Raw genomic sequence first — 54,796 nt, 5'->3', positions numbered from 1 at the left:
AAGACCAGTGCGGAAAAGAAGTCCGAGCCGATCACCCTCACCGACGCCAACGGCAAGACGGTGAAGCTCGACGGCCCGGCCAAGAAGGTCGTGGGAACCGAGTGGAACGTCGTCGAGTCCCTGGTGACCCTCGGCGTCGACCCCGTCGGTGTCGCGGACGTCAAGGGCTACAAGGCGTGGGACTCGGCCGTTCCGCTGAAGAACGACCCCAAGGACATCGGCACCCGCGGTGAGCCGAGCATGGACACCCTCGCCGGTCTCACCCCCGACCTCATCGTCACCACGACCGACATGTCGGCCTCCGCCGTCAAGCAGATGAAGAGGGTCGGCCCCGTCCTCCAGGTCAAGGCCGCCGACGCCTCCGACCAGGTGGGCCAGATGTTCGACACCCTGGACGTCATAGCCAAGGCCACCGGCACGACGGACGAGGCCAAGAAGGCCAAGGAGTCGTACGACGCGAAGGTCGCCGAAGGCAGGAAGGCGCTGAAGGAGGCCAAGCTCGACGGCTCGAAGATCGCCTTCGCCGACGGCTACGCCGCCTCCAACCAGGTCTCCCTGCGCGGCTACACCAGCACCTCCCTGCTCGGCGCCGTCAACGAGGACCTCGGCCTGAAGAACGCCTGGAAGATCAAGGGCGACAAGGACTACGGCCTCGCCACCACCGACGTCGAGGGCCTCACCGCGCTCGGCGACGACGTGCGGTTCGTCTACATCGGCAACAAGGGCGACGACAGCTCCGACGTGTTCACCGACGAACTCGCCGACAACTCCGTCTGGAAGTCGCTGCCGTTCGTCAAGGACGACGAGGTCCACCGACTGGACGACGGCATCTGGATGTTCGGCGGACCCGGGGCGATGGAGGCGTACATCGACGCCCTCGTCGACACCCTGACGAAGTAGGAGACCGTGGTCGTCACCGCAACGCCCTCAGCCACGCCCGAGCGCGCGGTCGCGTCCCCATCGGGCGCGGTCGCGGTGACGGCCGGTCTCGTTCTTCTGGTCGCCGTCCTCGCCGTCGTCGACATCACGCAAGGCACCGCGTCCGTCGGCCCGGGCGAGGTGTGGCGGGCCCTCACCGGCCAGGCCGAGCAGGGCGACTCCTCCGTCGTCATCGCCTCACGCATGCCGCGCATGGTCGCCGGGATCCTCGTCGGCGTCGCGCTCGGCGCGGCGGGCGCCGCGCTCCAGGCCGTCAGCCGCAACGTGCTCGCGGCACCGGACACCCTTGCCGTCAACGCCGGTTCGTATCTCGCGCTGACCCTCCTGGTCGCCAGTGGCGCCACGGCGCCGCTGTTCGCCTCGTCGGGCGTGGCGTTCATCGGCGGCCTCGCGGCTGCCGGCGTCGTCCTCGCGCTCGCCGGACGCGGTGGCGGCACCGTCCGCCTCGTCCTCGCCGGCAGCGCGCTCGCCCTCGGGCTCAACGCCATCACCGAGGCGCTGCTCCTGCTGTTCCCCGAACAGACACAGGGGATGTACCAGTGGGGCCAGGGAAGCATCAGCCAGAACGGCTTCGACGGAGTGGCCGAGATGGCACCGGTCGTCCTGGTCGCGCTGGCGGGCCTGCTGCTCATCGCCCGCCGCATCGACGCCCTGGCCCTGGGCGACGACGCCGCGCGCGGCCTGGGCATCCCGGTTCGCGGCACCCGCGTCGCGGCCGTCGTCCTCGCCTCGCTGCTCTCGGCGGGGTCGGTGACGCTGGCCGGGCCGATCGCCTTCGTCGGACTGTGCGCTCCGGCCCTGGTACGGCCGGTCGCCGGCCGCGTCCGCGGCCTCCTGCGCCACCGGATCCGCATCCCGGTGGCGGGACTCGTGGGCGCCGCCCTCGTGCTGGGCTCCGACGTGCTGCTGCGCGCCGTGACGTCCTCCCAGGTCGCGGTCACCGTGCCCACGGGCGTCATCACCAGCGTCGTCGGCGCCGTGTTCCTCGTCGTCATGGCGATGCGCACCCGCGACGGCGCCGGGGCCGCTGCGCCGGACAAGCTGCGCATCCCGAGCCGGGCCGCCTACCTCATCACGGTGGTACTCCTCGTGGGCGCACTGGTCGGCGTCACGATCGCCGCGGTGCTCGTCGGCGACAGCACGTTCCTGCTCGGCGACGTGGTCAACTGGGCCCGCGGCCAGTCGGGCCAGGCCATCACCTTCGTCCTCGACACCCGCGTGCCACGGGTGCTTGCCGCGCTCCTCGCGGGTGCCGCACTCGCACTGTCCGGCACGCTCGTGCAGTCGGTGACCCGCAATCCGCTCGCGGAACCCGGCGTCCTCGGCGTCTCCGGCGGAGCGGCGCTCGGCGCCATCATCCTCGTCACCTCGGCACCGGGCGCCGGATCATGGAGCATCGCGGGTGCCGCGTTCGCCGGCGCAGCGGTCAGCTCCGTGGTCGTCTTCGGGCTCGCGGCGAAGGGGGGCTTCCAGAACACCCGGCTCGTCCTCGTCGGCATCGGTGTGTCCTCGGGAACGATGGCGCTCATCAGCCTGCTGATCGTGCTCACCGACCGGTTCAGCGCGACCAAGGCGCTGATCTGGCTCTCGGGTTCCACCTACGGGCGGAGCGGCACCGACGTCCTGCCGGTCGCGGCCGTGCTCGTGGCCGGCGCGGTCGTGGCCCTCGCCCGCCGCAAGGAACTCGACCTCGTGTCGCTCGACGAGGACACCCCGCGCCTCCTGGGCCTCGACCTGGCCCGCGGACGCCTCGGGTTCCTCGTCGTGAGCGTGCTGCTCAGCGCCACCGCGGTGGCCGCGGCCGGCACGATCGGCTTCGTGGGACTCGTGGCGCCGCACGCGGCACGCGCGCTGGTGGGCCGACGCCACGTACGGGTCGTCCCGGTGGCGATGCTGCTCGGTGCGTCCCTCGTCTGCCTGGCCGACCTGCTGGGCCGCACGGTGATAGCCCCGGCCCAACTGGGTGCGGGACTCATGACGGCGGTCGTCGGTACGCCGTACTTCGTGTACCTGCTCGTACGCAGCCGCCGATAGCCGACGGCCCCGCCGCGACGGGGGGACGCGGCGGGACCAAGTAGTCGGGTGCCCCGGAAAACGCGGACCACGCATACGAGTTTCACCGGAGATCCCGGGCCGGGGTCGCTGATCGGCGGTATAGATGCATACAGCCCGTCTCCATACAGTCCGTCCGCCGGCACCGCGCACGAAGGGACTTCGGTCTTGACCATCGTCGTCACCACTCCGACCGGCCACGTCGGCATGCGTGTCGTCCGGCTCCTGCTGCAGGCAGGGGCCCGCCCGCGTGTCATCGTCCGCGACCCCGCCCGACTGGATGCCGCCACCCGGGCCCTGGTCGACGTACGCCAGGGCGATCTGACGGACGCCGACTTCGTCCGCGAGGCGACACAAGGCGCGCGCACCGTCTTCTGGGTCGACCCCACTCCGCACACGGACCCCGAACCGGTGGAGGCCTCACGCGCGGTCGGTGCCGGATACGCGCGGGCGATGCGGGACAACGGCATTGCCCGGGCCGTCCTGCTGAGCAGCATCGGCGCCGAGCGGCGCCACGGAGTGGGGCACATCGACGGCCTGGCAAGGATCGAGGAACAACTGGACGCCACGGGCGCCGATGTCCTCCACCTGCGCTGCGGCTACTTCTTCACGAACCTCCTGTTCGACCTGGATGACCTGGCCCGAGGGGCGCTGACCAGCACCGCCGACCCGCGCGCCGTCATGCCGTGGGTCGACCCCCGCGACATCGGGGACGTGGTCGCCGCCCGGCTCCTGAGCGACAGCTGGCGTGGCCGCGTGGTCCAGGCCGTCCATGGCCCGGAGGACCTCACGTATCCGCGCGTCACCGAGATTCTCTCGGGGGTCCTGCAATATCCGGTCAGGCTGGAGAGCATCACCGACGACGGTGTACGTGACGCACTCCGCGCGGCGGGGCTGCCGCCCGGCGCGGTGGAGGGGATCGTCGGCATGACCGCCGGATCGCGCGATCTCGTCCCCGAGCAAGCGCGCGACCTGACGACAACGACCCCCACCACTCTGGGGAGTTGGGCCTACCAGCACCTGCGCCCGAAGCTGCTCGCCACAGCGGACGAGCCGACTGTCTGACGGCGGCGAAGGTGGCGACGAGCGGCGTCACTCGCCTGCGCCCACCTCGTTGAAGCGCACGATCTCCTCGATCGTCTCGGTGGCATGCATGCACAACTGCCGTCAATCCGGAGGCGCTTGACTCCCTGTCAGGCTGTAGCCCCACGGAGAGCGACCGCCGGGATCACCGCGACGGCCAGCGTGCCCGCGGCCATCGCCAGAAGCGGATAGCCGCCGCCCGCCACCACCAGGCCCGAGGCCATGCCACCCGTCGCGCCCGCCAAGGACATGCCCACGTCGGCCAGGCCCTGCACCGAGGCACGGCTGTCGGCGGGGGCCGCATCCGTGATCAGAGCCGTGCCGCTGACCAGTGCCAGGTTCCAGCCCACGCCCAGCAGGACGAGCGCACAGGCCAGCAGCGGCACGCTGTCCGGCGGGGCGAGCCCGGCGAGCACGCCCGCGCTCAGCAGGACGGCCCCGGAAGCAGCCGCCACGGGCAGCCGGCCGATCCGGTCGGCGAGCAGTCCACTCAGCGGCGAGGGCAGGAACATCGCGCCCACGTGCAGCGCGATGACGAACCCCGCGGCCTGAGTGCTGTGGCCGTGCCCGGTCATGTGCAGGGGAGTCATCGTCATCACGGCGATCATCACCAGCTGGGCGGTGATCATCACTGTGGCACCCGTGACCACGCCGGGGGAGAAGCGCTCCGGCGGCCGGGGCGCACTTGAGGTGGCCGGTGCGTCAGCTTGCGGTACGGGTGCGGCCGTGGCGTCATGCGGCGGCTGGAGGCGGGCCAGGAACAGCGGGTCGGGGCGCAGCCAGATGAGCAGCACAAGACCCGCGGCCGTGTAGGCGAGTGCCGCAAGCAGGAAGGGCCCGGCCAGCCGCGGGATGCCGTAGGCGTGTGCGAGCGCGCCGGTCGGGCCGACCAGGTTGGGTCCCGCGACCGCGCCCAGCGTCGTGGCCAGCAGTACCGTGCCGGTGGCGCGGCCCCGCCGCTCGGGCGGCGCGAGATCGGCGCCCGCGTACCGGGCGAGCAGCCCGGTGGCCGTACCCGCCCCGTACACGAAGAGCGACACCAGCAGCAGCCCCGCCCACTGCCCTGCGGCCGCCGCCACGACCCCGGCGCTGCCGAGCGCGGCGATGCCATGGCCGAGCGCAAGGCCGGGGCGTCGCCCCAGGCGTTGGGAGACCCGCCCGATGAGCGCGGCGCCCAGGGCCGCGCCCGCGGTGAACAGCGCGGTCGGCAGTCCGGCCAGGCCCGTGGAACCGAGCAGATCCTCGGCGAGCAGCGCGCCGACCGTGATGCCGGCCGCCATGCCCGCGCCGCCGAGTGCCTGCGAGAGGACGAGTACGGTCAACACGCGCCGCAGTACGCGGGGCGACGCCCCTTCTCCGGGCCGCGTGACGGTTGCGGTCATGCCGCTCCCGGCACGGGCGTCTGCTCGCCGACGTCGAGGGCCGCGATCTGCGCCAGGGACAGGTCGAGTTCCTCGTGCAGGAACCGTACGACCGTCCAGTGCGGCAGGGCGTCCTCGTCGAACGGCCCGAATGCGGCGGTGTAGAGGGGAATCCACCGCAGGGCCTCCTCGGCGGCCGTCTCGCGCCCCGGGTCCGCCTGATACGCGTCGTACGAGATGCTGCGGTGGTGGATGAAGTGGCCGCCGGGCAGCCGCTGTTCGCACAGGTCGCGGTACTCGTGGGTCTGCAGGATGAGGTAGTGCCAGATCTCGTCGATGTCCTGCTCGACGGGGAGGAAGAGGCCGCCGAGCCGGTCGGGATGGCGCGAGACCAGGTAGAGATAGCGCAGACACTCACGGACCTGGTGGGTGACGACGGAGGCGGCCGGAGCGCCGGGCTTCGCCGCGAAATGCGCCACCACCTCATCGTGCAGAGCACTGCCGAGCAGCTCGTGGGCGGTGGGTGCGGGTGCGGGTGCGGCAGGTGTGTGCATGGCGTTGTCCTGTCGGCGCTGCGGGCGGGAATCAGGCAGGGGTCTGGCAAGAACCAGGCAGGATTCAGGCAGGAGTCGGACCGGCCCGGTGTCAGGCGGGGCCCGGCATGGAGAGCCAGGCGTACTTGCCCGACTGCCCGATCGGCACGTGGCTGCGGTGCTCGACGTGGCACGAGCGGCCCGTCAGGACGCCGACCGATGCCGCCAACCCGCTCTGCTCGTCGGGCGTCAGCGGCACGCCGTCGAATGTCGTGCACCACAGGCGGCACTCGTTCCCGCCGGTCAGCCGCAGTTGGTGCAGGAAGACGCGGGGGCAGGCGGCGGCGATGCGGGCGTCGAGATCGGCCTGGGCGACGGGCCCGCCGGGCGTGGGCAGCAGTTCCTTCTCGCGGCCGCAGAAGGAGACGATCTCCTTCGGGTCGGTGGAGCCGTCGCGGGTGCGGACGCAGTCGCCGGACCGATAGCGCACGAGCGGCATATAGGGATTGCGGATACTGGTGACGATGAGGCTGTGGATGCCGCTGCCCGCCTCCACCGGGATCAACTCCACGCTCATGCCGTGCAGATAGGGCTGGTAGCGGCCCTCGGCATCGCTGTAGAAGAGGTAGCCCAGCTCCGTGCTGCCGAAGAGGTCGACCACCGGGCAGTCGAAGTGGGCGCGCAGGTAGGCGCGGACGTTCAACGGCGTGTACTCATACGCATGGACGATGCCGGCCGGTTGCGGAAAGCCGCCCCACAGGCCCCACTCGGTGACTTTGCGGACCAGATGCGCCAGGTGGTAGCCGGAGCAGTCCAGGAGATACGAGCCGTCGGGGTGTGCGGCGCTGACCTCCCGGATCTCGGCGAGCATCCGCTCGACCTCGGGTCGCTCCCAGTCGGCGGGGTCCATCTGCTGGTTGAGGTACAAGGTGCGGTCGTCGAGCCAGCGTTCGCCCGGAGTCCCGCCCGGCTTGCGCGCGTTGACCCGCGCGACGTGCTCGGTGGCGAGGACGGTGGTCAGTGAGATCCGCCTAGCGCCCGCGTGCCAGGTGGCGCCGAGGTCGGGGTGCTCGCTCCACAGGCGGTAGTAGGAGCGGAGCAGGAAGTACGGCGGCCGGATGATCTGCATGCGAGCGTGGTTGGTCCCGGTGGAGAGCACGAACTCGGCCTCGCCCGTCTCCAGGGCGCGCGCCAGCTCGGGGGTCATCCAGTTGTCGGGGAAGCCCCGGGCGATGTCCGGCTTCTCCAGGACGGGGAAGTCACCGCGCTCGGCGGAGGCGCGGTAGAGGGGGATGTCGCGTACGCGGTCCAGGACGTCGGCGCTGGGCAGGCGGTTCACGGCGGCTCCGGTGCAGGCAGGGGGTGGGGGAGCGGGGGCGGGGCCGCCGCGAAGGGTGCGGCGGCGGCCCCGTGGCATCAGCTGGTCAGGAGATACAGCCGCTCTTGCCGGTGGCGCTGATGCAGCCGCTCTTGGGCGCCGAGCTGATGCAGCCGTCCTTCGAGCCCTGCCCGGCGCCTGTCTGGGCCGAGTTGGTGGCGACCCACTTCTGCCACACGGACTCTTCGGTCATGCGCTTGATGAGCTGCTCCATGTTGGAACCTCCATATTGGTTCGCTATTCGGCAATAGCCGAGTAATCGATGAAATCGACGGGTTCGAGAGATTTCTGGGCCTTCGTCCCCATCCCCTTGAACGTAAAGAGATAGTCAAGAGAGTGTCAAGGGGGACGGACTGGATGGCGTAAACCGCATGCGGATGCCCGGCTGTTGCCCGGATGCGGGCATGCCGACGGACCCCGCACCGTCTGCCGCCGGGGCGGGCGGCAGACGGCGATCAGGGGTGGACGCCGTGCGGCTGTGCGGCCAGGGCCGGAGGATCCCCGGCTTCTGTGCGGTCAGCGCCGGCGGATGCCCGGCGTCAGTGCGGTGCCTGTGCCTTCGCGGCGGGACTCCCGGCCCCGGATGCGGCTACCGGAGACGTCTTCATCCGCACCGCCTCCGTACCGCTGTCGTTGTGCCGCAGCGCCCAGTTCTCCAGCGTCGTACGGCAGGCGTGGTCCAAGTGGCGCACGACGGTCAGGTCCAGCTCTATGGGCCGGTCCTTGGGCAGGGCCTCCAGCGTCTCCAGGATGCGGGGCAGGCGCAGGAACGTCGCGTTGCCCGTGAGGGTCACGACCAGCCGGCCGTCGGTCAGTTCCCGGACGTCCACGTTGATGTGGGAGGTCTCCCAGGCGGACTTGACCACCGCGAGGATCAGGCCGAGTACGACACCCTCGAACATGTTGGTCACCACGATGGCGATCGCGGTGACGGTCAGGACGACGGCCTCGCCCCGGTGGGCGCGGGCGAGCGGGACGATCTCCTTGGTGGGGATCAGTTTGCAGCCCGCGTGCACCAGGACACCGGCGAGTGCCGCCAGCGGGATGATGCCGAGCGCGGTCGGCAGCAGCACGGCGAACAGCAGCAGCCACGCGCCGTGCAGGATGCGTGAGAGCGGGGTGCGGGCACCGGCCTCGACGTTGGCCGAGCTGCGGACGATGACCGCCGTCATCGGCAGCGCGCCGAGCACGCCGCACACCGTGTTGCCGACGCCCTGGGCGACGAGCTCCTTGTCGTACTGCGTGCGGGGCCCGTCATGCATGCGGTCGACGGCCGCGGCGCTGAACAGCGATTCGGCGGAGGCGATCAGGGTGAACGCCAGGACCGTGCCGAGCACGGCCACACTGCCGAGCGCGGCCAGGTCGCCGAAGCCCGGCGGCTGGATGGCGTCGACCAGGCCGCGCACCGTCACGTTCGCGACGTCCAGGCCAAGACCGGCGGTCACGGCGGTGGCCAGCGCGACGGCCGCCAGCGGGGCGGGCACCACGCGGGCGGCGGCGGGCAGCTTCGGCCAGAGGATGAGCACGGCGATGGTGCCGAGGCCCACGGCCGTGGCGGTCAGTGCGGTGGTGTCGCCCAGCATGTCGACCAGCAGCCCGGGGAGCCCGGCTATCTTGTCGACGCCGGAGCGCGGCTGCTCGGCCCCGGCCATGGTGTAGAGCTGACCGAGGATCAGCACGAGGCCGATGCCCGCGAGCATGCCCTGGACCACGGACACGGAGATGGCGCGGAACCACCGGCCGCAGCGCAGCAGGCCGAGGACGATCTGCAGGGCGCCGGTGAGCAGCACGATGGCGCCGAGCATGCCGAGCCCGAACTCCTGGACCGCCTCGAAGACGAGCACGGTCAGTCCGGCGGCGGGTCCGCTCACCTGCAGGGCGCTGCCCGGCAGGAGGCCGACGACCAGGCCGCCGACGATGCCGGTGACCAGGCCCAGTTCGGCCGGTACGCCGGAGGCGACGGCCACGCCGACGCACAGCGGCAGGGCGACGAGGAATACGACGAGCGAGGCGAGGAAGTCCTGGCGCGCGACGCCCGGTTCACGCAGCGAGCGGAAGGGGGCGGGAAGGGAGGAGAGGAAGGAGGACATGAGGGTGGGGGGTCCTGTCGTGGGAGCGGGCCGGGCGGTGGGGCGTGGCGGCTCTCACAGCGGACCGAAAGCCCGCTGGTCGTCGGACGAGGGGCGATGGGCGATGACCGTGCCCGTGTGCACCTCGTAGTACCAGGCGTGCAGGGTCAGTGAGCCGTCGTCGACGCGCTCTCTCACGCAGGGGTACGCGCGCAGCCTCTCCACTTGCGCGAGCACGTGTGTCTGTACGGCTTCGGCCACGTCCGCCGCGTCCTCGGAGGACGCGGTCAGGGACCGCAGGGCGGCGTCCGGGGCGACGGAGTGGTCCAGCCAGTCGCGCACGGCCGGCACGGACGAGAGGTCTTCGCCTCTCACCAGGGCGCCCACCGCTCCGCAGTGCGAGTGTCCGCAGACGACGATGTCGCGGACCCCGAGCACGCACACCGCGTACTCGATGGTGGCCGCCTCGCTCATGGGGCGGTTGTCCGGGCTGGCGTCTTCTCCGGAGGGGTAGGGCGGTACGACGTTGCCCGCCGTACGGAGTTCGAAGAGTTCGCCAGGGCGTGCGCCGGTGATCAGGGCCGGTACGACGCGTGAGTCGGAGCACGTGACGAACAGGGCTTCGGGCGATTGCCCGGCCCCCAGGGCCTGGAAGGCCGCGGTGTTGTGCGGGGCCGCGACGTGCGTCGCGGCGAAGGAACGGGCGTTGTCGATCAGGGACTTCATGCTGGCCTGCCTCCTGCGTCTCTGCGGCGGAGCCGGGACGCGGTGTGGTCGGGTCGATGGTGACAGTGAGGCGGCGTGGACCGCTGAGTGACAGCGGGCACCACGTCGACCCCGCGAACAGCCTGTACGGCGGCTGTGACTCTCACTTTGCCATTGCATTAACCTCTGATGACAGAGCAAAAATCTGCCAAAGATTGAGTAATAAACGCCCCTGAGCTGCGAGTTGGTCGAAGCCTCAACCGTTGGGCAAGGGTTCACGTGGAGATCATGTGAACCACATGCGGGTTTTGCGTTCACAGAGCCTTGCAGTCGCGATGCCTCGGGACGTGGGACGTACGAGGGGGAGCCCCGACGCCGCTGCCGTTCGCGCCTGCTCGGCCCCGAGCGGCAGCGGCGCGCAGGTCGCTACGGGTGGACTGCCGGGCGGAGTACCTGTTCGCACCACTGGCGGAAGTCCGTCGGTGCGGACCCGGGGGTGCTCGGGGCGGAGGCGCCGTAGAAGCCCTGTGTGTTCAAGGCGTCCGTCATGTCGGCGAGGCCCTGTGCCCAGGCCTCGCTCGCGCCGTAACGCAGCATCGTCGCCTTGTAGTCCGCGCTGCTGGTCCGTTGTACGCGTACCGCCCGGCCGAGGACCTCGGAGATGACCTGGGCCATGCCCGTGGGTGACAGGTCGTCCGGTCCGACCAGGGGGACGTCAGCCTGTCCCGTCCAGGAATCGTCCAGAAGCAGCCGGGCCGCCGCGGCGGCGATGTCGCCGGTCGCGCAAAGGCGTACTACGGCGTCCTCCTCCAGTGCCAGGAAGAACGCACCCGCATCGCGGATCGCATCGGCCTGGCCCAGCAGGTTCTCCATCAGGAACGGCGGGCACAGCGCCCGGTAGTGCACACCCGTGGCCTCGATCGCCTCGTCCATGGCCAGCGACGCCGAGATCGGCCCGGCGTTCTTCGCCACCGAGCGGCCCAAGGTGGAGACAGCGACGACCTGTTGGATGCCCGTGTCCGCGATCACCTCGCACAGCGGCGTGGTGAAGGCGCGGAAGTGGACCTCGACGCTGTCGGCCCGAGGTGTCGGGGGCACCAGCCAGAACACGCGGTCGGCGCCCGCGCAGGCCTCCTTCAGGATCATGGGATCGGCATGCGAGCCCTGTATGACCTCTGCCTGCGCGCGCACCCGCGCCGGCAGACGGGCCGGGTCGCGGGCGATCACCCGGATTCCCGCGGTCGCCTGCGGGGATTCGAGCAGGAGGTCGAGGACATCGCGGCCGATCTGGCCGGTGGGGGTGGTGACGACGATCATGGATAACTCCCCAGGGATTGCTTCGTCAGATGCCCTTGAGCCTGCTGCGTCGCGCGCCCGAACTGAAGGATCGATCCGCTCCGGGTTGTTACCCTCAGGGCAATACCCGGGAGTGGAGGAGGCGAGCGTGGAGTCTCGTCCGCTGCGCTATTTCCTCGCCGTCGCCGAGGAGCTCAACTTCGCCCGCGCCGCCGAACGGCTCGGCATCTCCCCGCCACCGCTGTCCCGCGCGATCCGCCAGCTGGAGGCGGAGCTCGGCGTCACCCTCTTCGAGCGCACCACCCACAGCGTGGCGCTCACCCCGGCCGGATCGATGCTCCTGGCGGAGGCCAGGATCGCCCTGGACGCTCTGCAGGCCGCCGGGCGGCGGGCACAGCGCGCGGCAGCCTCCGACCCGAAGCTGGTCCTGGCGGTGAAAGCCGACGGGGACGCGGGACTTCTGGAGCCGATCCTGGCGCGCTTCGCGGCGGAACCGGCCGCCCTGCCCGTGGCCGTCCGGCTGTGCGGCTGGCACGAGCAGCCACGGCTGCTGCGCCTGGGCGAGGCCGACGCGGCCCTGGTCCACGAGCCGTTCGACCGCACCGGCCTGGACGTCGAGACACTGGTCGCCGAACCACGCGTCGCCGCCCTCGCCGCCACCCACCCGCTCGCCGCCCGTGACCGGCTCTCCCTCGCCGACCTCGACCTGCGCCCCGGCGACGTGCACCAGTACGTCGAGGACATCCGCACCGAGAGCCGCGACCTGGCCCAACTGCTCACGCTCGTCGGCCTCGGCGGTCCGATCCCGCTGCTGCCCGCCTCGGTCGCCGCCCGCTATCCCCGCCCGGGTGTCGTCTACCGGCCCGTCCAGGACGCGCCGCCCGTGATCCTGGCCATCGCCTGGCCGCAGCAGTCCTGTTCGACGGCCACGGCGGCCCTGGTCCGCGCCGCCGCGTCCGTGGCCGAGGAAGTGCGGGAGGGCGGGGCGGACGCGTAGGGCCGGCGCTTCCGCCGAGTACACCGTGCCCATGCCGCCGCACGTGCCACTCTGATTCCATGGACATGGAAGTGCGCCCGGCCACGGTCTTCGAGGACGTCCGGGCCGTGCTCGGCCCGAAGTCGCCCACCGCCAACGTCTGCTGGTGCCTGAGTCACCGCATCCCGTCCAAGCTCAACAACGAACTTCGAGGGCCGGACCGCGGCGAATACGTCGCCGAGCTGTGCCGTGCGGAACCCGCTCCGGGGGTGCTCGCCTACGACGGTGACGAACCGGTGGGCTGGGCCGCCGTGGCGCCGCGCGCGGAAACCTCCTTCGCGCGCAATCGCAAGATCCCCCACGTCGACGATCTGCCGGTCTGGTCCCTGTGGTGCGTCCGGGTGCGCCCCGGCCATCGGAAGCAGGGGATCTCGCGCGCCCTCATCGCCGCCGCGGTCGAGTTCGCCCGCGCCCAGGGCGCACCGGCGGTCGAGGCGTACCCGCTCGACAACGGCGACGCCAAGGTCGACCTGACGATGGCGTACGCCGGGCTCCGGAAGAACTTCGAGCGCGCCGGGTTCAGTCACGCCGCCGACACGACGTCCGTGCTCGCCGGTCACCCCCGGATCCTGATGCGGCTCGACCTGCGCTGACGGAGGACAACCCCCGGTCAGCCCGCGGAGTCCCTCGCGTCGGCGTCCCCGTCGATGACATGCACCGCGGCCTCCTCGGCGGAGGCCGCTCCGCCGTCGATGCCCATGTCCTCGCCGATCATGTCCTGTGCGGCGTCGTGCTCCGGGTCCCCGCTCGCCCCTTCGTCCGGGGCGACCAGGCGTCCGGCGCGGGCGTCTCCCACCTCCGCCTCGTCGATCGGCTCGCCGTCGGTGTCGGTCGTGTCCCCGATGCCGTCGTCGTCCGCGGCCGGATCGGGAACCTCGAGCGTGGGGTCGGGCCGCTCCTCGGAGAGGCGTTCGGCCAGGCTCTCGCCCTCCTGCTGCTCCTGAGCGGTGGTACCGGTGTGGGCCACTCCGAGGGGCCTCTCGGGAGGCGACCAGCCCTCGTCGTACGGATCCGCCCCGCGGTCGCTGAGCGTGTCCTCCGCATCGAGGATGCCCTCGTCCTCACGGACCTCCTCGGCATCGGGCTGGTAGACCTCGTCGCCCATGACCTCGTCGTCTCCCACGGTGCTCGTCCTCCTTCGTGCTTCATGCTTCATGCGCGACTGATGCTGTGTTCTGCCGTGTATCCACCCTGATCCAGAACACACGTTCCGGCATGCGGGGGAGCGGGACGGACACGAAGGACCGCAGGTCACCGCGTTCCCGGCGGGCGCCACTCCAGGAGCAGGAGAGTGGCGTCGTCGCGCAGTTGGTTGTCCTGCCGGTCGAGGATGGAGTGGATGAGCTGGCGCAGGGCCTCGGGCGCCGGTTCGCCCGCGGCGGTCGCCCGGATGATGCTGTCCGTGAACCGTTCGAGGCCGAACTCGGCACCGCCCCCGGTGCGCAGCTCGGTGACGCCGTCGGTGTACATCAGCACCCGGTCACCCGGTTCGAGCGCCTCCTCGTGGACCTCCCACGTCACGTCGGCCAGCAGCGCGGGCGTCCCCATGGGCGGCTGGGACGGCCGCTCCAGCGCCCTGTCGAGCACACGGTGGTCCCGGATCAGCAGGGGCGGCGGATGGCCGCAGTTGCACCAGCGCAGCACCCCGTCGGCCAGGTCGAGCTGGGCGAGGATTCCCGTGCAGAACTGCTCGGGCAGCCACCCGGCCAGCGCGTGCTGGACGGTTTCGACCAACTCGGGCAGCGGTGCCTCGGCGCGGCGGGCATTGCGGCAGCCCGCCATGGCCACGGCGGTCGTCAGCCCCGACGCGAGGTTGTGGCCCATGGCGTCCAGGATCGCCACATGCAGGGTCGACGGGGTCAGCGAATGGTCGAAGGCGTCACCGCCGATCTCGTACGCGGGTTCGAGGACGGCGGTCGAGATCACCCGGGAGTTGCCGATCGTCCTGGGCGGCAGGAAGGCCCGGAGCATCTCGGCGGGAAGCCGCATGGGCTCGGAGCGTGTCCGGCGCGCGAAGCTGTCGCTCGACGCCCGCTTCGAGGTGATCGTCATGGCCAGGACGGAGGCCAGCATGCGACAGCGGCGCAGCAGCGCGACGTCGATGACCGGCGCCGTGGCACCGATCACACCCAGACGCTCGGCGCCGTCGATCAGCGGCAGCCAGGCGACGATCCTGCCGTGGGGCAGTTCCTCGATCCGCAGCGCGTGCGCCCGGTAGGCCGAACCGGCGACGGAGGTGTCCACACCGAGGCTGGGCGGCCCCTCGCCCAGCGGCACCAGATGCCGCTGCTGGAGGTCCACGAGGTACACGTCGACCCCGTCGAGCCCGACGGCGTCGGCGAAGCGCCGCGCCAGGGCGGGAAGCTCCATCGGCGCCGCCGCGTGCGCCGACGCCAGCAACTGCTCGAACAGCTGCTCCCCGGGACCGGGCTGCCGAGGGTCACGCTTGCCGTGACCGGTGTCACCGGGGCCCGGGGCACCGGGTTCGGGCTCCCTGGGATGGCTCGACATCTGTGATCACCGCCTCACCAGCAGTCTCACATCGGCCCCCGGATCCCGCCCGGCTTCGGGCGGGTGGGGCGCCCATTTCACGTACACCCGCCGGATTTCCGGCTCACCCGGGCTCTCCACGGTTCACCGGGGCGGGCGTCTCAGCGGTCGACCCCGGTCCGCGGAGACCCGCACGCGCAGCGTAAGGTCGCGGACCGGCCGCCTGCGGCCGAACTGAACCATTACAGTCACCCGACCAAGGAGCTGCTGGTCATGCCAGCCAATGACGCCGCTGAGGCGCCGATCTACGAAACCCTCGTCCAGGAGCACGGCGACGTCCTCGCGACAGCCCGCAAGGCCGCCGAGGAGACCCAGCAGAGAGCCGAGGCCGTGCTGGACTTCAGGGGGCCGGTCGCGGCCATGCCCGACGAGCCCTCCGCCGAACCCGCGGCGTAGGCGGCACCCCGGGGGCACCCCGGGGCGGGCTCCAGCCCTCACATGCCCCGCCGCCCTTTGTGGGCGACGCTGGAAGCACACGTACGCCGTCGCGGTCCCCGACGGCCGGAGGTGCTGATGGATCCCGTCGAGGCGCTGGAACGGATCGCCTTCCTGCTGGAGCGCGGCCGTGCCCCGACCTACCGTGTGCGGGCCTTTCGCACCGCGGCCGCGGTGGTGGGCGCTCTCGCCGACGGTGAGGCCGCGCGGCGCGTCGCCGACGGGTCCCTGGAGTCGCTCAAGGGGATCGGCCCCAAGACCGCCGGAGTGGTCCGCGAGGCACTGAACGGCGACGTGCCGGGATATCTGGAGCGGCTCGAGGACGAGGCGGGCGCGCCGCTCGCCGAGGGCGGCGCCGATCTGCGGGCGCTGCTGCGCGGCGACTGCCACCTGCACTCCGACTGGTCCGACGGCGGCAGTCCCATCGAGGAGATGGGGCGCGCGGCCCAGGCGCTCGGCCATGAGTGGGCCGTGCTCACCGACCACTCGCCGCGGCTGACCATCGCGCGCGGCCTGTCGCCGGAGCGGCTGCGCGAGCAGCTGGCGGTGGTGGCGGGCCTCAACGAGCGCTGGGCGCCCTTCCGGCTGCTCATGGGCATCGAGTGCGACATCCTCGACGACGGCTCGCTCGACCAGGAGCCGGAGCTGCTCGACCAGCTCGACGTGGTGGTCGTCTCCGTGCACTCCAAGCTGCGCATGGACGCCGCCGCGATGACCCGGCGCATGGTCGCCGCCGTCAGCAACCCCCGTGCGGACGTGCTCGGCCACTGCACCGGACGGCTGGTCACCGGGCGCGGCAGGCCGGAGTCGCAGTTCGACGCGGACGAGGTGTTCGCCGCGTGCGCCGCCGCGGGCACGGCGGTGGAGATCAACAGCAGGCCGGAGCGGCTCGACCCGCCGCGTCGGCTGCTGCGCCGTGCCGTGGACGCCGGAGTGCTGTTCTCCGTGGACACCGACGCGCACGCGCCGGGGCAGCTGGACTGGCAGGTGATCGGGTGCGCGCGGGCCGAGGAGTGCGGGGTGCCCGCCGAGCGCGTGGTGACGACCTGGACGGCGGAGGAACTGCTGGCCTGGACGCGGGAGAAGCGGGCCGCGGTGTGACCACCGCGTGTCCTGTACCCCTGCGGGTCAGAGACCGCCCGTCAGTACCCGGTCCGGCGTGAGGGGAAGTTCACGCAGCCGCAGACCTGTCGCGTGGTGCACCGCGTTGCCGATGGCCGCGGCCGTCCCGACGATGCCGATCTCGCCGATCCCCTTGCTGCCCATGGGGTTGAGGTGGGGGTCGTCCTCGTCGATCCAGTGCGCCTCGATCGCGGGCACGTCCGCGTGGGCCGGTACGTGATAGGCGGCGAGGTCGGCCTCCGTGAAGTCGCCGAAGGCCGCGTCCATGGTGCTGCCCTCGGTCAGCGCCATGCCGATGCCCATGGTCATGGCCCCGATGAACTGCGACCGTGCGGTACGGGAGTTGAGGATGTGCCCGGCCGCGTAGACCCCGAGCAACCGGCGCACCCGGACCTCGCCGGACACCGTGTCGACGCCGACCTCGGCGAAGTGGGCGCCGAAGGAGTGCCGGGCGTAGTCGCTGTCCGCGTCGGCCTCCCCCGCGGTGTCGGCGCTGGCGCCGACGCCCTCCGGAGGCAGCTGCTGGCCCTGCTGTCCGGCAAGGCGTGTGGCAAGCCGCGTACAGGCCTCGTGGACGGCCCAGCCCCAGGACGCCGTCCCCGAGGAACCGCCCGCCAGTGGCGCGGACGGCAGGTCGCTGCTGCCGATGTCGGTGCGTACGGAGTCCAGCGGGACGCCGAGAGCGTCGGCGGCGACCTGGGCGAGCACGGTGCGGGCGCCCGTGCCGATGTCGGTGGCGTTGACGCGGACCACGAAGCTGCCGTCCGGGTAGGCGTGGGCGCTGGCCTGGGACGGTGCGACGACCACCGGGTAGGTGGCCGCGGCGACCCCGCTGCCCACCAGGACGGGCCCTTCGGCGCGCGAGCGGGGGCGGGGGTCGCGCTCGGACCAGCCGAAGCGCCGGGCGCCGTCGCGCAGACACTCGGCGAGGTGACGGCTGCTGAAGGGCTTGGAGGTGTCGGGTTCCGTGCGGGTGTCGTTGCGCAGGCGCAGCTCCACCGGGTCGATGCCCAGGGCCGCGGCGAGCTCGTCCATCGCCGACTCCAGCGCGTACATGCCGGGGGCCTCGCCCGGGGCGCGCATCCAGGACGGGCTCGGCACGTCGAGCGGCACCACGCGATGGGTGGTGCGGGCGTGCGCCGAGGGGTACATGACACGCGTGGCGGCGGCGGCCGTCTCGACGAACTCCTTGACGTGAGAGGTGTGCGTGGTCACCTCATGGATCACGGACGTCAGCCTGCCGTCCCTCTCCGCCCCCAGCCGCACCCGGTGCAGGGTCGGCGCGCGGTGGCCCACCACGGCCGCCAACTGGCGCCGCGGCAGGGTGAGTTTGACGGGCCTGCCGGTCACGCGGGCGGCCATGGAGGCCAGCACCACGTGCGGGCGCGGCGTGCCCTTGGAGCCGAAGCCGCCTCCGACGTGCTCGGAGACGACCGTGACCTGCTCCTTGGGCAGAGCGAACACTTTTGCCAGGACGTCGCGGACGGTGGTCGCGCCCTGGCTGCTGTCGTGCACGGTCAGCCGCCCGTCCTGCCACCCGGCGGTGGCCGCGTGCGGCTCCATGGGGTGGTTGTGCAGCGGCGGCACCCGGTAGGAGACGTCGACGCGGGAGGGAGCGGAGGCGAACGCGCCCTCCGCGTCGCCGCGGACGTGCTCTCCCGAGGTGCCGTCCTCGTCCTCCGGAACATAGGCCCCGGGATGATCCGCCTTCAGGGTGACGTCGTGCGGCTCCTCGGCGTAGGTGACGCGGACGGCCGCCGCGCCTTCGCGTGCCGCCTCCAGGCTCTCGGCGACGACAAGCGCGACGTACCAGCCCCGGTGCGGTACCCGCGCGTCCTGCAGCACGGCCAGCGTCGCGTCGTCCGGCTTCTCCAGGCGCGGCGCGTTCAGGTGGGTGAGGACCTCGATGACGCCGGGCAGCTCACGGGCCGCCGTGTCGTCGACGGCGGTGACCGCGCCGCGCGCCACCGTGGCGGGCACCGGCCAGGCGTAGGCGCATCCCTCAGGGGTGTGCTCGGCGGCGTACAGGGCGGTCCCGGTCACCTTCTGGGGGCCCTCCCTGCGCTCGGCGGGCGTCCCGAGGGCGCTGGCGGTGTCCGGCATGGGGTTCTCCCTGGAAGCGGAGGTCAGGCGAGGGCTGGATTCAGGACACGGGGGGTGCTGCCGCGAGGCGCCCGAGGACGTCACGCGCGAGATCGCGGGCGAGGCGCACCTTGAACGCGTTGTCCCGCAGCGGCTCGGCCGCGGCGAGCTCGGCGTCCAGGGCCCGCACGAACGCTTCGTCGTCCGGCGCGCCGCCCAGCAGCATCTCCTCGGCCTGCCGGGCACGCCAGGGCCGGTGGGCCAGGCCGCCGAACGCGATCCGCACCTGGCGTACGACGGCGTCCTCGACGTCCAGGACCACCGCCACCGAGGCGAGTGCGAAGGCGTACGAGGCGCGGTCGCGGGCCTTGCGGTAGGCGGAGGGCAGCCTCGCCGAGCCGGGAGGCAACCGCACGCCGGTGATCAGCTCGCCGGGTGCGATCTCGGTGTCCTGGTCCGGACGGCCGCCGGGCAGCCGGTGGAACTCGGCGGCGGGAAGCGTGCGCCGGCCCCGTACACCGTGCAGCTCCACCTGCGCGTCGAGCGCGGCGAGCGCGACGGCCATGTCGGAGGGGTGCGTGGCGATGCACTGGGGCGAGTGGCCCAGGATTGCGTGGTCGCGGTGGACGCCGTCACGTGCGCCGCAGCCGGTGCCGGGCTCGCGCTTGTTGCACGGTTTGCTCAGGTCCTGGAAGTAGGGGCAGCGGGTGCGCTGGAGGAGATTGCCGCCGGTCGTGGCCATGTTGCGCAGCTGGCCCGACGCCCCCGCGAGGAGCGCCTGGGCGAGCACGGGGTAGCGGTCCCGTACGAGAGGGTGGGCGGCGAGGTCGCTGTTGCGCACCGTCCCACCGGCCCGGACGGACCCGTCGGGCAGCTCCTCCACCGTGTCCAGCGGTAGCCGGCTGACGTCGATCAGCGTCCCGGGCCGTTCGACGCCCAGCTTCATCAGGTCGACGAGATTGGTGCCGCCGCCCAGATAGCGGGAGCCGGGGCGGCCCGCGTGGGCAGCGGCCGCCTCTTCGACGCTGTAGGCGCGCACGTACCGGAAGGGCTTCACCGGGTCACGTCCTCGACGGCCTCGACGATGTGCGGATAGGCGCCGCAGCGGCACAGGTTGCCGCTGAGCCGCTCACGGATCTCGTCCCTGGTCAGTTCCACGGGGGCGCCGGTGTCCGTGCCCGGCTCCGTCACGTGCGAGGCGTTGCCCGCCGCGGCCTCCGCCAGGACGCCGACGGTCGAACAGATCTGGCCGGGGGTGCAGTAGCCGCACTGGAAGGCGTCACGCTCCAGGAATGCACGCTGCACGGGGTGCGGGCCCTCGCCGTCGTCGGCGTGCAGCCCTTCGACGGTGGTGATCTCGCACCCTTCGTGGGCGACGGCCAGGAGCAGACAGCTGTTGGCGCGGCGGCCGTCGACGAGGACGGTGCAGGCGCCGCACTGGCCGTGGTCACAGCCCTTCTTGGCGCCGGTGAGGCCCAGCTGTTCGCGCAGGACGTCCAGCAGCGTCGAACGGTGGTCGACGGTGGGGCGGCACGGCGTGCCGTTCACCGTCAGGGGCACTTCCGAGCGGAACACATCGGTTCCCATGGCTCTGCTCCCTCGTCGACGCGTGGTCTGCGGTGTGACCGCGTAACCAGCCTGAGCCAGGACACACGTTCCGGCATGCCGGGCGCGTGCAGGCGGGGCGGCCCCGCGTAGCCCCGGGCCCGCGAGACCGCCCCGTCACGGCATCACGACGTCACGCCCTCACGGCTTGCGGGCGAGGCCGCCGTGTTCGCCGATGGGGTCCTGGGCGGGGGCGTCGGGGGCGGGGCGCCACAGGGGGACCGAGACGACACCGGGGTCCAGGAGTTCCAGGCCGTCGAAGAACGCCTCGATCTGGTCGACGGGGCGCAGGAAGTAGGGGACCGCGCCGGTTTCGTTGTAGGCGTCCTGGGCCTGTTCGTAGTCGGCGTCGGTGCCCCGCGAGCCGTCGTTGATCGAGAGGTAGCTGCCCGAGGGCAGGCCTTCCATCAGGCGGGTGACGATGGCGCGCGCCTGGTCGTAGTCGGCGATGTGGCCCAGGATGTTGCTGAGGATCAGCGCGGTGGGGCGGGAGAGGTCGAGGGTCTCGGCCGCGGCCGCCAGGATGCGGTCGGGGTCGGACAGATCGGCGTCGACGTACGCGGTCGCTCCCTCGGGCGTGGAGGTGAGCAGGGCGCGGGCGTGCGCGAGGACCATCGGGTCGTGGTCGACGTAGACGATCCTCGTCGAGGGATCGAGCCGCTGGGCCACCTCGTGGGTGTTGTCCACGGTCGGCAGGCCGGTCCCGATGTCCAGGAACTGCCCGATGCCCGCCTCGGAGACCAGATAGGTGATGTTGCGGCGCAGGAAGGCGCGGCTGCTGCGGGCGACGGTGACGATGCCGGGGAAGACGGAGCTGTAGGCGTCGCCCGCCTCCTCGTCGACGGGGTAGTTGTCCTTCCCGCCCAGCCAGTAGTTCCAGATCCGGGCCGAGTGCGGCACCGAGGAGTCGATCTTCTGCTGCGCCGCAGGTCCGGGCGTCGTGGCGTGGTCGGTCATGGGTAGCGTCCGTCTTTCCACCGAGGCGTGCGTGACTGTTCAACGCACAACCTACGTCCCAACCGTCCGGACGCGTACCCCAGTTCAGGCGCTCGGCGCGTTCCCCGGGCCGGCCGGGACGGAGCGACGCTACTTGTTCCGGCTCTCCCGCCACGCCAGCAGGATCCCGATCACGATGAGCAGAAGGATCGGGATCATCAGCCATGTCGGCGTGCTCTCCACGCCCTTGTACGCGATCGCGGCCATGTCGTCGGGAACCTGCACGGGTCCTCCCGGGATTCGGTTGGCCATCCGAGTGCCCACGGTGGCGGGGGACACGCCTTGGCCCCGGGGGCCGGCCGTCTACGGGTGAGCTGTTCACGGGGGAGCCGTCTACGGCCGGGCAGTGACCGCCGGGCAGAGGCGGGAGAGGGCCGTCCGGACCGCCGGCGGTACGTCGCGCCGAGGGGATGGCGGGACCTCAGGGCCTCCGCGAGGATGACCCCCTTCGCGCGAGGGGTATCGCGGGCGTGCGCGGCCGGGAGGAAGGGCATCGCGATGGGAACACACGCGGCGGCGAAACGGCGCAGGCCGGTCGTGTCCGCGGCGCTCGGCACCACACTGCTCGCCGCCCTGCTGTCCATCCCGAGCGCGGGGGGAGCGCCGCAGCCGGCCGACGCCTGCGGCAATGTCGGCACGGAGCTGCCGCGCGGCGACTGCGGGCCGTTCTGGCAGGTCGTCGCCGAGGACTTCAACGGTGACCGGGTACCTCTGGGCGCGTTCAGCGACTGCGACCATCACACCGACACCTCGGCCGCGTACTGCGACGGCCTCAAGGGCTCCTACCGCGACAACTGGTGGGCCTACCCCACCGGTTGGCGAGACACGTCCAACGACCGGGGCCGTGACGTCGTCGGCGTCTACCACCCCGAGGACACCGTGAGCGTGGGCCCTGCGCAGGACGGCGACGGCCGCATGCGCATACGGATGTGGCGGCCGTCCGACGGAGGCCCGGTCCACGCCGCCGCGGTCGTACCGCGCGCCGTCATGCAGATGAAGTACGGCAAGTACAGCGCCCGCATCAAGGTGACCAAGCCGGCCCCCGGATACAAGTCGGCCTGGCTGCACTACGGCGGGGGCTGCGAGATGGACCACCCCGAGGGCAACTGGGCGGGATCCCTGACCGCCTTCCACCATCCGTGCGGCGGCGGCGAACAGGGCTCGTTCCGCGGCGCCGACGAGTGGACCGAGTGGCACACGGTGTCGACGGAGTGGACCCCGGGACGGGTGCGCTTCTTCGTGGACGGACAGGAGACCGGACAGGACACCCGGGGCGTGCCGGACCAGCCACTGTCCTGGGTCCTGCAGAACGAGAGCGCGCTGGAGGGCCCGGGGGCGGCGCCCGGCAGCAGTGCGCAGCTGGAGATCACCTGGGTCGCCGCGTACGCCTACGGCTGGAAGTAGGGCCGCTGGATCGGTGGGCCGCCGGATGGCGGACCGGAGGTGACCCGAGTAGGCCCGCGTGGCGTGGGCAGCAGGCTCATGTGACCGCTGACGGTGATGTTTCAGCGGGAGCCATTCGGCAAAGCGTACAAATATGGTGCAAATCGGCTACACGATGATGACCGAGCAGGCGGGCCCCCGAGCCCTCGTCGACGACCTGGTCGCGGCGGAGCAGGCGGGGTTCGACTTCTCCGTCACCTCTGACCACTACTTTCCCTGGCTCGACTCGCAGGGGCACGCGCCCTACGCGTGGAGCGTCCTGGGTGCGGCGGCGCAGGCCACCTCACGGATCCCGCTCATGACGTACGTGACCTGCCCGACCGTCCGCTACCACCCCGCCGTGGTGGCGCAGAAGGCCGCGACGATGCAGCTTCTCTCCGAGGGCCGCTTCCGGCTCGGCCTCGGCTCGGGCGAGAACCTGAACGAGCACGTGACCGGCGAGGGCTGGCCCTCACCGCAGGTCCGCCTCGACATGCTCGAGGAGGCGGTGGAGATCATCCGCGCGCTGTTCACCGGCGACAACGTCAACCACCAGGGCACCCACTTCGACGTGGCGAACGCCCGCCTGTGGGATGTGCCCGACGAGCTGCCGCCCATTGGAGTGGCGGTCTCCGGCGGACGGTCCTGCGCGCTGGCCGGGCGCCTGGCCGACCTGGTCATCGCGACCGAGCCCAAGGCCGACCTGATCGACTCCTTCGACCGGCACGGCGGCACCGGCAAGCCGCGGGTCGGCCAGCTGCCCGTCTGCTTCGACACCGACAAGGACGCGGCCGTCGCCCGCGCGCACGACCAGTTCCGATGGTCGGTCGGCGGCTGGCCCGTCAACTCCGAACTCCCCGGTCCTTCCGGCTTCGCGGGCGCCACCCAGTACGTCACCCGCCAGGACATCGCGGACCATATCCCGTGCGGCGACGACGTCGACGCCTTCGTGGACGCCGTACGCCCCTACGTCGACGCGGGCTTCACGGAGGTCGCCCTCGTCCAGGTGGGCGGCGACCAGCAGCGCCCCTTCATCGACTGGGCGGAGAAGAAGCTGCTTCCCGCGCTGCGCGAACTCTGAGAGCCGCTGGGCACCTCTGATCGCCTCTGCACACCTTGAGGTGCCCTTTACCGGCCGCCCCCTGAGATACCTGCCCTCACATCGGGTACCCGTGATCACACATCAGGCCCCGCGAACCCACTGGAGCACAGCGTGAACGACACACCCGACCCGGCCGCCCCCACCGCACAGTCCGACTCCCCGGACCTGGTGCAAGTGGTCCTCGGCGAGTGCTCCGCGGCCGACGCGGACGCCGTCTTCGGGGTGCTGCGGACCCACTTCCCCTCCGACCGCGGCGAGGACGCGCCCCACCGGACGGAGCAGCCCCGTCCTGCCGTCTGGACCGGAGCCTTCATCGCCGCCGAGAGCACCGGTCCGGTCCGGGGCGTGCTGCTGGCGGGGCCCGTCACCGCCGACCTGCAAGGCAGCCCGGTGGCGGTGGACCGCCTGCGTGCCACGCTCGAATCGGCCTTCGTCGTCTCGGCCAACGGCACCGCGTCCGGCGACCAGGAAGTACAGCTCCAGCTGCGCCTGACGGGCGCCGAACACGGCGAGCCGCCGCTGCCGGGTCACTGAGGCCGTCTGCCGGGGGCTATTCGCCTCCGGTGAACAGGTCCTGCTCGTACGCGGTCAGCGCGGCCTCGATGCCGTCCGGGGGCGCACTCAGCCCTTCGCGTCCGACGGACCGAACCACACCGTCGTGGCGTTGCAGAACTCGCGGATGCCGTGGCCCGCCAACTCGCGTCCGTAGCCCGAGCGTTTGATGCCGCCGAAGGGCAGGCCGGGGTGGGAGGCGGTCATACCGTTGAAGAAGACGCCGCCCGCCTGGAGGTCCCGTACGCAGCGTTCGATGTCGGCGTCGTCGCGGGTCCACACATTGGAACTGAGCCCGAAAGGTGAGTCGTTGGCCAGCTTCACGGCTTCGTCCAGGTCCGCCACGCGGTAGAGCGTGGCCACCGGGCCGAACGCCTCCTCCCGGTGGATGCGCATCTGCTCGGTCACGTCGGCGAGGACCGTGGGGGAGTAGTACCAGCCCCGCTCCTGCTCCTTGGGGCGCTGCCCGCCGCACAGCGCGGTGGCGCCGCGGGCGAGCGCGTCGTCGACGAGTTCCTCCAGATCGCTGCGGCCCTGTTCGGTGGAGAGCGGGCCGACGTCGGTGTCCTCGCTCATCGGGTCGCCGACGGTCAACTCCCGCATGCCCGCGACGAACCGGTCGCGGAAGGCGTCATAGACGTCGGTGTGCACGATGAAGCGCTTGGCGGCGATGCAGGATTGCCCGTTGTTCTGCACCCGGGCGGTCACCGCGGTCGTGGCGGCACGCTCGACGTCGGCGCTCGGCAGCACGAGGTAGGGGTCGCTGCCGCCCAGTTCCAGGACGGTTTTCTTGATCTCGTCGGCGGCGGTGGACGCCACCGAGCGGCCTGCCGGTTCGCTGCCGGTGAGGGTCGCCGCGGCCACCCGCTCGTCGCGCAGGATGCTCTCGACGGCGCCCGAGCCGATCAGCAGCGTCTGGAAGCAGCCCTTGGGGAACCCGGCGCGGCGGAAGAGGTCCTCGAGGTACAGCGCGGTCTGCGGCACGTTCGAGGCGTGCTTGAGCAGGCCGACGTTGCCCGCCATGAGGGCGGGCGCCGCGAACCGTACGACCTGCCACAGCGGGAAGTTCCACGGCATCACGGCGAGCACGACGCCGAGCGGGCGGTAGCGGACGATGGCCCGGCTCGCGCCGGAGTCCTCCACGTCGGCCTGCGCGGGGTGCTCGTCGGCGAGCAGGTCCTCGGCCCGCTCGGCGTACCAGCGCATGGCCTTGACGCACTTGGCCGCTTCGGCCCTGGCCGCCTTGACGGGTTTGCCCATCTCGGTGGTCATGGTCCGGGCGATGAAGGCGTTGTCCTCTTCCAGCAGGTCGGCCGCCCGGTTCAGGAACCGGGCGCGCTCGGTGAAGGTGCTGGTGCGGTACTCGCCGAACGCGGTGTGGGCCGCCGCCACACGGCGCTTGACCTCCGCGTCCTCAAGCGGCTCGAAGGTTTCGAGCGTCTCGCCGGTGGCGGGGTTGACCGTGGCGATGGGCATGCCGTTCCTCCTCGGGACGCCTAGCGCGACTGCGGAGGGCCGCCGTGGGGCTCCTCCCAGGAATCCGCGCGCGGCTGGGGCTCCTGCGGTGGGTTGGGGCGTCGGGTGACCTGTCGCCGTCCGAACCAGAAGAGGGCGAGCAGTCCGACGACGATCACCACGCCGACGATCAGCATCAGCGACGCGGTTCCGCTTGCGGCGAGGGGCATGTACGGCCTCCAGTAGGGCCCGAGGCCGGCAGCCCCGGGGCGTAGCGGGCCCCGGCATTCACCCTAGAGCGACACTCTCGGGTAGGCATGCGCAGGACCTGACGGACCTAGCGGGTGCCCGGACATCCGGAGCGCACACGTCCCCCGACGGAGGTTTCCGGATCAGGGCCGAAGGGCCGATGGCCGCGGCCGGTTTCGAGCGGTACGGACGGGGGTCGCGGTACCCCTCAGAGGATCTCCAGCGGCTGCTTGCGGGCCGGCGGAGGGAACGCGGCGTCCAGGGCCTCGACGTCCTCGTCGGTGAGGGTGAGTTCGAGGGCGGCGTGGTTCTCCTCCACGTGCGCCGTCGTGGAGGCCTTGGGGATGGCGATGACGTCGTCGTGCCGCAGCACCCAGGCGAGCGCCACCTGCATCGGCGTGCTCCCGTGCGCCGACGCCACGGACTCCAGGGCCTGCCGGCCGAGGAGGCGCCCCTGTTCCAGCGGCGAGTAGGCCATCAGAGGCACCGAGCGTTCGCGGGACCACGGGAAGAGGTCGTACTCGGGGCCGCGGCGGGTGAGGTTGTAGAGGACCTGGTTCGTCTGCGGGAGGGCGCCATCGGGGAGGTCCTCCAGGTCGTCGACGTCGAGGTTGCTCACGCCCCAGGCGCCGATGCTGCCGCGGCTCACCAGCCCTTCGAGGGCTTCGACGGTCTCGGAGAGCGGCACACCACCCCGCCAGTGCAGCAGGTACAGGTCGATCCGGTCGGTGCCCAGGCGGCGCAGGCTCGCGTGGCAGGCGTCGACGGTGCCACGGGCGTCGGCGTTCGACGGCAGCACCTTGCTCACCAGGAACGCCTCGTCACGTCGCCCGCGAATCGCCTCGCCGACCAGCTCCTCCGCGGCGCCGCTGCCGTACATCTCGGCCGTGTCGATCAGCGTCATGCCCAGGTCCAGGCCCCTGCGGAGGGAGGCCAGCTCCTCGGCGCGGCGCGAACGGTCGTCGCCCATGTGCCAGGTGCCCTGGCCCAGGGCGGGCACGCTCACACCGGAGGGGAACGTCACTGTCTTGGCCGCTGCCATCGGGGATCCCTTCTCGAATCTCTGCGTGTGCGGTCTGCGCACGACAGCGCAGGTGCCCGGATTCATCCGTGCCCATGCCGCGCGGTCACGCCAAGAACATCACCACGCCCTCGTGCCTTCGCACAACCGATCAAGATCACCACCAGTACGCGGGATAGCGCGGCGCGCGGGGACGGGCGCAGGAAACGGCCCACCCGGCGAGGACGACCACGACGACCGCCCCGGCGAGCAGGGGCACGAAGGTCATGGGCCGAGGGTGGTGCAGGACGATCACGACGGCGGTGGCGCAGGCCGGTGAGTGCGGGGTGCGCGCCACGGTCATCACGGCCAGGCCGATGCCCGCCGCCAGCGCCGCGGCCCACGGGGCGCTGCCCAGCGCGGCGAGGATCGCGTAGCCGACTCCGGCGCACAGCAGATGGCCCGCGATCACGCTGCGCGGCTGGGCCAGTGGCAGCCGGGGGACGCTGTGCACGATCGCCGCGGATGCCGCCAGCGGAGGTATCAGGACCGGCTCGTGCACGACGGAACCGACCGCGACCAGGGCCAGCAGTACGGCGGTGACGGCGCTGACGTTGTGCAGGGCGGTGCCCGTCGGCGGCGGGGCGGGGGCGCGGCCCACGAGGCGGGGCAGGACGCGGGTGCGGACAGGGGAAAGCGGACGTGGGCGGGCGGGCGCGGGCGGCGCCTCGATGATTTCGTCGGTGCTCAAGAGAAGGACGTTCCGGACTTCAGCCGCCGGGGGACCCGGACGGTGGGGTGACAGAGGGCAGGAGTCGCCACGGTCGCCCGTGCGGTCGGCAGGGGCCCGGGCAGCATCGGCGGCCCGGGGTCTGGGCGTCCGCGTACTCACCCAAGATCTTACGAAGCCCGGCCGCGCGGCCTGCGACCAGGTCCGATGAGCACCGTTCTGACCAGCCCTGATGCAGGCACTACCACTGCCGCGGTCGTCGCCTACCGCGTCCGCGCCGCGGCCGTTACCGCACCAGGCAGGGCCGCTTGTTGTCGAACTGCCAGTCGGGGATGAGGTAGCGCATGCCGGTGGCGTCGTCGCGTGCGCCCAGGGCCTTCTGCCGGTAGAGGTCGTGCGCCGCCAGGAGCCGGTCCATGTCGATCTCTACACCCAGGCCGGGGGCGTCGGGTACGGCGATCTCCCCGTCGACGATGCGGGGCGGGGCGGTGGTGAGGCGCTCCAGGCCCTCCTGCCAGATCCAGTGGGTGTCCAGCGCGTTGTAGTCGCCCGGAGCCGCGGCCCCGCAGTGGGTGACCATGGCCAGGGAGATGTCGAAGTGGTTGTTGGAGTGGCATCCCCAGGTGAGCCCCATCGCGTTGCAGAGCTGCGCCACGCGTACGGAGCCCTGCATGGTCCAGAAGTGCGGGTCCGCCAGGGGGATGGAGACGGACTGCAGGGCCAGGGCGTGAGTGAGCTGCCGCCAGTCGGTGGCGACCATGTTGGTGGCGGTCGCGAGACCCGTGGCGCGGCGGAACTCGGCAAGGACCTCGCGGCCCGAGTAGCCGCCCTCGGCGCCGCAGGGGTCCTCGGCGTAGGCGAGCGTGTCGGTCAGGGGGGCGCACAGGTCGATCGCCTCGCGCAGGGACCAGGCACCGTTGGGGTCGAGGGTGATGCGGGCCTGGGGGAAGCGGTCCTTCAGGGCGCGGACGGCCGCGACCTCGTCGGCGCCCTCCAGGACGCCGCCCTTGAGCTTGAAGTCCCGGAACCCATAGCGGTCGTAGGCGGCTTCGGCCTGCCGGACGATGGCCTCGGGGGAGAGGGCCTCTTCGTGCCGGATGCGGTGCCAGTCGACGGGGGAGCCGGGTTCGCGGACGTAGTCCAGGTCGGTGCGGTCGGGGTCGCCGACGTAGAAGAGGTAGCCGAGGACGCGGACGGAGTCGCGCTGCTGTCCGTCGCCGAGCAGCGCCGCGACGGGCACCTCCAGGTGCTGGCCGAGGAGGTCGAGCAGCGCGGACTCGACGGCGGTCACGGCGTGGACGGCGGTGCGCAGGTCGAAGGTCTGGGCGCCCCGCCCGCCCGCGTCACGGTCGGCGAAACGGTCGCCGATCTCCCGCAGGACGCGCTTGTAGTCCCCGACGCGGGCGCCGACGACGAGGGACTCGGCGTCGCGCAGGGTCCGGGTGATCTTCTCGCCGCCCGGCACCTCGCCCAGGCCGGTGCGGCCCTCGGAGTCCTTCAGGACCACGATGTTGCGGGTGAAGTAGGGGCCGTGGGCGCCGGAGAGGTTGAGCTCCATGCAGTCCCGGCCGGCGACCGGGTAGACGCTGAACGCGGTGACGGTCGGCTGCCTGTTCATGATCAGAGATTCCTTGGGTTGGGGACACGCGAGTCGAGGAAACGTCGAAGGGACGTCAGAGAGTGAGGACGTCCAGGGCCCACTCCACCGCGAGGACGCCGCCGAGGCCGAGGATCGCGAGCACCGTCGTATAGGTGGTGCGGACCTTGATGGCCTCGATGACCGAGAGGTTGAAGTACTCCTTGAACAGCCAGAACCCGGGGTCGTTGACGTGGGAGAAGGCGATCGATCCACAGGAGACGGCGAGCACGAGTATCTCGGGGTGTACGCCGCTGCCCGCCAGGAGCGGCAGTACGACGCCGGAGGCGGTGACTACGGCGACCGTGGCGGAGCCCAGGGCGATGCGCAGGATCACCGCGATGAGCCACGCGAGGATGAGCGGTGAGATGGCCCAGCTGTCGGTGGTGTCCTTGATGTGGTCGGAGATGCCCCCTTCGACGAGGACGTTCTTGAAGGCGCCGCCCGCACCGATCACCAGCAGGATCATGGCCATGGCCTGGGCCGCCGACGTACAGGAGGCGCTCACGTCGGACAGGCTGCGGCCGATGCGCGGACCGAACGCCCAGACCGCCAGGAAGAGGGTCAGCAGCAGGGCGATCGGTGCCGAGCCGATGAAGGTGACGAAGTGCAGGAACGGGCTCTCGCCCGACGTGGCCATCTCGGTGACCGATGCACCGGCGATCAGTACGACGGGGAAGAGGGCCACGGTCAGCGACCAGCCCAGGCCCGGCATCTCCTCGTCGGTGAACTCGCGCTCGCTGACCAGTCCCTTGGGGATGGAGGGATTCATCGCCCTGATGAACGGAAGCCTCGGCCACACCAGGGCGATCAGCGCGCCGGCGGGTATCGCGATGAACAGGCCGTAGACCAGCGTCAGACCGACGGAGGCGTGGAACGTCGCGGCCACGGCGGTGGGGCCGGGATGCGGCGGCAGGAAGCTGTGCATCGTGGAGAGCGTGATGGACATCGGAAGCCCGATCCACAGCAGCTTCGCGCCGGTGACGCGTACGAGGGTGAACGCGATGGGCACGATGATGATGAAGGCGACTTCGTAGAACATGGTGACGCCGATGAGCATGGACGTGACGACCATGGCCACTTGGACCCAGCGCGGTCCGAACGCGTCCAGCATCTTGTTGGCGATGCGCTGGGCGGCGCCGGAGTCCCCCATGACGCGGCCGACCATCGCGCCGAGCCCGATGACGAGCATCGTGTCGCCGATCTGGCCGCCGATGCCCTCCGAGAGGACGTCCGGGATCGTGGCCACCGGAATCCCCTGCACCAGCGCGACTCCGACGGCCACCACGAGCAGGGCGGCGAAGCCGTTCAGTTTCAGGCGGGTCATGAGGAACAGCAGGATCACGACGCTGACCCCGACTACGACGAGCGGCATTTCAGTTCCCCTTTGAACTGTGGAGCAAGTGGCTCAGAGCGTTCGGGAGACGGTTCAGGCCCTGTGTCGCGGAGCCGAGACGAGATCCAGTCCGGCGTTGAGCACCTTCTCCAGGTCGGCGACATCACCGGGGCGGGGGTCGGTGAGGGGAGCGCGCACCGGGCCGACCGGCAGGCCGCGCAGCCGGGCGGCGGCCTTGACGAGCGAGACGGCGTATCCCGGTGCGCGGTCGCGCAGCTCGACCAGCGGGACGTAGAACTCCCTCAGGAGCCGGTCGACCGCCGCGTCGTCCTGCTGCCGCAGCGCGGTGAGGAAGGCGCCCGCGATCTCGGGGGCGAAGGCGTGGACCGCGGACGAGTAGGCGGGGACGCCGACGGTGGTGTAGGCGCGGGCCTGGATCTCCGCGGTGGCGGCGCCGTTGAAGAAGAGGAAGCCCTCGGGGGCGGCGAGGGTCAGGCGCTGCAGCCGGTCGAGGTCGCTGTGCCCGTCCTTGAGGCCGATGACGGAGGGGATGTCGGCGATCCGGCGCAGGGCGTCCGCGGTGAAGGCGACCTGGCCGCGCTGGTAGGCGATGAGGGGCAGCGCGGTGCCGGCGGAGATGCGGCGCAGCTGTTCCACCAGACCGTCCTGCGAGGCCTCGACCAGGTAATGGGGCATCACCAGCAGGGCGTCCGCGCCCTCCTCCTGCGCGATCCGGGCGAACCGCAGCGACTGGGCCCACCCGTATCCGGTGCCCGCCACCACCGGCAGCCGGCCGTCGGCGACCTCGACCGTGGCCCTGATGACCGCGCGGTACTCCTCCTCGTCGAGTGAGAAGAACTCGCCGGTTCCGCAGGCGGGGAACACCGCGCCCGGCTCCGTCGCCAACTGGGCCGTCAGGTAGGCCCGGTAGGCGTCCACATCGAGGCTGCCGTCACTCCTCATGCTCGTGAGCGGGAAAGACAGCACGCCGCGTGCCATGCCCTCCCGCAGCCGCTGGGCAACGTCCTGGGGCGTCGTGCTCATGCTGAGCTTGTTCATGAATCTCATCTCTATATGCAGATGGCGTCCACGTATGAGAATGGAGGCTAGAGTCATGAACGGACGGGGTCAATGGCCGGGAACCGCGGATCTACGATGGGCGCATGTCGGAGAGCGGAACGGACCGCGGGGCGGGTGCGGGTGTTCGCGGGGTGAAGTCGGCGCTGCGCACCGTCGCGCTGCTCGAACTGCTCGCCGAGCGCGCCGACCGGCCGGCCCGCCTGGACGAGCTCGCCGAGGAGTTGGACGTACCGCGCAGCAGCATGTACCAGCTCCTGCGGACCCTGACCGACTGCGGCTGGGTGCGCACGGACACCACCGGGTCCCTCTACGGCATCGGGATCCGCACCCTGCTCACGGGCACGAGTTACCTGGACGGCGACGAGCGGGTGCGCGCCATCCGTCCGTATCTCGACGAGGCCTCGGACGCCCTGGGCGAGACGATCCACCTGGCACGGCTCGACGGCCCGCACGTGGTGTACCTCGCGACCCGGGAGTCGCACGAGTACCTGCGCACCATCAGCCGGGTCGGCCGCCGGGTCCCCGCGCACGCCGGAGCCCTGGGAAAGGCGCTGCTGGCCGAGCGCCAGGGCAGCGAACTCCCGCTTCCCGCAGGGTCGTTGCCCGCCTTCACGCAGAGCACGCACACCGACCGGGCCGCCCTGCTCGCCGACCTCGGTCGGGTACGTGAACGGGGCTACGCCATCGACCGCGAGGAAACGGTGACCGGCATCGCGGGCTTCGGCTTCGCCCTGCGGTACGACACCCCGGCCGTCGACGCCATCAGCTGCTCGGTGCCCGTGGCCCGCCTCACCGACGAACACCAGAGCCGCGTCGTGTCCGTCATGCGGGAGATCCAGGCAAAGATCGAAACCCTCCTGTCACCCACCCCGGGCGCCCCCGACTGGCGCTGACCGGGATCCTCCCGTCACGCAAGGCCATGCCTCCGCTCCTGGCCTCCGTCGGCGCATCGCCTTGATAGGCAAGCCGTTACTTGCCTATGGTGGTGCTCATGGCGGAGGATGTTTTCAAGGCGCTGGCCGACCCCACCCGTCGGCGCATCCTTGACGAGCTGGTGGAGCGGGACGGCCAGACGCTGTTCGAGATATGCGCGAGGCTCCTGAACAAGCACGGCCTGGGACTGTCCCGGCAGGCGGTCAGTCAGCATCTGGCCGTGCTGGAATCCGCCGGCCTGGTCCGTTCGCGGCGCGAGGGCCGCTACAAGTTCCACGACCTGAACACCGAACCGCTCAAGGTCATCGTGACCCGATGGCTCAGGCCCGAAGCACCGGAGCGCACCTCATGAGAATCCACCTGACCAGCGTTTTCGTCGATGACCAGGAGAAGGCAGCGCGTTTCTACACCGACGTGCTCGGCTTCGTGAAGAAGCACGACGTCCCCATCGGGGACGACCGGTGGCTGACCGTGGTCTCGCCGGAGGCTCCCGACGGGACCGAACTGCTGCTTGAGCCCTCCGGCCACCCCGCCGTGCAGCCGTACAAGACGGCGCTGGTCGAGGACGGCATCCCGGTGACCTCCTTCGCCGTGGACGACGTGGCCGCGGAGTTCGAGCGGCTGCGCGCGCTCGGGGTGAACTTCACCCAGGAGCCGCTGGAGATGGGCCCGGTCACCACCGCGGTGTTCGACGACACCTGCGGCAACCTGATCCAGATCCAGCACAGCGAGTAGGAACGCCCGGCCACGAAAGTCGGTGGCGCGCCGGGTCCCCACCCGCGACCATGTCCCGCATGAGCGACCAACCCGAACGATGGAGTCAGGCGACCACCTACCCCGACATGTGGGCGGACCCGGACGACGACCCCCGCAACAGCGACGGAGTCAGCCCGGACGGCGAGTTGGCGACGCTGCAGGACTTCCTGACGAACTACCGCCTGACCCTGAAGATGAAGTGCGAGGGCCTGGACGCGGAGCAGCTGGCCCGGCGGTCGGTTCCGCCGTCGACGATGTCCCTGCTCGGCCTGTTGCGCCACCTCGCCGAGGTGGAACGGGACTGGCGCAACTGGATCAGGGACGGCGAGCCGCTGCCGAAGCTGTACGGCGAGCGCGACGCGGACTTCAACGGGGCGGTCGGCGACCAGGACGTGGTCGATGCCGCATACGCCGACCTGGCGCGCGAGCAGGCGGCGCTGGACGACGAACTGGCCGAATACCCGGATCTGGGCGAACGCCTGGGCAAGGACGGCTTCGCCGTCCGGGAACTGATGGTGCACAGGATCGAGGAGTACGCCCGGCACTGCGGGCAGGCCGACCTGCTGCGCGAGTGCATCGACGGCCGGGTGGGCCAGTGACGACTGCCCGGGTCACGAGGTGACGGCACCGCCCTACCCGTAAACCTTTACGGTAAGCGCCCCTTGCGGGCGTTCCCGCCCGCACCTTGCCCACGCCCTGCCCACACCCGCCGCCCGGCACCGGCCCGTCGACCTCTACGGTCGGCTACCGAGCGGTGTGTGCGTTGTGCGAAGATCCCAAGACCGTACGACGACCACGGTGGCGGACCCGCCGCGGACGTCGACGGTCGGCAACGGCCGCATGGCCAGGTGGGCTTACCGGGTGGGGAAGGCGGGAGAAGAGCGGTGGCGTCACAGCCATGGACTTCCGGCATGCGTTCAGCCATTGAGAGTGACACCGCGACGGCCCGGCAGCTGCCGCCGCCGCTGGTACTGCTGGTCGAGGACGACCCCGGCGACGCCCTCCTGGTCGAGGAACTCGTCGCCGACAGTGCGCTGAAGATGCGTCTGCAGTGGGTGCGTTCCATGGCCGAGGCGCGTGCGGCGCTGGCCCTTGAGGTGCCGGACTGCGTGCTGCTCGACCTGCACCTGCCTGACGCCCAGGGCCTTGAAGCCGTGTCCATGGTCCGGTCCCACGCCGAGCAGGTCGCGGTCGTGGTGCTCACGGGCCTCGCCGAGGAGGAGACGGGCTCCGCCGCCGTGGCCGCGGGGGCCCAGGACTACCTCGTCAAGGGCCGCGTGGAACCGGAGCTGTTCGGCCGGGCCGTGCGCTACGCGATCCAGCGCAAGCAGGCCGAGCAGGCGGCCGTCGCCCTGCAGGCCAGCCAGATGCAGGCCCAGGAGAACGCCCGGCTCGAACGGGGACTGCTGCCGAGGCCGCTCCTGAACAGCGCGGGCGTGAACGTCGTGGCCCGCTACCGGCCCGGCCGCGCCCAGGCCCTGCTGGGCGGCGACTTCTACGACATCGTCCAGAGCGCGGACGGCACCGTGCACGCCCTCATAGGGGATGTCTCCGGTCATGGACCCGATGAGGCGGCGCTCGGCGTGGCACTGCGCATCGCCTGGCGCACGCTGGTGCTCAGCGGCGTCACCGGCGCCGAGCAGGTGGGCCGGCTCGAGGAGATCATGCTGGCGGAGCGCGTGAAGCCGTACGTCTTCGCCACGCTGACGAGCCTTTCCGTCCCGGCGGGGGCACAGCACGTGCGGCTGGTACGCGCGGGCCACCCCGGGATGCTGCTGCGCACCGCGGAGGGCGGCGTCGAGTGGATGGAGGCGGCCGGCGGGCCTGCCCTGGGCGTCGCCCCGGGTGTTCCGCTCTGGCCGGTCGAGGAACTGCCGCTGCCCGCGGAGTCGGCGCTGGTGCTGTTCACCGACGGCCTCTTCGAAGGGCACATCGGCAAGGGCCGCGAGCGGCTCGGCGAAGAGGGACTCCTCGGCCTCGCGCGCGAGCTGGGTCCCCTGGCACCGGCGGCCTTCGTCGACACGCTGATCCAGCGGGCCGAGGGCCTCGCCGAGGAACAGGGCGGTCTGGCCGACGACGTGGCCGTCGTGCACCTGCACTGGCACGGGAGCGGAGACGGACCGACGAGAGCTGTGGCCGAAGGCCGCTACAAGAGCAGCATCGGAGAACAACGCCGTGGTTGAGACGACGAGCAGAGCATGGATCGGCCGTCGGCTGACGGTCCAGGGCTGGTTCCAGCTGGTACTGGTCCTGATGGTGCTCCTGGTGGTGGCGGGCACCGTGGTCGGCGCCCGTCTGCTGGGGCAGACCGCGGACGTGACCGACCAGCTGGCAGACCGTCTGCAGCCGGCCCGCACGCAGACCTACCGTCTGCAGGCCGCTCTGGTGAACCAGGAGACCGGCGTCCGGGGCTACGCCATCACCGCCGACCGCCAGTTCCTGGAGCCCTATGTCCAGGGCAAGCGGGACGAGGCCCGCGCCGCCGCCCGGCTGCGCGACCTCATAGGGGACCAGCCGCGCCTTGTGGCAGACCTCGAGGCGGTCCAGCGGGAGGCGGCGGACTGGCGCCGCGCGTACGCCGAACCGCTGGTGGAGAAGGTCACGCCCGGTGAGCCGAAGGCCGTCGCCGAAACGAATGTGGAGCGCGGCAAGAAGGTCTTCGACCAGATCCGTACCGTGTGGGCCGCGCAGAACGCCGACCTGGCCGAGGCCGTCGACGACGGCAGGGCCGAGCTGGACAGCACCCGCAAGGTGCGCACCGTGATCCTCGGCTCCATGGTGGCGGTCTTCCTGCTGGCCGGCGTCGTCCTGGCGTTCCTGGTGCGTGCGCTGGTGGCCCGGCCCCTGGAAGCGCTGCGTGCCTCCTCCCGCCAAGTGGCGCGCGGCGACTTCGACCACGTCATCACGATCGACGGCCCGTCGGACCTCAGGGCGGTGGCGGCGGACGTAGAGGGCATGCGGCAGCAGATCGTGGAGGAACTGGGGGCCTCGCGCCGCCAGCGGGACGTACTGACCCAGCAGGCGGCCGAATTGGACGCCCAGGCCGTGGAGCTGCGCCGCTCCAACGCCGAACTGGAGCAGTTCGCCTACGTCGCCTCCCACGATCTCCAGGAGCCCCTGCGCAAGGTCGCCTCCTTCTGCCAGCTCCTCGAGAAGCGGTACGGAGACACACTCGACGACCGCGGCAAGCAGTACATCGACTTCGCGGTCGACGGCGCCAAGCGCATGCAGATCCTCATCAACGACCTGCTCACCTTCTCCCGCGTCGGGCGCCTCAACGACGCCCGGGTGCCCGTCGACCTCGACCAGGCGCTGTCCAAGGCGCTGGCCAACCTGGACACCTCCGTCCAGGACACCGGCGCGATCGTCGAACGCCCCGAGAAGCTCCCCGAGATCATCGGCGACCCGACGCTCCTGACGATGCTCTGGCAGAATCTCGTCGGCAACGCCGTCAAGTTCCACCACCCCGAACGCACCCCGCGGATCCGGATCACGTGCGAGGAGGACGAGGGCTCCGGCATCTGGAGCTTCAGCGTCACCGACAACGGCATCGGTATCCCCGAGGAGTTCGCGGAGAAGGTCTTCGTGATCTTCCAGCGCCTGCACGGCCGGGATGCCTACGGGGGCACCGGCATCGGCCTCGCCCTGTGCAAGAAGATCGTCGAGCATCACGGCGGCCACATCTGGATCGACAGCGGCCAGGCCGAGGGAACGCGCCTCTGCTTCACGCTGCCGTCCGACACCGACACCGACACCGACACCGACACTGAAACCGACACGGCCGCGGCCACCCCATCCCGCACCGAGGAAAAGGCTCTGACATGACCAGCCCTGATGCCGCGCCGATCAACGTGCTTCTCGTGGAGGACGACCCGGGCGACGAGCTGATGACGCGCGAGGCGTTCGAGGACAACAAGATCCGCAACACGCTGCACGTGGTCCGGGACGGCGAGGAAGCGCTCGACTTCCTGTACCAGCGCGGCGAGTACACGGCGGCGCCGCGTCCCGATCTCATCCTGCTCGACCTCAACCTGCCCAAGTACGACGGGCGCCAGGTCCTGGAGAAGGTCAAGTCGGACCAGGACCTGCAGGACATTCCGGTGGTGGTGCTCACCACGTCGGCGGCGGAGGAGGACATCCTGCGCAGCTACAAACTGCATGCGAACGCCTACGTGACCAAGCCGGTCGACCTGGACCAGTTCATCGCCGCGGTACGCCAGATCGACGACTTCTTCGTCCAGGTGGTGCGCCTGCCCCGACGTCAGGTCTGAGAGGCGAAGGCTGATCCGCGCGGCGCCGCATGGAGGGGGAGGGGGGGGCAAGGGACGGAGCGGCGGGCGTGGACTAGATTCCTCGCTCATGACTGAGACCTCCTCCCACCTGTCCGCGACAGCGGATGCCTACGACTCCGTCGCCGTCCTCTACGACGAACTGTCCCGCGACGCGCTCGACGCGTTTCCGCTGGACCGCGCGGTGCTCGCCGCGTTCGCCGAACTCGTGTCGGCCGGTGCCGGACCGGTCGCCGAACTGGGGTGCGGCCCCGGCCGGACGACGGCGCACCTGCGGGACCTGGGTCTCGACGTCTTCGGCATCGACCTGTCGCCCGCGATGATCGAGCTCGCCCGGCAGAACCACCCGGACCTGAGGTTCGAACTCGGCTCCATGGACGCCCTCGACCTCGCCGACGGCAAGCTGGCCGGCATCGTGTCCTGGTACTCGCTCATCCACACCCCGCCGCAGGATCTGCCGCCGTACTTCGCGGAGTTCCGGCGGGTCATCGCGCCGGGCGGCCACATCCTGCTCGGGTTCTTCGAGGCGGACGGCGGCCCGGTCACGCCGTTCGACCACAAGGTCGTGACCGCCTACCGCTGGCCCGTCGACGGCCTCGCGGAGCTGGCCCGCGAGGCCGGGTTCGTGGAGGTCGGCAGGATGCTGCGCGAGCCGCACGAAGGCGAACGGTTCCGGCGCGGCCATCTGCTGATGCGCGCGGGCGAGTGACTCAGGCGCGGGCCGTACCGCGGGGCTCGCGGCGCATCGGCCACAAGGTCGGCCCGCCGCCGGGCAGTTGCGCCTCGCCGAGCACCTCGAAGCCGAAGTGCTCGTACACGGGCAGGTTCGCGGGCTTGGAGGATTCCAGGTAGACGGGCAGGCCGTCCGCGTCGGCCTTGGCGAGGCCCGAGCGCAGGAGGGCCGCTCCGTGCCCCTGGCCCTGGGCGGCGGGGTCCGCGCCGACCACGGCCAGGTACCAGTGCGGCTCCTGGGGGCCGTGCGCGGCGGCCGCGGTGGTGGCCTCCTGGAACAGCGGGGCCCGGTCGCCGAGTATCTCCCCGAGCTCCGCGATGGTCTCCGCGTCGGGAACGGCCTTGTCCTGGGCGCCCGGCGGCACCCAGTAGGCGGCCGCCGCCGCGGTGTGCTCGCAGACGCCGTGGTGGACGTACTGCCGGGTGAAGAGAGTGGCGAAGTAGCGGGCGAGCCCCGCCTCGCGGGTGGCGTCGGCGGGGAAGAACCAGCGCATCATCGGGTCGTCCGCGAAGGCACGGGCCAGGGTGCGGCCGATCTGCGAAGCATCGTCGATCGTGGCCTTCTTGGGAGTATTCGTCATCGACATACGGGTCATTCTGCACCCGATGATCTTCGATGGCCGGGCGGGGTCCCGTTGGCCTACGTGGGTCAATGGTGCGTTCCGGGCGGGCGGTTCAGGTTGCAGGCGAGGGGGTGTCGCCCCCGGCCGATTCGCTGTCGATCATGGTCTCGCCGAACGCGGCGGCCAGCGCCTGCGCGATCAGGTCCGGCAGCGCGGAGCGCCCGTCGTCCTGGGCCCAGCGGACCAATGCCGTGTGCATGGCGCCCAGGCAGGCACTGGCCGCCGCCTGGGCCCGGAACGCCGCGCCGCCCTCGGCGGCTTCGTCCCCGAGGCCGTCGACGATCGCCTGCTGCAGGGCGTACTGACTGTCCAGGTGCTTGGCCCGCAAAGCCGGCGTCGAGATCATGAGCCGGAGCTGGGCAAGCAGGAACCGCTCGTCCGCCGTCAGTTGCTCTCCCTTGGCGCCACCGGTCATCGCCGAGGCCGAGTCGACGAGCGCCCTGCCGATACGGCGGACCAGAGGCTGCGCGGCCGTCGACGCGGCGATCCGCTCGGCGACGAGGCGGCTGTGCTGCTCAAGGAGCACGAGATCTTCCTTGGTGGGGAAGTGCCGGTAGACGGTCATGGGCGACACACCCGCGGCCTCGGCGACATCGGTCACGGTCGTGGCGTCGTACCCCCGCTCGGTGAACAGCCGTACCGCATGCGCCTGAATCGTGCGCTGCGTCTCGATTCGCCTCTGTGCGCGGAGTGTTGAGTGGTGGTCGGGCATGTGGTAGACCCTACCGTAGTGGTAGTGACTACCAAATTGGTAGTCACTCGCATCGAGGGGTGGCGGACATGAGTGATCTGACTGGCAGGACGGCCCTGGTGACCGGAGCCTCGCGCGGTATCGGGCAGGCCATCGCCACGCGGCTGGCGGCCAAGGGGGCGACGGTCGTCGTGCACTTCGGCTCGGACGAGGACGGGGCGGCGGCCACGGTCAAGGAGATCGAGCGCGCCGGGGGCACCGCGTTCGCCGTCAGGGCGCGACTGGGCGCGGACGACGACGTCGACACGCTCTTCGCGGGAGTCGAGGCGGGCCTGGTGGGGCGGCCGCTCGACATCCTCGTCAACAACGCGGCGGCCCCGCCCGCCGGTCCGCTCGGCGTCACGACACGCGCGGAGTTCGACCGCCTGTTCGCGGTGAACGTCCGTGCGCCGTACTTCATCATCCGGCGCGCCCTGCCCGTGCTCCGGGACGGCGGCCGCATCATCACGATGTCGTCCGTGGCGGCCCGGAGCGCCTTCCCCACCCAGACGTCCTTCGCCATGACGAAGGGCGCGATCGAGACGATGAGCATGACCCTGGCCGACGAGCTCGGCCCCCGGGGCATCACGGTGAACGCGGTTGCTCCCGGCGCCACTAGGACGGCGACCAACGAAGCGGCCTTCGCGGCGCCGGGCCTGGCCGAGTTCATCACCGCGGGGACGGCCCTTGGCCGTCTCGGCGGGCCCGACGACATCGCCGACGTCGTCGCGTTCCTCGCCTCCGACGAGGCGCGCTGGATCACCGGCCAGGTCATCGACGCGAGCGGCGGCCTGTTCCTCGGGCCGCGCCCCTGACACGGCCACCGCTCGCGGTGGCCCCGGGCCTTCGGTCCGCGGTGAAATGAACTCGCCTCCGCCGGGCGATGTCCATATTCTCGGCGGAGCGGGATCGCGCGATCCCGCAGGTTGCGGCGCCGTGGCAGAGCGGCCCATTGCGATCGGCGTGCGGGAAGCCCCTCGCACGCCGACTGACGGGAGCCGGGCGGGCCTTGCCCTTCCCTGTCCGCGGGTTCGAATCCCGCCGACGCCGCAGCCGATCCGTACGAGATACGGGATACGAGATACGTGAGTCGCTGACTGGAGTTCTATGAGCACGCCCGTCCCCGCCGCTCCGGTGTTCGTCGGACCGGAAGAGACCGCGGCCGTCGGGCGAGGGCCGATCAGCGTCCTGTGGTCGCTCGGCGACCGTACGAGGGAGCTGGACGCCGATGTCGTCCGGCTGGCCCCGGGCGCGAGCATCGGCGAGCACACGGAGGAACAGTGGGGGGTCCTGTTCACCGTGCTGACCGGCACCGGTGAACTCCGCACCCCCGACGCGGCCTGGCGGCTCGCGCCCGGCGCCCTCGCCTGGCTTCCCGCGGGCATCACCCGCTGCGTGGACGCGGGGGAGGAAGGGCTCGTCTACACGACCGCCCACCGCCGCCGCCCGGTCCTCGCCGCGGGCTCGGCCGACGGGTCCGAGGCGGGCGAACCGGTCTGCCTGCTCGGCCGCGTCTGCCCCGCATGCGGCCGGCTCGCCGCCGAACGCGACGCCCGCTACTGCGCCCGCTGCGGAACACCGTTGGCCGACGACTGACGGAGACCGGCTTTGTCGGACGGTTCTCGGCTCACGACCACTCGGCCACCAGACAGGAGCTCCTGAAGATGCCCGAAGCGAAGACGACTCACGCCGGTGCGCACCCAGGGGCGCAGGACGTCCTGGCCGGTGACCACCGCTTCGCGCACCTCCTCGCCGAGAACGTGCACTGCGTGCTCGGGGACAGGATGGTGTTGCGTGACGTCTCGCTGAAGGTGTCACGGGGCGAGCGGGTGGGCCTGATCGGCGAGAACGGTCGGGGCAAGTCGACGTTGCTGCGCGCGCTCGCCGGTGAACTGCCGCTGCAGCGAGGCCAGGTCGTACGAGCGGTCGCGGGCCAGGTGGGGTTCCTGCCGCAGCAGCCCGGCTTCCCGGACGGAGCGACCATCGAGACCGTCGTCGCGCGGGCGACCGCCGAATTCGCCGACATGTCCGAACGAATGCGAGCCGCCGAGGAGTTGATGTCCTCCGGCAAGGACGACGATGACCTGAGCGAGGTGCTCGCCGAGTACGGCCGCCTCCAGGACGAGTTCGCGCGACGCGGAGGCTGGGAACTCGACGCCCGTATCGGCGAGGTGCTCGACGTCTTCGGCCTCGGCGGCCTGGAGCGGCGGCGCCCCACCGAGACGCTGTCGGGAGGCGAGCGGTCCCGACTGGCGCTCGCGGAGCTGGTGCTCACCGAACCCGCGGGGCTGCTCCTCGACGAGCCGACGAACCACCTCGACGACCGTGCGGTGGACTGGCTCGTCCAGTGGCTGGCCCAGTACCAGGGGCCGTGCCTGATCGCGTCGCACGACCGGCTGCTGTTGGACACCGCCGTCACCGGCATCGTCGACCTGGACGGCTCACGCGGCTCCACCGTGCGCTACGGCGGCGGTTACCGCGACTACCTCGACGAACGCGCCGCGGCCCGGGAGCGTTGGTGGCAGCAGTACCGCGACTGGCGTCAGGAACTGGCCGAGGCGCGGCGGCGGCTGGACAGGGCCGGCAGGTCCGGCCGCACCTTCGGTGCGATGCGGGACAGCGACAAGCTCTCCTACAACCTCGCCGGAGGCGGTGCCCAGGCCGCCGCGTCCCGTGCCACCCGCGCGGCCCGGCAGCAACTGGCGCGGCTGCTGGACGAGGAGGTGCACCGCCCACCCGAGCCGCTGTCCTTCCAGCCGCCGTTCCAGGCGTCGGAGCAGGCGTCGATCCTTGCGTCGGAGAGTGGGGAGCCGCCAGGCGGCGTGCTGCTCCGGGCCGAGGGTCTTGTCGTCGGCGATGTGGTGCGGGGTGTGGACCTGGAACTCGCCCCCGGTTCACTGCATGTGATCACCGGAGCGAACGGCGCGGGCAAGACCACGCTCCTGTCCGTACTGGCAGGTCTCCGGGAGCCCGACGCGGGGAGGGTGGTACGTGAACCGGGTCTGCGCATCGGTTACTTGCCGCAGGAGAGCCACTTCTCCCAGGAGCAGCGCGGCGTGCTGGAGACCTTCGCCGCCCACCGCGCTGTCTACGTCGACGACGCCGCCAGGGAGCTGACCCGCTTCGGCCTGTTCGCGGCCTCGGAGTTCGATGTGCCGGTGAACCGGCTTTCCGAGGGCCAGCTGCGACGACTCGAACTCGCGCTGCTGTTCTCGCGGCGCCCGCATCTGCTGCTGCTCGACGAGCCCAGCAATCACCTCAGCCTGGCGCTGGTCGAGCAACTGCAGGAGGCGGTCGCGCAGTTCACGGGCCCGGTCGTGATGGTCACTCACGACCGGGCCCTGCGCGAACACCATCAGGACAGGCTGCTGGAGCTGTCCGAGGGCCGGCTGGTCGAGCGAAGCTGAGGGCGGGCGGCCGGCGTCAGTCGGCCACGTCTCCGTACGTCGTGCCGACCTTGAGCCCGTCGATCCAGTTGATGACGCGCTTGTCCTGGACCTCGGAGCCGTAGGAGCCGAAGCGGGTGTCATTGCCCAGGTCGTCCCAGGTGCGGCCGGAGAACTCGGCGACCTTGGTGCCGTTGTAGAAGGCCGACACCCACCCGGTGGAAGCGTCGGACGAGGTGTGGATGCCGAGCACGATGCGCTTGTACGTACTCGTCGTGACGGGCGTGGACCACTTCAGGGTCCACTTCTCGCCGACCTCGATGTGGAACAGCTTGAGCTCGCCGCCCTCGACCTTCATCAACACCGGGTAGTTCTGCTGGTGTTGATCGTTGGTGCCGTACGACTTCCACTGGAAGATCGTGCCCGCGTCCGGGGTGTTGGTGGAGGTGTCCCAGCCGATCCAGTACGTCGAGTTGTTCTTGAAGGTGTACCGCGACCCGCCGACGCTGATCCCGTGGGCCTCGCAACGCTCAAGGCCCAGCGGCTTGTTGAACTTGAAGACCTGACCGCGGCCGTCGCCGTTGTCCTGTGCGGAGACGCTGCCGGGCGAGTCGCACAGCGTCGAGGAGAACACGCCGGTCCCGCCGGATGCGTCCCCGTCCCAGATGACGGAGGCGTCGGCGGGTGCGGCGGTGAGCAGGACGAGGGAGGAGGTGGCGGCCGTGAGCGTGCCGGTTCGCTTGCGCATGTGGGGCTCCTTGCGAGTGGGGGGAGGGGCTCGCTTGGCTGTGTGTCCACGTGTGCGACAGGTGGACAGTAAGCGGTTTCTAGCATGGTCGCGGTCGAACGCTCAAGGGGTAAGCGTGAGTTGAGCGCCGCGATGTAGAAACCGTTGTCCGCGAAAGTTCAGCCGAGGACGAGCGGGAGCCTCGCTGCCAGGTCGCCCAGTTCGGTCTTCTCCGCGTCGGTCGGGGCGCACCGCCCCGTGCCGACCAGCAGCGCCTGCGTGTCCGAGAACGACGCGGGGAAGACGGCGCCGGCGATCCGCTCCAGCATGTCCCGGCTGCGGGCGAGCCCTTCCGCGGGCGGCCCGGCCACGTCCGGGAGGTACGCGATCAGGTCGAGGTGGTGCAGCGTCCATTCCATGACGTACGTGGTGAGGTAGTCGCCCGTGGTGAGGACCTCGTCGCGGGTGCTCACCCGGGCGGCGGGGTCGGCGAGCCCGGCGGCGCGGCCGGCGGCCGAACCGACGTCGTCGAGGTGGAACTTGAGCAGCCAGGGCTCCTCGTACGCGGCGGCCAGCCGGACGGTCAGCGCGTCGAGCGGGTCCTCGCCGGTCGGCGGCGTCGCGCTGACGTCCCAGTACGTCAGCGCGTCGTGGGTCGGCTCCGCGTCGGAGGGGGTCACGAGGGTGATCAGGACGTCCTGGGCGTCGACGATCAGATGGCACACCAGGTCCCGCACGAGCCAGCCGGTGCAGCCGGAGGGCTGTGTGAAGGCTTCGTCGGGGAGGTCGGAGACCGCCGTGCGCAAGGCCGTCCAAGAGCGCGAGAAGAGATCCACGGCGCCAAGGTAGTGCGGAGTCGCAAAGGCGGACAAGCGCATTTGAGCGGTTCGGCGCTGCGGTGCTCCTGTCACCTTGGCAGGACTGGACGCAGCGCCGATGCCCCACCTGGCGCCGGACTCCCTCGGCATCAGCGCCACGACCGGTGGGGCCGCCGACGCGACCCGGTTCCGCGCGCTACGCCGGCGGCGTGGCCCGGATCGCGGAGATGTCGAACTGCAGCCGTACCTTCTCGCTCACCATGGCGCCGCCCGTTTCCAGGCGCTGGTTGTAGACGAGGCCCCAGTCGGTGCGGTCGATGGTGGTGGTGCCGTCGAAGCCGGCCCGCTCGAAGCCGAAGGGGTCCACGACCGAACCGAGGTAGTCCAGCTGCAGCTCGACGGGGCGGGCGACACCGCGGATGGTCAGTTCCCCGGCCATGCGGAACGACTCCCCGCCCTCGTGAACCGTGGAGGTGCTGCGGAACGACATCTCCGGGTGGCGGCGTGCGTCGAAGAAGTCGCCGCCGACGAGGTGCGCGTCCCGCTGTTCCACGCCGGTGTCGACGCTGCCGACCCGGATGATGATCTCGGCCCGCGACTCGGAGGGCCGGGCGCCGTCGAAGTACAGCGTGCTGTCGTAGTCACCGAAGGCACCTCGCACCGTCGTGACCATCGCGTGCCGTACGGAGAATCCGATGCGGCTGTGCGGGCGGTCGATGGTCCACTCCCCGGTCAGCGCACGAAGTGCCGGGTCGAGTTCGGCACCGGCGGTCGCCGAGAAGGAAGTGCTGGGGCCGACCGCCGATATCGGCTCGAGGGTCGTGGTCTGGCGACGGCTGAAGATACCCATGATGTCGCGTCGTCTCCTTCGGATTTGATCACTCCGTGTTATCACGCCGATGGCTGCGGCAACCCAGCAAGATGGGAGGTCTCGTCCGGGTTCGACGCCGGGGGCTGGAAAGATGCACAAGATCGGCACGGATGTGGAGGCACGATTGGGTTGCCTGGCGTCACGCACCGTCACATTTGCTGTGCGTATCACGCGCCGGTGCGGACTGTTCGACTGCTCGGCCGCTCACGGGGATCAGCGGGACCGGCGTCAAACTGTCATCGGCGTTCATCGGGTGCATACTTGAAATAATTCTGAGGGTCGGAGGCGCAAATGATCGCACTCGGAATCATCCTCCTCATCATCGGCCTATTGGCCGGCATCTCCATCCTGTGGACCATCGGCGTCATCCTCGTCGTCATCGGTTTGGTCCTGTGGATTATGGGTTCCGTCGGTCACGCGGTAGGCGGGCGAAAACACTATTGGTAGGCGCGGCCAACGGCCTCCTGGAAGCGCGCTGCGGGTCCGTCGCGGCCCGCAGCGCGCATGCGGACGGCTCCTCCGGGTAGCAGGCTGAACTCGATCATCTGCTGAACGGAATGGAGTCGGTGCATGGCCGGCAAGGGCGGAGGGCAGCGGACGGAAGCCGCGGCCCAGGGGTGGTTCGACCGTGTGCGCCCATGGTGGCGGCGGGCCTGGGACACGCCAGGTTATGAGCGCCACACCCTGCTCCTGGTCCTCAAGAGCACATTGGCCGCGACCCTGTCCTGGGTGGTCTCCTACTACGTGCTCGACGCGCCCTCGCCGGCGTTCGCGCCGTTCTCCGCGGTGCTGATCATGCAGGTGACGGTGTACCAGTCCTTGCTGCAGTCGCTGCGCTATCTGGGGGCGGTGGCCGTCGGGGTGGCCATGGTGGCGGGCCTGGGATTCCTCGGCGGCCCCGACCTCTTCACGTTCGTGCTGGTGGCATTGGTGGGCCTGACCATCGGACGGTGGCCCGCGCTCGGCGCGCAGGGATCACAGGTCGCCACGGCCGCGTTCTTCGCCTTCTCCACCTATGCCGCCGCCACCTCCGCCACCCAGAAGATCACCCAGCTCGGGGAGATCATCCTGCTGGTCCTCATCGGCTGCGGCATCGGCGTCGTCGTCAACGTCACGGTGGCCCCGCCGATGCGGTACCGCAGCGCCGAGTACGGCATCCGCTCACTGTCCACCGCCCTGGGCGAGCTGGTGAGCGACATGTACCCGGTGCTGCGCGAAGGGGAGCTGGACGAGGAACGCTGCCAGCAGTGGCGCTGGCGCGCCGAGCAGACCGGGGGCCTGATCACGCAGGCGCGGGAAGGGTTCCGGACAGCGGAGGAGAGCCTCTACTTCAACCCTCGCCGACTGCTGCGCAGGCACCGTGGCCGCTCCTCGTTCGAGGGATACGGCGCAGTGCTGTCGGCTCTCGAACGCTCGCTGTACCAGGTGGCGTCACTGACGCGCAGCCTGCACCAGTGGCATGAGGAGGACGGGGGCCGGCACGACGACCGGGCCTTCCTCGACAGCTACGCCGACTTCCTCGAATCCCTCGCGAAGATCGGCCGGGTGCTCGGCGAGCTGGACGAGGACACCCTCACCGAGCAGGCCCGGCAGTTGTGCCAGTTGGCCGACGAGTCCCAGGAATGCTGCCGGAAGGTGACCGACGCGGCGAGCCGGGCCGGTCTTCCGCTGACCGACCCGGCTCGTCCGTACGGTGTCCTTGTCGTGGAGTCCACCCGGCTCATGGAGGAGTTCCAGCACGCCTGCGACGTGCTCCAGCGGCACGTCGATCAACCGGCGTGACCGGGCCTCGCGGACCCGGGTGGACGCCCTGCGCTCAGTGGTGGCCGTGGGCACTGGAGGAAGCCCCTCCGAAGAGCCGCGCGACGGCACGGAAGGGCAGGGTGACCACCGTGGCAATGGCTCCACCGATGGCTCGGAGTACATCTGCAATGGCCTTCAGCATGAGGAACCTCCATAGAACGTCTTTACTTGCCAGCCGTCAGTTCGTTAACCGCTGTGCGGCTTGATTGCTACCGGTTGCCCTGATAGCGACGACGAAAACATGGCGGCGTTCGAGCAGTGCCTTCATGCCGTTCTCACTCCACCCTCAATGCGATTTCGTTCCGCGAGTGCTTGATTAGGGTTGATCCAATAGGGAACGCCTTCCAGGGATACGACGGGATACGACGGGATACGACCCGTACTCCCCTCGCCGCTGACGAATGGAGCCCCGTATGCGCGCGCTGTCCTTGGTATGCACGCTGAATTCCTCGCCCACCGCATCGAGCAGCCACACCCTGTCCGATCAGGTCATGGCTGAATTCGACAAGCTGGGGGTCGAGATCGAGACGGTCCGGGTGGCCGACCACGACGTCCACCCCGGTGTGGCCGCCGACCTGGGCGACGGTGACGCGTGGCCGGCTCTGCGCGAGAAGGTGCTGGCGGCCGACATCCTGCTGGTGGCCACGCCGATCTGGATGGGCCACCCGTCGAGTGTCTGCCAGCGGGTCCTGGAGCGCCTGAACGCGGACGTGTCGGAGACCGACGCCACGGGCCGGCCCCTGATGTACGGGAAGGTCGCGGCGGTGGCCGTGGTCGGCAACGAGGACGGCGCCCACAAGGTGAGTGCCGATGTCTTCCAGGCCTGCAACGACCTCGGCTTCTCGCTGGCGCCCGGCGCGGTCACCTACTGGGTGGGCGAGGCGAAACAGGGCACCGACTACCAGGACCTGGACGAGACCCCCGAGTCCGTCGCCTCCGCCACCCACGCCCTCGCGGTCAATGCCTTCCACCTGGCCGAACTGCTCGGCCGTCAGCCCTACCCGGCACCCTGACGTGCGCTAGCCGCGACAGACACCACAGGTCAGGAGAGATGACTACGAGAACGGGTGCCGGTAGATGGACGTGACCGCTGCGGACGTCGGATACGCCTGCATGGGGATCGGCGCCCTGCTGGCCGCGGTGCTGCCCAGACTGGTGGCGCGGCAGCCCATGTCCATGCCGATGGTCTTCCTGGCCGTCGGATTCGTCGTCTATCTGCTGCCGACCGGGCTGCCCGACCTCGACCCCTATGAGCACAGGGCGTGGTTGGAGCACCTCACCGAAGTCTGCGTCATCGTGGCCCTGATGGGTGCCGGGCTGGCCATCAACCGGCCGTTCGGCAGACGGTCCTGGTCCACCGCATGGCGGCTCCTCGGCATCACGATGCCCCTGACCGTGCTGGCCACCACCCTCGTCGCCTGGGGCCTCGTGGACTGGCCGCCCGCCGTCGCCCTGCTCCTGGGCGCCGTGCTCGCCCCGACCGACCCAGTGCTCGCGGCGGAGGTACGTGTCGGTGAGCCGACCGACGCCGAGAACGACGAGGAGGAGGTGCGCGTCGCCCTCACCGGGGAAGCGGGCCTCAACGACGGCCTCGCCTTCCCGCTGGTCCTGGCCGCCCTCGCGATGTTCGCCGCCTCGGAAACGGGCTGGTCAGGCGAGTGGGTGGGCCACTGGCTGTGGAGCGACGTGATCGTACGCGTCACCGTGGGTGTGGCGGTCGGTCTGCTGATCGGCCGGCTGCTCGGGTGGATGTTCTTCCGGGCGGGCTGGGAAGCGCTCCGGCTGTCCGAACACCGGGAAGGGTTCGTCGCACTTGCGGCGACCTTCATCTCGTACGGCCTCACAGAAGTACTGCACGGCTACGGATTCCTCGCCGTTTTCACGACGGCCTGCGCGATCCGGGCCGCCGAACGGGCCCACGGCTACCAAGTGGTGATGCACACCTTCATGGAACAGGTGGAGAGGCTCCTCACGGCCGGTGTGCTGCTTCTCATCGGGGGGTTCATCGCCTGCGGCGGGCTCTCCGCGCTCTCCTGGGGCAGCGCGGTCACGGCCCTCCTGGTGCTGCTCGTGATCCGTCCGCTCACCGGCTGGATCGCGCAGCTCGGCGGGAGGACGACTCTCGGGGAACGCGCGGTGACCTCCTTCTTCGGCGTCCGGGGGATCGGGTCCGTCTTCTACCTCGCCTACGCCCTGGGCGAGGGGCATCTTCAGGCGTACCAGGAGGAGTTGTGGGCGGTGGTGACGTTCACCGTCCTGCTGTCGGTGATGCTGCACGGGGCCGCGGCCTCGCCCGTGCTCAGACGCCTGGACGGGGTCAGCTACCGCTGACCCCGTGGCGGGGGAGCGGTGCCTATCTCTCCGGCCCACGGGCACTCGGTCGGTGAGAGGACGCCAACAAAGGGGAAACGGTGGAGATTTCGGGTCTCATCAGTGCGGTGCTGATCGGCACCGTCATCGGGATACTGGGGCGATTCGTCGCTCCTGGACGACAGCACATCGGCGTCCTGTGGACGCTCGTCGTCGGCATCGCGGCGGCGCTGGTCGGCACGGCCGTGGCGGCGGGCCTGGGCGTGGCGAACACCGACGGCGTGGACTGGATCGAATGGCTCATCCAGATCGGCCTCGCGGCGCTGGGCGTCGCCGCGTTGAGCAAGGTGAAGCTGCGCTAGCGACGACGCGAAGGCCCGCGTGAAGCGGGCCCGTATGGTTCTGGCCGGTCAGACCTCGACGCCTGCTTCCTCCCAGGGGCTGGGGCCGGTGCCCTCGGACCAGGCCCGCAGCTCTTCGCCGTTCACGCACACGATGCCGCACTGCTGGGCGTAATCGAGGGCGGGAGCGGTGAAATCGCTCGTCGTGACGAGCGCCGCGATGTCGGCGCGGTGGACGGTGAAACACGTTCCGCCGAAGCGCTGCAGGTCCTGCGAGCCGACCTTGTTGTCGTCACCGTAGAGCTTGCACTGGATGACGATGCGGAGTCCTTCGGCGGTGACCGCCACGACATCCGCGCCCAAGTCACCGGCGCCTCCCACCACTTCCACCTCCCGGCACGCGTCACGGACGCACAGGTCGGCTATCGCCTGCTCGAAACCGTCGGGGTCGAGTTCGGCGTCGTCTTCTGGAGGATCGAGGACGACAGTGGCCTCCTCGCCGTCCAACACCTGCGCCGCAGGGTCGACATGGGGCGCCTCCGTGAGAACCTCCGACTTCGCCGCGGCCAGTTCCGCTGCCTCCTCCAGCGCCTCGGCGGCACGGCGCGCGTATCTCGCGGCGGAGAAGCGGCGCCATCTGGACCGGCACAGGTGCGCTGCCGCGATGCCCATCACGACGATCGAAGCTGCCCACAGCGGACGGCTCTCGGCGATGTCCGCCGCGGTGCGGATCACGAAGACCAGGATGCACAGGATGATCGCGAGCAGGGCGAAGAACAGGGCGGTCGCGCGCAGATTGAAGCGCCGCTCACGGTTCATGGGGCGAACCGGGCGCGAGGGTACGGTCATTAGGTTCCTTTACGGAGGACGACGAAGATCACTTGTCTCCGTGTGCCCAAGATCAACGACCTGAAGATCCCTTGTCGCGACGGGAGACGTCTGCCGTGCGGTACCCGGATCAGGCGGTGCCGCCTCACAGGTTCGTCGGGAACAGGCGCGGGACGTGGAGTCGACCCGTCGCGCCCGAACCTCGTACGTCCGCAAACGTCCTGTGGTGAGGCTTCCGCAGCAGCGAGGGGAAACCGCACGATCGGCTGGCAGATCGGACGGGGCCGAAGGGCCCCGTTCCGGGGGTCTTTCGCACCGGTCGCTGCGCGCGGTTCGCGCACGTGGCGGCCGTCGGCTTGTGGAGCGGGTTCCGCGCTCACACACTGGTCTTCTCGGGGCTGTCACGGAGGTACCGCATGCCCCGCCCCGTCTGGTCAGGCGCGATCTCGTTCGGCCTGGTCACGATCCCGATCAAGGTCCTGCCGGCCACCGAGAACCACAGCATCAGCTTCCACCAGTACCACCTGGAGGACATGAGCCGGGTCCGCACACGGAAGATCTGCGATCTCGACGGCAAGCAGCTCACGAACGCCGAGATCGGCAAGGGGTTCGAGGTCAGCAAGGACACGATCGTCGCGGTCACCGACGAGGAGCTCGACGAGATGCCGCTCCCGACCGCGAAGGCGATCGAGATCGCCGGCTTCGTGCCCTACGAGTCGATCGATCCGATCCGGATCGGCGAGGGGTACTACCTACAGGCCGACGGGCAGGTCGCGAACAAGCCCTACACGCTCCTCCGCAAAGCCCTCGAACGGAACAGCAAGGCCGCCGTCGCCAAGTTCGCGTGGCACGGGCGTGAGCGGCTGGGCCTGCTGCGCGTCCAGGACGACGTGATCCTGCTGCACGCCATGAAGTGGGACGACGAGGTCCGTGACCCCCAGGAGCTGGCCCCCAAGGCGATGGATCTGGACGACGACGAGATCGACCGGGCGATCCTGCTCATCGACTCCATGACCGCTGACGGCATCGCCGACCAGGACTGGGCCACCGACCGCTACACCGAAGCCCTGGAGCAGGTCATCCGGGCGAAGGCCGGGGGGAAGAAGCCGCCCAAGCCGGAAGAGGGGGAAGAGCCGGCCGGGCAGGTGCTCGATCTGATGGCCGCGCTGCAGGAGTCCGTACAGAAGGCCCGGTCGGCACGTGGCGAGACCGGCGAGGACGCCACCGTCCACGAGATGCCGAAGAAGAAGACGGCGGCCAGGAAAACCGCGAAGAAGACGACGACGGCCAAGACCTCCGCTGCCAAGAAGACCATCGGCAAGAAGACGGCCGACGGCACCAAGGCCACCGCCAAGAAGTCGACCGCCAAGAGCACGGCGACCAAGTCCACGTCGACCAGGTCCGCGACGGCCAAGAAGGCGCCCGAGAAGAAGACGGCCGCACGGAAACCAAGGCGCACCGCCTGAGGTGATCAGTTTCCGGACGGCTCCAGATGCGCGCGCTCTCCCTGCGGGCCGAACAGGGCGAGCAGCTCCGCGGGACGGCTGTCGGCGCTGCCGATCCAGTGCGGTACGCGGGTGTCGAACTCGGCAGCCTCGCCCTCACCGAGCTGGAACTCCCGCTCGCCGAGCACGAACCTGACGATCCCGTTGAGGACGTAGAACCACTCGTATCCGTCGTGGACCTGCAGCTTCAAGGTGGGCGCCCGGCCGGCGGGCGGGTAGATCACCTTGTATGCCTGGATGCCGCCGGCCCGTCTGGTCAGCGGCACCAGCACGAGCCCGTGTTGCCGCACCGGCCGCAGGTGGACGCGTGGATCGCCGGTGGGCGGCGCCGCGACCAGATCGTCGAGCGGGACGCCGTGCGCCCGGGCCAGCGGCAGCAGCTGCTCCAGCGTGGGGCGGAGCTTCCCGTTCTCCAGGCGGGACAGGGTGCTCGCCGTCAGGCCGGTCTCGTCTGCCAGCGCCGCCAGCGTGGCGTTCCGTGCCTGGCGCAGCGCCCGCAGACGTGGCCCGACTCCGGCCAGGACGTCTCCCGCGCTGTTGTTGTGGTCCTCCGTGCTGTCCATGCCCTCGATGATGCGGATCCGCAATTTTTCTTGCAAGCCCGAAACCGAGATGCCGATGCTGTCCGTACACCACCGGCGTCGAGCCGGTCGACGAAGGGGCACCTCCGATGGATTCCACCCACAGCCGACGAGCCGCGGCCAGCGCTTCCGATACTTCCGACACCTCCGAGGGCGGCCGGAGCGCGGCGGAAGAGAGCGCCGAGTCGTTCTGGGAGCGGCACTACCGCTCCCGGCGTCCCGGAGCCGCACGCGTCAACCCGCTGCTCGCCGAGACCGCCTCACCGCTGCGTCCGGGCGCCGCCCTGGACCTGGGCTGCGGTGCGGGCGGCGACACCATCTGGCTCGCCGAGGAGGGCTGGCAGGTCACCGCGGTGGACATCTCCACCACCGCCGTCGAACGAGTGCGGGAACGAGCCCGCGAGCTCGGCATCGCGGACCGGGTCGCCGCCGAACAGCACGATCTGGCCGACAGCTTCCCGGCCGGGCAGTTCGATCTCGTCTCCGCCCAGTACTTCCACACCCCGCTCCAGCTGTCCCGCGGCCGAGTCCTGCGCACCGCCGCGAGGGCCCTGCGGCCCGGTGGTCTCCTGCTGATCGTCGACCACGGCTCCACCGCGCCCTGGTCCTGGAACCAGGACCCCGGCATCCACTACCCCACACCCACCGAGGTCGCCGCCGAACTCGATCTCGACCCGGCGCGCTGGTCCGTCCTGCGCGCCGACATGCCCCAGCGCCGGGCCACCGGACCGGCCGGGGAGACCGCCACCGTCACCGACAACGTCCTGCTCGTCCAGCGGACCGCCGAGTGACCGCGGAAGACCGGGCGCAGCGGACAAAGGACACCGGACCCCCGCGGACCGGCGCCGACGAGAAGGACACGCTGCGGGGCTTTCTCGACTACCTGCGGAACTCGGTCGCGGACAAGGCCGCGGGCGTGCCGGAACCGCGGGTCCGGACGGGGGGAGTGCCCTCGGGCACGAACCTTCTCGGGCTGGTCAGGCATCTGACCCGCGTCGAACGGTTCTACTTCCTCGGCGAGGACGTCGACAACTGGCCCGCGACCATGCGGCCGTCGGACGAGGACACCGTCGACGGCGTGCTCGCCGACTACCGGGAGACGGTCGAGCGGGCGAACCGGGTCATCGACGCCTGCGCGGACCTGGCACTTCCCGCCCCGCGAGCCCCGCGTCGAGGGGCGGCGCCATCGATGCGATGGGTCTTGGTGCACATGATCGAAGAGACCGGCCGGCACGCGGGCCACGCCGACATCCTCCGGGAGCGGATCGACGGCGCCACCGGCCGCTGACCGGGGTCAGCGGCCGGGCACCGACATGACTCAGACCATTTCGGGCTGGGGTTCCGGTTGCTGCGCCGGTACGGGCTTCGGATCCCACAGCTTGGTGGTCCGCGCATATCCCTGGACCACCGAGAGCATCGCCAGGACAAGCAGCGGTCCGAACACCCAGGGGTACGTGGCCATCTGCATCGGCAGGAAGCGATAAGACACCAGGAGCAGTGCGAAGACCGTCGCGCCGTAGGCGACCAGCTGGATCCCCGCCCGGTCCCAGCCGCGGTCGAGAGAGCGCAGCGCCGCGTCGATCGTGAACGCGAACACCACGCCGGCGATGATGTCCACGCCGTAGTGGTAGCCGAAGCCCAGCGTCGCGCCGAGCGTGGCGACCAGCCAGAAGACGCCCGCGTACCGCAGCAGGCGTGGGCCCTTGCGGGAGTGGATGAAGATCGTGGTGGCCCACGCCGTGTGCAGGCTGGGCATGCA

59 protein-coding genes (2 of these 59 only partly in view) are annotated in these 54,796 nt (G+C 70.7%); 29 read left to right on the top strand and 30 right to left on the bottom strand.

The genetic code is table 11. The features are described 5' to 3' along the window. The 3 genes from OG302_RS04220 to OG302_RS04210 form a co-directional block, all read left to right on the top strand. A protein-coding gene (locus tag OG302_RS04220) for an ABC transporter substrate-binding protein (protein ID WP_371525445.1) crosses the window boundary here: on the top strand, positions 1-900 show its 3' portion. It extends 81 nt beyond the left edge of the window; 900 of the gene's 981 nt are visible here — the last part of the coding sequence; the start codon falls outside the window, past its left edge; the stop codon is at positions 898-900. 6 nt (positions 901-906) lie between these two features. Beyond that, complete coding sequence (locus OG302_RS04215; RefSeq protein ID WP_371525444.1) at positions 907-2,973, top strand: iron ABC transporter permease; 2,067 nt, start codon at positions 907-909, stop codon at positions 2,971-2,973. A gap of 186 nt (positions 2,974-3,159) precedes the next feature. Further along, positions 3,160-4,056, top strand: coding sequence for an NAD(P)H-binding protein (locus tag OG302_RS04210; RefSeq protein WP_371525443.1), 897 nt, complete (start codon positions 3,160-3,162; stop codon positions 4,054-4,056). Positions 4,057-4,184: 128 nt separating this feature from the next. Here the strand turns inward: OG302_RS04210 and OG302_RS04205 are convergent, their stop codons facing one another. The 7 genes from OG302_RS04205 to OG302_RS04175 all read right to left on the bottom strand — a co-directional run bounded on the left by OG302_RS04205 (position 4,185) and on the right by OG302_RS04175 (position 11,437). Beyond that, positions 4,185-5,456: an MFS transporter gene (locus tag OG302_RS04205; RefSeq protein ID WP_371525442.1), complete on the bottom strand. Its 1,272-nt coding sequence runs from the start codon at positions 5,454-5,456 to the stop codon at positions 4,185-4,187. After that, a complete protein-coding gene (locus OG302_RS04200; RefSeq protein WP_371525441.1) occupies positions 5,453-5,989 on the bottom strand; it encodes a hypothetical protein in 537 nt (178 codons plus the stop codon). Before OG302_RS04200 ends, OG302_RS04205 begins: the two co-directional genes overlap by 4 nt. Before the next feature lie 91 nt (positions 5,990-6,080). Continuing rightward, positions 6,081-7,307, bottom strand: coding sequence for a hypothetical protein (locus OG302_RS04195; RefSeq protein WP_371525440.1), 1,227 nt, complete (start codon positions 7,305-7,307; stop codon positions 6,081-6,083). A gap of 85 nt (positions 7,308-7,392) precedes the next feature. After that, positions 7,393-7,560: a hypothetical protein gene (locus OG302_RS04190; protein WP_371525439.1), complete on the bottom strand. Its 168-nt coding sequence runs from the start codon at positions 7,558-7,560 to the stop codon at positions 7,393-7,395. A 325-nt stretch (positions 7,561-7,885) separates the two neighbouring features. Beyond that, complete coding sequence (locus OG302_RS04185) at positions 7,886-9,436, bottom strand: SulP family inorganic anion transporter (RefSeq protein WP_371525438.1); 1,551 nt, start codon at positions 9,434-9,436, stop codon at positions 7,886-7,888. Between the two features lie 54 nt (positions 9,437-9,490). Next, positions 9,491-10,141, bottom strand: a complete 651-nt coding sequence (locus OG302_RS04180) for a carbonic anhydrase (protein ID WP_371525437.1) — start codon at positions 10,139-10,141, stop codon at positions 9,491-9,493. A gap of 405 nt (positions 10,142-10,546) precedes the next feature. Further along, on the bottom strand, positions 10,547-11,437 hold the full coding sequence (locus tag OG302_RS04175) for an NAD(P)H-binding protein (RefSeq protein WP_371525436.1): 891 nt from the start codon (positions 11,435-11,437) through the stop codon (positions 10,547-10,549). Between the two features lie 127 nt (positions 11,438-11,564). Between OG302_RS04175 and OG302_RS04170 the strand changes: the two genes are divergently transcribed. Further along, positions 11,565-12,413, top strand: a complete 849-nt coding sequence (locus tag OG302_RS04170) for a LysR family transcriptional regulator (protein ID WP_371525435.1) — start codon at positions 11,565-11,567, stop codon at positions 12,411-12,413. 59 nt (positions 12,414-12,472) lie between these two features. Next, complete coding sequence (locus OG302_RS04165; protein ID WP_371525434.1) at positions 12,473-13,045, top strand: GNAT family N-acetyltransferase; 573 nt, start codon at positions 12,473-12,475, stop codon at positions 13,043-13,045. A 17-nt stretch (positions 13,046-13,062) separates the two neighbouring features. On the opposite strand, the gene OG302_RS04160 is transcribed toward OG302_RS04165, so the two are convergent. Together OG302_RS04160 and OG302_RS04155 are read right to left on the bottom strand one after the other, a co-directional pair. Further along, positions 13,063-13,557, bottom strand: coding sequence for a DUF5709 domain-containing protein (locus OG302_RS04160; protein WP_371750015.1), 495 nt, complete (start codon positions 13,555-13,557; stop codon positions 13,063-13,065). 146 nt (positions 13,558-13,703) lie between these two features. Then, entirely contained in the window at positions 13,704-14,963 is a 1,260-nt protein-coding gene (locus OG302_RS04155; RefSeq protein WP_371525433.1) for a PP2C family protein-serine/threonine phosphatase, read from the bottom strand. A 252-nt stretch (positions 14,964-15,215) separates the two neighbouring features. Between OG302_RS04155 and OG302_RS04150 the strand changes: the two genes are divergently transcribed. Both OG302_RS04150 and OG302_RS04145 read left to right on the top strand, forming a co-directional pair. Next, positions 15,216-15,398 carry a hypothetical protein gene (locus OG302_RS04150; protein WP_361830635.1) on the top strand — a complete coding sequence of 61 codons (183 nt, stop codon included), beginning with the start codon at positions 15,216-15,218 and terminating at the stop codon, positions 15,396-15,398. A gap of 117 nt (positions 15,399-15,515) precedes the next feature. Continuing rightward, the gene (locus OG302_RS04145; RefSeq protein ID WP_371525432.1) at positions 15,516-16,538 is read left to right on the top strand and encodes a PHP domain-containing protein; all 1,023 of its coding nucleotides are present in this window, start codon (positions 15,516-15,518) and stop codon (positions 16,536-16,538) included. A 27-nt stretch (positions 16,539-16,565) separates the two neighbouring features. On the opposite strand, the gene OG302_RS04140 is transcribed toward OG302_RS04145, so the two are convergent. From OG302_RS04140 to OG302_RS04120, 5 genes are all read right to left on the bottom strand, one after another. Further along, complete coding sequence (locus OG302_RS04140) at positions 16,566-18,662, bottom strand: xanthine dehydrogenase family protein molybdopterin-binding subunit (RefSeq protein ID WP_371525431.1); 2,097 nt, start codon at positions 18,660-18,662, stop codon at positions 16,566-16,568. A gap of 40 nt (positions 18,663-18,702) precedes the next feature. Further along, positions 18,703-19,698: a xanthine dehydrogenase family protein subunit M gene (locus OG302_RS04135; protein WP_371525430.1), complete on the bottom strand. Its 996-nt coding sequence runs from the start codon at positions 19,696-19,698 to the stop codon at positions 18,703-18,705. Beyond that, positions 19,695-20,228 carry a 2Fe-2S iron-sulfur cluster-binding protein gene (locus OG302_RS04130; protein WP_371525429.1) on the bottom strand — a complete coding sequence of 178 codons (534 nt, stop codon included), beginning with the start codon at positions 20,226-20,228 and terminating at the stop codon, positions 19,695-19,697. Before OG302_RS04130 ends, OG302_RS04135 begins: the two co-directional genes overlap by 4 nt. 159 nt (positions 20,229-20,387) lie before the next feature. Next, positions 20,388-21,203, bottom strand: a complete 816-nt coding sequence (locus OG302_RS04125) for an SAM-dependent methyltransferase (RefSeq protein ID WP_371525428.1) — start codon at positions 21,201-21,203, stop codon at positions 20,388-20,390. A gap of 129 nt (positions 21,204-21,332) precedes the next feature. Continuing rightward, positions 21,333-21,467: a hypothetical protein gene (locus tag OG302_RS04120; protein ID WP_371525427.1), complete on the bottom strand. Its 135-nt coding sequence runs from the start codon at positions 21,465-21,467 to the stop codon at positions 21,333-21,335. Between the two features lie 273 nt (positions 21,468-21,740). Here OG302_RS04120 and OG302_RS04115 point away from each other — a divergent pair, with 273 nt between their 5' ends. The 3 genes from OG302_RS04115 (at position 21,741) to OG302_RS04105 (ending at position 24,300) form a co-directional block, all read left to right on the top strand. Next, on the top strand, positions 21,741-22,646 hold the full coding sequence (locus OG302_RS04115) for a glycoside hydrolase family 16 protein (protein WP_371525426.1): 906 nt from the start codon (positions 21,741-21,743) through the stop codon (positions 22,644-22,646). A 133-nt stretch (positions 22,647-22,779) separates the two neighbouring features. Beyond that, a complete protein-coding gene (locus tag OG302_RS04110; RefSeq protein WP_371525425.1) occupies positions 22,780-23,745 on the top strand; it encodes an LLM class F420-dependent oxidoreductase in 966 nt (321 codons plus the stop codon). A gap of 132 nt (positions 23,746-23,877) precedes the next feature. Further along, positions 23,878-24,300 carry a hypothetical protein gene (locus tag OG302_RS04105; protein ID WP_371525424.1) on the top strand — a complete coding sequence of 141 codons (423 nt, stop codon included), beginning with the start codon at positions 23,878-23,880 and terminating at the stop codon, positions 24,298-24,300. A gap of 87 nt (positions 24,301-24,387) precedes the next feature. On the opposite strand, the gene OG302_RS04100 is transcribed toward OG302_RS04105, so the two are convergent. The 7 genes from OG302_RS04100 to OG302_RS04070 form a co-directional block, all read right to left on the bottom strand. Beyond that, complete coding sequence (locus OG302_RS04100) at positions 24,388-25,794, bottom strand: NADP-dependent succinic semialdehyde dehydrogenase (protein WP_371525423.1); 1,407 nt, start codon at positions 25,792-25,794, stop codon at positions 24,388-24,390. Between the two features lie 20 nt (positions 25,795-25,814). After that, a complete protein-coding gene (locus OG302_RS04095; protein WP_371525422.1) occupies positions 25,815-26,003 on the bottom strand; it encodes a DUF6479 family protein in 189 nt (62 codons plus the stop codon). Positions 26,004-26,230: 227 nt separating this feature from the next. Continuing rightward, positions 26,231-27,064: an aldo/keto reductase gene (locus tag OG302_RS04090; protein ID WP_371525421.1), complete on the bottom strand. Its 834-nt coding sequence runs from the start codon at positions 27,062-27,064 to the stop codon at positions 26,231-26,233. A 136-nt stretch (positions 27,065-27,200) separates the two neighbouring features. Then, a complete protein-coding gene (locus OG302_RS04085; protein WP_371525420.1) occupies positions 27,201-27,773 on the bottom strand; it encodes an HPP family protein in 573 nt (190 codons plus the stop codon). Between the two features lie 265 nt (positions 27,774-28,038). Next, positions 28,039-29,370, bottom strand: coding sequence for an enolase C-terminal domain-like protein (locus tag OG302_RS04080; RefSeq protein WP_371525419.1), 1,332 nt, complete (start codon positions 29,368-29,370; stop codon positions 28,039-28,041). A 55-nt stretch (positions 29,371-29,425) separates the two neighbouring features. After that, entirely contained in the window at positions 29,426-30,763 is a 1,338-nt protein-coding gene (locus tag OG302_RS04075) for a gluconate:H+ symporter (RefSeq protein WP_371525418.1), read from the bottom strand. Between the two features lie 54 nt (positions 30,764-30,817). After that, positions 30,818-31,783, bottom strand: a complete 966-nt coding sequence (locus tag OG302_RS04070; RefSeq protein WP_371525417.1) for a 5-dehydro-4-deoxyglucarate dehydratase — start codon at positions 31,781-31,783, stop codon at positions 30,818-30,820. Between the two features lie 104 nt (positions 31,784-31,887). Here OG302_RS04070 and OG302_RS04065 point away from each other — a divergent pair, with 104 nt between their 5' ends. The 8 genes from OG302_RS04065 to OG302_RS04030 all read left to right on the top strand — a co-directional run bounded on the left by OG302_RS04065 (position 31,888) and on the right by OG302_RS04030 (position 38,491). Continuing rightward, on the top strand, positions 31,888-32,697 hold the full coding sequence (locus OG302_RS04065; protein ID WP_371525416.1) for an IclR family transcriptional regulator: 810 nt from the start codon (positions 31,888-31,890) through the stop codon (positions 32,695-32,697). Positions 32,698-32,795: 98 nt separating this feature from the next. Next, positions 32,796-33,089: an ArsR/SmtB family transcription factor gene (locus OG302_RS04060; RefSeq protein ID WP_371525415.1), complete on the top strand. Its 294-nt coding sequence runs from the start codon at positions 32,796-32,798 to the stop codon at positions 33,087-33,089. Continuing rightward, on the top strand, positions 33,086-33,472 hold the full coding sequence (locus OG302_RS04055) for a VOC family protein (RefSeq protein ID WP_371525414.1): 387 nt from the start codon (positions 33,086-33,088) through the stop codon (positions 33,470-33,472). Before OG302_RS04060 ends, OG302_RS04055 begins: the two co-directional genes overlap by 4 nt. A 50-nt stretch (positions 33,473-33,522) precedes the next feature. Continuing rightward, complete coding sequence (locus OG302_RS04050; protein ID WP_371525413.1) at positions 33,523-34,092, top strand: DinB family protein; 570 nt, start codon at positions 33,523-33,525, stop codon at positions 34,090-34,092. 312 nt (positions 34,093-34,404) lie between these two features. After that, positions 34,405-35,676, top strand: coding sequence for a PP2C family protein-serine/threonine phosphatase (locus OG302_RS04045; protein WP_371525412.1), 1,272 nt, complete (start codon positions 34,405-34,407; stop codon positions 35,674-35,676). Positions 35,677-35,746: 70 nt separating this feature from the next. Then, on the top strand, positions 35,747-37,318 hold the full coding sequence (locus OG302_RS04040; protein ID WP_371750014.1) for a CHASE3 domain-containing protein: 1,572 nt from the start codon (positions 35,747-35,749) through the stop codon (positions 37,316-37,318). Then, entirely contained in the window at positions 37,315-37,764 is a 450-nt protein-coding gene (locus OG302_RS04035) for a response regulator (RefSeq protein ID WP_371525411.1), read from the top strand. The genes OG302_RS04040 and OG302_RS04035 overlap by 4 nt, the downstream gene beginning before the upstream one ends. Positions 37,765-37,852: 88 nt before the next feature. Continuing rightward, entirely contained in the window at positions 37,853-38,491 is a 639-nt protein-coding gene (locus OG302_RS04030) for a class I SAM-dependent methyltransferase (protein ID WP_371525410.1), read from the top strand. A gap of 1 nt (position 38,492) precedes the next feature. Here OG302_RS04030 and OG302_RS04025 read toward each other — a convergent pair whose 3' ends face one another. Next, a complete protein-coding gene (locus tag OG302_RS04025; protein WP_371525409.1) occupies positions 38,493-39,110 on the bottom strand; it encodes a GNAT family N-acetyltransferase in 618 nt (205 codons plus the stop codon). 79 nt (positions 39,111-39,189) lie between these two features. Further along, positions 39,190-39,849 carry a TetR/AcrR family transcriptional regulator gene (locus OG302_RS04020; RefSeq protein WP_371525408.1) on the bottom strand — a complete coding sequence of 220 codons (660 nt, stop codon included), beginning with the start codon at positions 39,847-39,849 and terminating at the stop codon, positions 39,190-39,192. 68 nt (positions 39,850-39,917) lie between these two features. Here OG302_RS04020 and OG302_RS04015 point away from each other — a divergent pair, with 68 nt between their 5' ends. The 3 genes from OG302_RS04015 to OG302_RS04005 all read left to right on the top strand — a co-directional run bounded on the left by OG302_RS04015 (position 39,918) and on the right by OG302_RS04005 (position 43,274). Next, entirely contained in the window at positions 39,918-40,682 is a 765-nt protein-coding gene (locus OG302_RS04015; protein WP_371525407.1) for an SDR family NAD(P)-dependent oxidoreductase, read from the top strand. A gap of 292 nt (positions 40,683-40,974) precedes the next feature. Beyond that, entirely contained in the window at positions 40,975-41,463 is a 489-nt protein-coding gene (locus OG302_RS04010) for a cupin domain-containing protein (RefSeq protein ID WP_371525406.1), read from the top strand. A gap of 68 nt (positions 41,464-41,531) precedes the next feature. Then, on the top strand, positions 41,532-43,274 hold the full coding sequence (locus tag OG302_RS04005) for an ABC-F family ATP-binding cassette domain-containing protein (RefSeq protein WP_371525405.1): 1,743 nt from the start codon (positions 41,532-41,534) through the stop codon (positions 43,272-43,274). Between the two features lie 16 nt (positions 43,275-43,290). Here OG302_RS04005 and OG302_RS04000 read toward each other — a convergent pair whose 3' ends face one another. From OG302_RS04000 to OG302_RS03990, 3 genes are all read right to left on the bottom strand, one after another. Then, complete coding sequence (locus OG302_RS04000) at positions 43,291-44,001, bottom strand: hypothetical protein (RefSeq protein WP_371525404.1); 711 nt, start codon at positions 43,999-44,001, stop codon at positions 43,291-43,293. 158 nt (positions 44,002-44,159) lie between these two features. Then, a complete protein-coding gene (locus tag OG302_RS03995; RefSeq protein WP_371525403.1) occupies positions 44,160-44,816 on the bottom strand; it encodes a maleylpyruvate isomerase N-terminal domain-containing protein in 657 nt (218 codons plus the stop codon). A gap of 178 nt (positions 44,817-44,994) precedes the next feature. Beyond that, positions 44,995-45,648 (bottom strand): YceI family protein, encoded by a 654-nt coding sequence (locus OG302_RS03990; protein WP_371525402.1) that lies wholly within the window; start codon positions 45,646-45,648, stop codon positions 44,995-44,997. A 312-nt stretch (positions 45,649-45,960) separates the two neighbouring features. Between OG302_RS03990 and OG302_RS03985 the strand changes: the two genes are divergently transcribed. Both OG302_RS03985 and OG302_RS03980 read left to right on the top strand, forming a co-directional pair. After that, the gene (locus tag OG302_RS03985; RefSeq protein WP_361830582.1) at positions 45,961-46,116 is read left to right on the top strand and encodes a DUF6131 family protein; all 156 of its coding nucleotides are present in this window, start codon (positions 45,961-45,963) and stop codon (positions 46,114-46,116) included. A 123-nt stretch (positions 46,117-46,239) separates the two neighbouring features. After that, positions 46,240-47,451: an aromatic acid exporter family protein gene (locus OG302_RS03980; RefSeq protein ID WP_371525401.1), complete on the top strand. Its 1,212-nt coding sequence runs from the start codon at positions 46,240-46,242 to the stop codon at positions 47,449-47,451. Between the two features lie 34 nt (positions 47,452-47,485). Here OG302_RS03980 and OG302_RS03975 read toward each other — a convergent pair whose 3' ends face one another. Next, positions 47,486-47,614: an LPFR motif small protein gene (locus OG302_RS03975; protein ID WP_351165998.1), complete on the bottom strand. Its 129-nt coding sequence runs from the start codon at positions 47,612-47,614 to the stop codon at positions 47,486-47,488. 271 nt (positions 47,615-47,885) lie between these two features. On the opposite strand from OG302_RS03975, the gene OG302_RS03970 reads away from it, so the two are divergent. The 3 genes from OG302_RS03970 to OG302_RS03960 all read left to right on the top strand — a co-directional run bounded on the left by OG302_RS03970 (position 47,886) and on the right by OG302_RS03960 (position 50,144). Further along, a complete protein-coding gene (locus tag OG302_RS03970; RefSeq protein WP_371525400.1) occupies positions 47,886-48,485 on the top strand; it encodes a flavodoxin family protein in 600 nt (199 codons plus the stop codon). A 64-nt stretch (positions 48,486-48,549) separates the two neighbouring features. After that, positions 48,550-49,803 carry a cation:proton antiporter gene (locus OG302_RS03965; RefSeq protein ID WP_371525399.1) on the top strand — a complete coding sequence of 418 codons (1,254 nt, stop codon included), beginning with the start codon at positions 48,550-48,552 and terminating at the stop codon, positions 49,801-49,803. Between the two features lie 80 nt (positions 49,804-49,883). Further along, entirely contained in the window at positions 49,884-50,144 is a 261-nt protein-coding gene (locus OG302_RS03960) for a GlsB/YeaQ/YmgE family stress response membrane protein (protein ID WP_371525398.1), read from the top strand. Positions 50,145-50,192: 48 nt separating this feature from the next. Here the strand turns inward: OG302_RS03960 and OG302_RS03955 are convergent, their stop codons facing one another. Further along, complete coding sequence (locus OG302_RS03955; protein ID WP_371525397.1) at positions 50,193-50,972, bottom strand: restriction endonuclease; 780 nt, start codon at positions 50,970-50,972, stop codon at positions 50,193-50,195. A 395-nt stretch (positions 50,973-51,367) separates the two neighbouring features. On the opposite strand from OG302_RS03955, the gene OG302_RS03950 reads away from it, so the two are divergent. Continuing rightward, positions 51,368-52,417 (top strand): Ku protein, encoded by a 1,050-nt coding sequence (locus tag OG302_RS03950; RefSeq protein ID WP_371525396.1) that lies wholly within the window; start codon positions 51,368-51,370, stop codon positions 52,415-52,417. 5 nt (positions 52,418-52,422) lie between these two features. Here OG302_RS03950 and OG302_RS03945 read toward each other — a convergent pair whose 3' ends face one another. Continuing rightward, positions 52,423-53,019: a helix-turn-helix domain-containing protein gene (locus OG302_RS03945; RefSeq protein ID WP_371525395.1), complete on the bottom strand. Its 597-nt coding sequence runs from the start codon at positions 53,017-53,019 to the stop codon at positions 52,423-52,425. A 107-nt stretch (positions 53,020-53,126) separates the two neighbouring features. Here OG302_RS03945 and OG302_RS03940 point away from each other — a divergent pair, with 107 nt between their 5' ends. Together OG302_RS03940 and OG302_RS03935 are read left to right on the top strand one after the other, a co-directional pair. After that, a complete protein-coding gene (locus OG302_RS03940; protein WP_371525394.1) occupies positions 53,127-53,828 on the top strand; it encodes a cyclopropane-fatty-acyl-phospholipid synthase family protein in 702 nt (233 codons plus the stop codon). After that, positions 53,825-54,325, top strand: coding sequence for a DinB family protein (locus OG302_RS03935; protein WP_371525393.1), 501 nt, complete (start codon positions 53,825-53,827; stop codon positions 54,323-54,325). Before OG302_RS03940 ends, OG302_RS03935 begins: the two co-directional genes overlap by 4 nt. A gap of 30 nt (positions 54,326-54,355) precedes the next feature. Here OG302_RS03935 and OG302_RS03930 read toward each other — a convergent pair whose 3' ends face one another. Next, positions 54,356-54,796, bottom strand: partial view of a phosphatase PAP2 family protein gene (locus OG302_RS03930; RefSeq protein ID WP_371525392.1) — the 3' portion only. 846 nt of this gene lie beyond the right edge of the window; the window shows 441 of its 1,287 coding nt (coding positions 847-1,287); the start codon falls outside the window, past its right edge; the stop codon is at positions 54,356-54,358.

Origin of the sequence: Streptomyces sp. NBC_01283, assembly GCF_041435335.1 — a bacterium.
Classification (GTDB): domain Bacteria; phylum Actinomycetota; class Actinomycetes; order Streptomycetales; family Streptomycetaceae; genus Streptomyces.
The sequence above is the reverse complement of the archived record's forward strand: the minus strand, read 5'-3'. Positions and strand labels throughout refer to the sequence as shown.

Bases quoted from the DNA above. Each gene is read 5' to 3' on its own strand.
- OG302_RS04015 (WP_371525407.1), top strand. From the start codon at position 39,918: ATGAGTGATCTGACTGGCAGGACGGCCCTGGTGACCGGAGCCTCGCGC.
- OG302_RS04030 (WP_371525410.1), top strand. From the start codon at position 37,853: ATGACTGAGACCTCCTCCCACCTGTCCGCGACAGCGGATGCCTACGAC.
- OG302_RS04160 (WP_371750015.1), bottom strand. From the start codon at position 13,557: ATGGGCGACGAGGTCTACCAGCCCGATGCCGAGGAGGTCCGTGAGGAC.
- OG302_RS04110 (WP_371525425.1), top strand. From the start codon at position 22,780: ATGGTGCAAATCGGCTACACGATGATGACCGAGCAGGCGGGCCCCCGA.
- OG302_RS03985 (WP_361830582.1), top strand. From the start codon at position 45,961: ATGATCGCACTCGGAATCATCCTCCTCATCATCGGCCTATTGGCCGGC.
- OG302_RS03940 (WP_371525394.1), top strand. From the start codon at position 53,127: ATGGATTCCACCCACAGCCGACGAGCCGCGGCCAGCGCTTCCGATACT.
- OG302_RS04090 (WP_371525421.1), bottom strand. From the start codon at position 27,064: ATGGCAGCGGCCAAGACAGTGACGTTCCCCTCCGGTGTGAGCGTGCCC.
- OG302_RS03980 (WP_371525401.1), top strand. From the start codon at position 46,240: ATGGCCGGCAAGGGCGGAGGGCAGCGGACGGAAGCCGCGGCCCAGGGG.
- OG302_RS04055 (WP_371525414.1), top strand. From the start codon at position 33,086: ATGAGAATCCACCTGACCAGCGTTTTCGTCGATGACCAGGAGAAGGCA.
- OG302_RS04200 (WP_371525441.1), bottom strand. From the start codon at position 5,989: ATGCACACACCTGCCGCACCCGCACCCGCACCCACCGCCCACGAGCTG.
- OG302_RS04190 (WP_371525439.1), bottom strand. From the start codon at position 7,560: ATGGAGCAGCTCATCAAGCGCATGACCGAAGAGTCCGTGTGGCAGAAG.
- OG302_RS04000 (WP_371525404.1), bottom strand. From the start codon at position 44,001: ATGCGCAAGCGAACCGGCACGCTCACGGCCGCCACCTCCTCCCTCGTC.
- OG302_RS04020 (WP_371525408.1), bottom strand. From the start codon at position 39,849: ATGCCCGACCACCACTCAACACTCCGCGCACAGAGGCGAATCGAGACG.
- OG302_RS04175 (WP_371525436.1), bottom strand. From the start codon at position 11,437: ATGATCGTCGTCACCACCCCCACCGGCCAGATCGGCCGCGATGTCCTC.
- OG302_RS03955 (WP_371525397.1), bottom strand. From the start codon at position 50,972: ATGACCGTACCCTCGCGCCCGGTTCGCCCCATGAACCGTGAGCGGCGC.
- OG302_RS04095 (WP_371525422.1), bottom strand. From the start codon at position 26,003: ATGCCCCTCGCCGCAAGCGGAACCGCGTCGCTGATGCTGATCGTCGGC.
- OG302_RS04025 (WP_371525409.1), bottom strand. From the start codon at position 39,110: ATGACCCGTATGTCGATGACGAATACTCCCAAGAAGGCCACGATCGAC.
- OG302_RS04205 (WP_371525442.1), bottom strand. From the start codon at position 5,456: ATGACCGCAACCGTCACGCGGCCCGGAGAAGGGGCGTCGCCCCGCGTA.
- OG302_RS04080 (WP_371525419.1), bottom strand. From the start codon at position 29,370: ATGAACAGGCAGCCGACCGTCACCGCGTTCAGCGTCTACCCGGTCGCC.
- OG302_RS04100 (WP_371525423.1), bottom strand. From the start codon at position 25,794: ATGCCCATCGCCACGGTCAACCCCGCCACCGGCGAGACGCTCGAAACC.
- OG302_RS04115 (WP_371525426.1), top strand. From the start codon at position 21,741: ATGGGAACACACGCGGCGGCGAAACGGCGCAGGCCGGTCGTGTCCGCG.
- OG302_RS04070 (WP_371525417.1), bottom strand. From the start codon at position 31,783: ATGAACAAGCTCAGCATGAGCACGACGCCCCAGGACGTTGCCCAGCGG.
- OG302_RS03990 (WP_371525402.1), bottom strand. From the start codon at position 45,648: ATGGGTATCTTCAGCCGTCGCCAGACCACGACCCTCGAGCCGATATCG.
- OG302_RS03945 (WP_371525395.1), bottom strand. From the start codon at position 53,019: ATGGACAGCACGGAGGACCACAACAACAGCGCGGGAGACGTCCTGGCC.
- OG302_RS04005 (WP_371525405.1), top strand. From the start codon at position 41,532: ATGCCCGAAGCGAAGACGACTCACGCCGGTGCGCACCCAGGGGCGCAG.
- OG302_RS04035 (WP_371525411.1), top strand. From the start codon at position 37,315: ATGACCAGCCCTGATGCCGCGCCGATCAACGTGCTTCTCGTGGAGGAC.
- OG302_RS03975 (WP_351165998.1), bottom strand. From the start codon at position 47,614: ATGCTGAAGGCCATTGCAGATGTACTCCGAGCCATCGGTGGAGCCATT.
- OG302_RS04130 (WP_371525429.1), bottom strand. From the start codon at position 20,228: ATGGGAACCGATGTGTTCCGCTCGGAAGTGCCCCTGACGGTGAACGGC.
- OG302_RS04155 (WP_371525433.1), bottom strand. From the start codon at position 14,963: ATGTCGAGCCATCCCAGGGAGCCCGAACCCGGTGCCCCGGGCCCCGGT.
- OG302_RS04045 (WP_371525412.1), top strand. From the start codon at position 34,405: ATGCGTTCAGCCATTGAGAGTGACACCGCGACGGCCCGGCAGCTGCCG.
- OG302_RS04150 (WP_361830635.1), top strand. From the start codon at position 15,216: ATGCCAGCCAATGACGCCGCTGAGGCGCCGATCTACGAAACCCTCGTC.
- OG302_RS04125 (WP_371525428.1), bottom strand. From the start codon at position 21,203: ATGACCGACCACGCCACGACGCCCGGACCTGCGGCGCAGCAGAAGATC.
- OG302_RS03950 (WP_371525396.1), top strand. From the start codon at position 51,368: ATGCCCCGCCCCGTCTGGTCAGGCGCGATCTCGTTCGGCCTGGTCACG.
- OG302_RS04040 (WP_371750014.1), top strand. From the start codon at position 35,747: ATGGTGCTCCTGGTGGTGGCGGGCACCGTGGTCGGCGCCCGTCTGCTG.
- OG302_RS04060 (WP_371525415.1), top strand. From the start codon at position 32,796: ATGGCGGAGGATGTTTTCAAGGCGCTGGCCGACCCCACCCGTCGGCGC.
- OG302_RS04010 (WP_371525406.1), top strand. From the start codon at position 40,975: ATGAGCACGCCCGTCCCCGCCGCTCCGGTGTTCGTCGGACCGGAAGAG.
- OG302_RS04180 (WP_371525437.1), bottom strand. From the start codon at position 10,141: ATGAAGTCCCTGATCGACAACGCCCGTTCCTTCGCCGCGACGCACGTC.
- OG302_RS04050 (WP_371525413.1), top strand. From the start codon at position 33,523: ATGTCCCGCATGAGCGACCAACCCGAACGATGGAGTCAGGCGACCACC.
- OG302_RS03970 (WP_371525400.1), top strand. From the start codon at position 47,886: ATGCGCGCGCTGTCCTTGGTATGCACGCTGAATTCCTCGCCCACCGCA.
- OG302_RS04145 (WP_371525432.1), top strand. From the start codon at position 15,516: ATGGATCCCGTCGAGGCGCTGGAACGGATCGCCTTCCTGCTGGAGCGC.
- OG302_RS03965 (WP_371525399.1), top strand. From the start codon at position 48,550: ATGGACGTGACCGCTGCGGACGTCGGATACGCCTGCATGGGGATCGGC.
- OG302_RS04165 (WP_371525434.1), top strand. From the start codon at position 12,473: ATGGACATGGAAGTGCGCCCGGCCACGGTCTTCGAGGACGTCCGGGCC.
- OG302_RS04140 (WP_371525431.1), bottom strand. From the start codon at position 18,662: ATGCCGGACACCGCCAGCGCCCTCGGGACGCCCGCCGAGCGCAGGGAG.
- OG302_RS04065 (WP_371525416.1), top strand. From the start codon at position 31,888: ATGTCGGAGAGCGGAACGGACCGCGGGGCGGGTGCGGGTGTTCGCGGG.
- OG302_RS04185 (WP_371525438.1), bottom strand. From the start codon at position 9,436: ATGTCCTCCTTCCTCTCCTCCCTTCCCGCCCCCTTCCGCTCGCTGCGT.
- OG302_RS04075 (WP_371525418.1), bottom strand. From the start codon at position 30,763: ATGCCGCTCGTCGTAGTCGGGGTCAGCGTCGTGATCCTGCTGTTCCTC.